This window comes from Synechococcus sp. R5-15, from assembly GCF_047462035.1.
In the GTDB taxonomy this organism is placed as follows: Bacteria; Cyanobacteriota; Cyanobacteriia; order Thermostichales; family Thermostichaceae; genus Thermostichus.
Map to the genome: position 1 here is coordinate 1 of NZ_JANSIK010000003.1, position 40,545 is coordinate 40,545.

40 protein-coding genes, 1 tRNA gene and 1 riboswitch are annotated in these 40,545 nt (G+C 59.7%); of the genes, 20 read left to right on the top strand and 21 right to left on the bottom strand.

Annotation, left to right across the window (positions count from 1 at the left end; translation table 11 throughout):
• Positions 1 to 67: 67 nt before the first annotated feature.
• Positions 68 to 364 (bottom strand): hypothetical protein, encoded by a 297-nt coding sequence (locus NW839_RS00300; protein WP_011434379.1) that lies wholly within the window; start codon positions 362 to 364, stop codon positions 68 to 70.
• A 214-nt stretch (positions 365 to 578) separates the two neighbouring features.
• Between NW839_RS00300 and NW839_RS00305 the strand changes: the two genes are divergently transcribed.
• The 3 genes from NW839_RS00305 to NW839_RS00315 all read left to right on the top strand — a co-directional run bounded on the left by NW839_RS00305 (position 579) and on the right by NW839_RS00315 (position 2,716).
• The gene (locus NW839_RS00305) at positions 579 to 821 is read left to right on the top strand and encodes a Ycf34 family protein (protein WP_011434378.1); all 243 of its coding nucleotides are present in this window, start codon (positions 579 to 581) and stop codon (positions 819 to 821) included.
• A gap of 146 nt (positions 822 to 967) precedes the next feature.
• Entirely contained in the window at positions 968 to 1,981 is a 1,014-nt protein-coding gene (gene hemF / locus NW839_RS00310) for an oxygen-dependent coproporphyrinogen oxidase (protein ID WP_414349961.1), read from the top strand.
• A gap of 39 nt (positions 1,982 to 2,020) precedes the next feature.
• Positions 2,021 to 2,716: an alpha/beta hydrolase gene (locus NW839_RS00315; RefSeq protein ID WP_414349933.1), complete on the top strand. Its 696-nt coding sequence runs from the start codon at positions 2,021 to 2,023 to the stop codon at positions 2,714 to 2,716.
• 226 nt (positions 2,717 to 2,942) lie between these two features.
• Here the strand turns inward: NW839_RS00315 and NW839_RS00320 are convergent, their stop codons facing one another.
• From NW839_RS00320 to NW839_RS00350, 7 genes are all read right to left on the bottom strand, one after another.
• Positions 2,943 to 3,509 carry a GDYXXLXY domain-containing protein gene (locus NW839_RS00320; protein ID WP_414349934.1) on the bottom strand — a complete coding sequence of 189 codons (567 nt, stop codon included), beginning with the start codon at positions 3,507 to 3,509 and terminating at the stop codon, positions 2,943 to 2,945.
• A 26-nt stretch (positions 3,510 to 3,535) separates the two neighbouring features.
• On the bottom strand, positions 3,536 to 4,402 hold the full coding sequence (thiD, locus tag NW839_RS00325) for a bifunctional hydroxymethylpyrimidine kinase/phosphomethylpyrimidine kinase (RefSeq protein WP_414349935.1): 867 nt from the start codon (positions 4,400 to 4,402) through the stop codon (positions 3,536 to 3,538).
• A 173-nt stretch (positions 4,403 to 4,575) separates the two neighbouring features.
• Entirely contained in the window at positions 4,576 to 4,770 is a 195-nt protein-coding gene (locus NW839_RS00330) for a hypothetical protein (protein WP_414342212.1), read from the bottom strand.
• A 127-nt stretch (positions 4,771 to 4,897) separates the two neighbouring features.
• Positions 4,898 to 5,215 carry a 2Fe-2S iron-sulfur cluster-binding protein gene (locus tag NW839_RS00335; RefSeq protein WP_011434371.1) on the bottom strand — a complete coding sequence of 106 codons (318 nt, stop codon included), beginning with the start codon at positions 5,213 to 5,215 and terminating at the stop codon, positions 4,898 to 4,900.
• On the bottom strand, positions 5,215 to 5,472 hold the full coding sequence (locus NW839_RS00340; RefSeq protein ID WP_011434370.1) for a DUF1816 domain-containing protein: 258 nt from the start codon (positions 5,470 to 5,472) through the stop codon (positions 5,215 to 5,217). The genes NW839_RS00335 and NW839_RS00340 overlap by 1 nt, the downstream gene beginning before the upstream one ends.
• A gap of 22 nt (positions 5,473 to 5,494) precedes the next feature.
• The gene (rlmB, locus tag NW839_RS00345) at positions 5,495 to 6,631 is read right to left on the bottom strand and encodes a 23S rRNA (guanosine(2251)-2'-O)-methyltransferase RlmB (RefSeq protein ID WP_414349936.1); all 1,137 of its coding nucleotides are present in this window, start codon (positions 6,629 to 6,631) and stop codon (positions 5,495 to 5,497) included.
• Between the two features lie 33 nt (positions 6,632 to 6,664).
• On the bottom strand, positions 6,665 to 7,096 hold the full coding sequence (locus tag NW839_RS00350; RefSeq protein ID WP_414349937.1) for a ribonuclease III domain-containing protein: 432 nt from the start codon (positions 7,094 to 7,096) through the stop codon (positions 6,665 to 6,667).
• Between the two features lie 208 nt (positions 7,097 to 7,304).
• On the opposite strand from NW839_RS00350, the gene NW839_RS00355 reads away from it, so the two are divergent.
• A complete protein-coding gene (locus tag NW839_RS00355) occupies positions 7,305 to 7,505 on the top strand; it encodes a hypothetical protein (RefSeq protein ID WP_041436874.1) in 201 nt (66 codons plus the stop codon).
• 6 nt (positions 7,506 to 7,511) lie between these two features.
• Here the strand turns inward: NW839_RS00355 and NW839_RS00360 are convergent, their stop codons facing one another.
• From NW839_RS00360 to NW839_RS00370, 3 genes are all read right to left on the bottom strand, one after another.
• Entirely contained in the window at positions 7,512 to 8,000 is a 489-nt protein-coding gene (locus tag NW839_RS00360; protein WP_414349938.1) for a photosystem I reaction center protein subunit XI, read from the bottom strand.
• Positions 8,001 to 8,100: 100 nt separating this feature from the next.
• Positions 8,101 to 8,220, bottom strand: a complete 120-nt coding sequence (locus tag NW839_RS00365; protein ID WP_011434365.1) for a photosystem I reaction center subunit IX — start codon at positions 8,218 to 8,220, stop codon at positions 8,101 to 8,103.
• Between the two features lie 52 nt (positions 8,221 to 8,272).
• Entirely contained in the window at positions 8,273 to 8,818 is a 546-nt protein-coding gene (locus tag NW839_RS00370) for a Photosystem I reaction center subunit III (protein ID WP_414342216.1), read from the bottom strand.
• 195 nt (positions 8,819 to 9,013) lie between these two features.
• Here NW839_RS00370 and tsaD point away from each other — a divergent pair, with 195 nt between their 5' ends.
• Complete coding sequence (tsaD, locus tag NW839_RS00375) at positions 9,014 to 10,108, top strand: tRNA (adenosine(37)-N6)-threonylcarbamoyltransferase complex transferase subunit TsaD (RefSeq protein ID WP_414349939.1); 1,095 nt, start codon at positions 9,014 to 9,016, stop codon at positions 10,106 to 10,108.
• On the opposite strand, the gene mnmG is transcribed toward tsaD, so the two are convergent.
• Entirely contained in the window at positions 10,072 to 12,003 is a 1,932-nt protein-coding gene (mnmG, locus tag NW839_RS00380) for a tRNA uridine-5-carboxymethylaminomethyl(34) synthesis enzyme MnmG (protein WP_414349940.1), read from the bottom strand. The genes tsaD and mnmG overlap by 37 nt on opposite strands.
• Before the next feature lie 497 nt (positions 12,004 to 12,500).
• Between mnmG and thrC the strand changes: the two genes are divergently transcribed.
• From thrC to NW839_RS00410, 6 genes are all read left to right on the top strand, one after another.
• Complete coding sequence (thrC, locus tag NW839_RS00385; RefSeq protein WP_414349941.1) at positions 12,501 to 13,841, top strand: threonine synthase; 1,341 nt, start codon at positions 12,501 to 12,503, stop codon at positions 13,839 to 13,841.
• 104 nt (positions 13,842 to 13,945) lie between these two features.
• Positions 13,946 to 14,467, top strand: a complete 522-nt coding sequence (locus NW839_RS00390; RefSeq protein ID WP_414349942.1) for a fasciclin domain-containing protein — start codon at positions 13,946 to 13,948, stop codon at positions 14,465 to 14,467.
• A 36-nt stretch (positions 14,468 to 14,503) separates the two neighbouring features.
• Entirely contained in the window at positions 14,504 to 14,779 is a 276-nt protein-coding gene (locus NW839_RS00395) for a ubiquitin-like small modifier protein 1 (RefSeq protein ID WP_011434358.1), read from the top strand.
• Between the two features lie 26 nt (positions 14,780 to 14,805).
• The gene (locus NW839_RS00400) at positions 14,806 to 15,384 is read left to right on the top strand and encodes a DNA-3-methyladenine glycosylase (protein WP_414349943.1); all 579 of its coding nucleotides are present in this window, start codon (positions 14,806 to 14,808) and stop codon (positions 15,382 to 15,384) included.
• 106 nt (positions 15,385 to 15,490) lie between these two features.
• A complete protein-coding gene (locus NW839_RS00405) occupies positions 15,491 to 16,780 on the top strand; it encodes a C39 family peptidase (protein WP_414349944.1) in 1,290 nt (429 codons plus the stop codon).
• A 322-nt stretch (positions 16,781 to 17,102) separates the two neighbouring features.
• Positions 17,103 to 19,052 carry an NHL repeat-containing protein gene (locus NW839_RS00410; protein ID WP_414349945.1) on the top strand — a complete coding sequence of 650 codons (1,950 nt, stop codon included), beginning with the start codon at positions 17,103 to 17,105 and terminating at the stop codon, positions 19,050 to 19,052.
• A 45-nt stretch (positions 19,053 to 19,097) separates the two neighbouring features.
• Here NW839_RS00410 and NW839_RS00415 read toward each other — a convergent pair whose 3' ends face one another.
• A complete protein-coding gene (locus tag NW839_RS00415) occupies positions 19,098 to 19,535 on the bottom strand; it encodes a hypothetical protein (RefSeq protein WP_011434354.1) in 438 nt (145 codons plus the stop codon).
• 210 nt (positions 19,536 to 19,745) lie between these two features.
• On the opposite strand from NW839_RS00415, the gene NW839_RS00420 reads away from it, so the two are divergent.
• Positions 19,746 to 20,273, top strand: coding sequence for an adenine phosphoribosyltransferase (locus NW839_RS00420; protein WP_011434353.1), 528 nt, complete (start codon positions 19,746 to 19,748; stop codon positions 20,271 to 20,273).
• A gap of 5 nt (positions 20,274 to 20,278) precedes the next feature.
• Here NW839_RS00420 and NW839_RS00425 read toward each other — a convergent pair whose 3' ends face one another.
• The 3 genes from NW839_RS00425 to glyA all read right to left on the bottom strand — a co-directional run bounded on the left by NW839_RS00425 (position 20,279) and on the right by glyA (position 23,403).
• The gene (locus NW839_RS00425) at positions 20,279 to 20,845 is read right to left on the bottom strand and encodes a hypothetical protein (protein WP_148202776.1); all 567 of its coding nucleotides are present in this window, start codon (positions 20,843 to 20,845) and stop codon (positions 20,279 to 20,281) included.
• A 98-nt stretch (positions 20,846 to 20,943) separates the two neighbouring features.
• Positions 20,944 to 22,053, bottom strand: coding sequence for a glycosyltransferase family 4 protein (locus tag NW839_RS00430; protein ID WP_414349946.1), 1,110 nt, complete (start codon positions 22,051 to 22,053; stop codon positions 20,944 to 20,946).
• A gap of 24 nt (positions 22,054 to 22,077) precedes the next feature.
• Complete coding sequence (gene glyA / locus NW839_RS00435; protein ID WP_414349962.1) at positions 22,078 to 23,403, bottom strand: serine hydroxymethyltransferase; 1,326 nt, start codon at positions 23,401 to 23,403, stop codon at positions 22,078 to 22,080.
• Between the two features lie 347 nt (positions 23,404 to 23,750).
• On the opposite strand from glyA, the gene psaM reads away from it, so the two are divergent.
• The 3 genes from psaM (at position 23,751) to purL (ending at position 28,897) form a co-directional block, all read left to right on the top strand.
• Positions 23,751 to 23,843, top strand: coding sequence for a photosystem I reaction center subunit XII (gene psaM / locus NW839_RS00440; protein WP_011434349.1), 93 nt, complete (start codon positions 23,751 to 23,753; stop codon positions 23,841 to 23,843).
• Positions 23,844 to 24,055: 212 nt separating this feature from the next.
• Positions 24,056 to 26,569, top strand: a complete 2,514-nt coding sequence (gene recG / locus NW839_RS00445) for an ATP-dependent DNA helicase RecG (protein WP_414349963.1) — start codon at positions 24,056 to 24,058, stop codon at positions 26,567 to 26,569.
• A gap of 21 nt (positions 26,570 to 26,590) precedes the next feature.
• Positions 26,591 to 28,897, top strand: a complete 2,307-nt coding sequence (gene purL, locus NW839_RS00450) for a phosphoribosylformylglycinamidine synthase subunit PurL (protein ID WP_414349947.1) — start codon at positions 26,591 to 26,593, stop codon at positions 28,895 to 28,897.
• A gap of 86 nt (positions 28,898 to 28,983) precedes the next feature.
• Here the strand turns inward: purL and trxB are convergent, their stop codons facing one another.
• Entirely contained in the window at positions 28,984 to 30,414 is a 1,431-nt protein-coding gene (gene trxB, locus NW839_RS00455; protein ID WP_414349948.1) for a thioredoxin-disulfide reductase, read from the bottom strand.
• Between the two features lie 465 nt (positions 30,415 to 30,879).
• Between trxB and glnA the strand changes: the two genes are divergently transcribed.
• On the top strand, positions 30,880 to 32,304 hold the full coding sequence (gene glnA, locus NW839_RS00460; protein ID WP_414349949.1) for a type I glutamate--ammonia ligase: 1,425 nt from the start codon (positions 30,880 to 30,882) through the stop codon (positions 32,302 to 32,304).
• A gap of 248 nt (positions 32,305 to 32,552) precedes the next feature.
• On the opposite strand, the gene NW839_RS00465 is transcribed toward glnA, so the two are convergent.
• A complete protein-coding gene (locus tag NW839_RS00465) occupies positions 32,553 to 33,005 on the bottom strand; it encodes a DUF4278 domain-containing protein (protein ID WP_011434342.1) in 453 nt (150 codons plus the stop codon).
• A gap of 80 nt (positions 33,006 to 33,085) precedes the next feature.
• Positions 33,086 to 33,181, bottom strand: a riboswitch (Glutamine riboswitch).
• A 246-nt stretch (positions 33,182 to 33,427) separates the two neighbouring features.
• Here NW839_RS00465 and NW839_RS00470 point away from each other — a divergent pair.
• Both NW839_RS00470 and moaA read left to right on the top strand, forming a co-directional pair.
• A complete protein-coding gene (locus NW839_RS00470) occupies positions 33,428 to 35,335 on the top strand; it encodes a cation:proton antiporter (protein ID WP_414349950.1) in 1,908 nt (635 codons plus the stop codon).
• 197 nt (positions 35,336 to 35,532) lie between these two features.
• Complete coding sequence (gene moaA / locus NW839_RS00475) at positions 35,533 to 36,510, top strand: GTP 3',8-cyclase MoaA (RefSeq protein ID WP_414349951.1); 978 nt, start codon at positions 35,533 to 35,535, stop codon at positions 36,508 to 36,510.
• Here moaA and NW839_RS00480 read toward each other — a convergent pair.
• Positions 36,507 to 37,871, bottom strand: a complete 1,365-nt coding sequence (locus NW839_RS00480) for a CRTAC1 family protein (protein ID WP_414349952.1) — start codon at positions 37,869 to 37,871, stop codon at positions 36,507 to 36,509. The two genes, moaA and NW839_RS00480, sit on opposite strands and share 4 nt — an antisense overlap.
• Before the next feature lie 87 nt (positions 37,872 to 37,958).
• Here NW839_RS00480 and rpsT point away from each other — a divergent pair, with 87 nt between their 5' ends.
• A complete protein-coding gene (gene rpsT, locus NW839_RS00485; RefSeq protein WP_414331315.1) occupies positions 37,959 to 38,288 on the top strand; it encodes a 30S ribosomal protein S20 in 330 nt (109 codons plus the stop codon).
• 102 nt (positions 38,289 to 38,390) lie between these two features.
• Here rpsT and NW839_RS00490 read toward each other — a convergent pair whose 3' ends face one another.
• Positions 38,391 to 38,828 carry a hypothetical protein gene (locus NW839_RS00490; RefSeq protein WP_414341644.1) on the bottom strand — a complete coding sequence of 146 codons (438 nt, stop codon included), beginning with the start codon at positions 38,826 to 38,828 and terminating at the stop codon, positions 38,391 to 38,393.
• Positions 38,829 to 39,314: 486 nt separating this feature from the next.
• Between NW839_RS00490 and NW839_RS00495 the strand changes: the two genes are divergently transcribed.
• Positions 39,315 to 39,387 (top strand) — tRNA-Arg (locus tag NW839_RS00495).
• Positions 39,388 to 39,400: 13 nt separating this feature from the next.
• On the opposite strand, the gene NW839_RS00500 is transcribed toward NW839_RS00495, so the two are convergent.
• Positions 39,401 to 40,545, bottom strand: a 1,145-nt coding sequence (locus NW839_RS00500) for an ATP-binding protein (protein ID WP_414380422.1), incomplete at its 5' end; no start/stop codon positions are given.

Consider the following 40,545-nt stretch of genomic DNA (forward strand, 5'->3'; position numbering starts at 1 on the left):
TCTATCATAACTTCCGCATTCCTCCCGACACTGACCCTACGGGTACAGTGCGGGGCTCCTGCGATTTCTAACTGACGGCCACGGGCGACTTAGCGGCAGCAGCAGCGCGATTTTCCTCTTCCTCAGGAGGGACAACGGCAAACTCGATGTGATTGAGCAGGGTGGTCACGAAGGCGAAGAGCAAGAAAGGCAGGGAGATCACCAAAATCAGAGCAATGGTGAGAAAAGCGTAGAGGGGGCTATTCATCAGGGAGAGGGCAGCGGCCAAGCTGGCAAAGATGACAATCAGCCAAACGATGATCTGGCCGTAGATATCTCCAAAGGAGAGGGTGCAGGTGAAGCGGTAGCGGGTGTGGGTGTTCATGGCAGTTCCTCTGGATAGCCTGGATGGTTCGATCCTAAGGACAGATCAAGCCCCATCCTGAGAAATATGTCGAGATTTTAGACGAGAGACGAGGAGATGCCTCTCTTTGCTAAGAAATATCTCAAGAATCGGCTGAGAAAGAGGGGATCCGCCGTCTGGAAGGAGGCAGGATGCTACCCTCAAGATTGGGAACCGTTTCTTGCAGGCAGCAGCCATGTGTATTTGTATTCACTGCTACTACGTGGATCGCTGTACCACCTACCATGCCGTGGAAGCGCAGCATCAGCAACCTCATCTCACACTGACGCCGGATTTTGAGCCGCAGGGCCCCCAGATCAATGTCAATATCCGCAATGGGGGCACCGAGATGGAATGGGATGTGGTGGGCTGCCAGAGCTTTCGCGAGGAACGGAACAAATGGGCGCGACTTCGTCCCTATGAGGCGGTTCCCACGTAAGATCCAAGAGCGGCCTGGATTTCCAGGGAGTTTCTTGCCCGGCCAGGTTAGAACTCTTCAGTTTGGCAGTTCGGCTCTCCCAGTCTGAGAGGTTTGATGGGGGCTGGAGAGGTTTTTGTCGAGTTTCGAGAGATTGGAAGACTATGATGCTGGCCTCAAGCCCTACAGCGCTGCCAGTGGATGCCCGTCAACAGGTGAGCCAATTCATGCAGCGCCTACAAGATGACATCTGTGCCCGTCTGGAGGCCCTAGACGGAAAAGCCAAGTTTCGGGAAGACCGTTGGGAACGCCCTGGAGGAGGGGGCGGGCGCTCGCGGGTCATTCAGCAGGGAGACGTGTTTGAGCAGGGGGGAGTCAATTTTTCCGAGGTGTTCGGATCCCATCTGCCCCCTTCGATTCTGAAACAGCGTCCAGAAGCGGCAGGGCATCCTTTCTACGCCACAGGCACCTCTATGGTGTTGCATCCTCGCAACCCCTATGTGCCGACGGTACACCTGAACTATCGCTATTTCGAGGCGGGGCCGGTTTGGTGGTTTGGGGGCGGGATGGATCTCACCCCCTATTACCTGTTTGAGGAGGATGCGGCCCATTTTCACCGCACCCTCAAGGCAGCCTGTGACCGCTTGGATCCCGTCTACTACCCAGTTTTCAAGATCTGGTGCGATCGCTACTTTTTCCTACCTCATCGCGGCGAGGCGCGCGGCGTTGGCGGCATTTTCTTCGACTATCAGGATGAACGCCCTGGGCTGCTCTATCGGCCTGAAGGCCAGGCGGAAGGGGATCCCGAACAACTGGCTTCTGAGCCACCATCGTTACAGGTGCGGGTGGGATCCCGCAGTTGGGAACATCTTTTCCAGTTGGTGCAAACCTGTGGCGACGCCTTCTTGCCGGCCTATGTGCCGATTGTGGAGCGGCGGCAGGGGATGGAATGGGGGGAGAGAGAACGGCAATTCCAGCTCTATCGTCGCGGGCGCTACGTGGAGTTCAACTTGGTCTATGACCGCGGCACGATCTTTGGACTCCAGACCCAGGGCCGCACCGAGTCGATCTTGATGTCTTTGCCGCCATTGGTGCGCTGGGAATATGGCTACGAGCCGCAACCGGACACGTGGGAAGCTAAGCTCTACCAGGTGCTCCGCCAGCCCCAGGATTGGGCGTAGGCCGGCCATACCCCGTCTCTGCTTCTGAGGATCCGTGGCGTGTTTTCTCCTTTCCCCCTCACCTACCGCGTTCAGCCCCCCCGACAGGGCGGCTTAGGACCCGCGCCTGCGTTGGTAATGCTGCACGGGATCGGCAGCCACGAGGGGGATTTGTTCCAGTTGGCCCCCTATCTGGATCCTCGGTTGGCGGTGATCAGCTTGAGAGCCCCTATTCCTTGGAGTGGAGGCGGGTTTGCCTGGTTTGAAATGGCCTGGACACCGGAAGGGCTGGTGGGGGATCCCCAGCAAGCGCGCAATAGCCTCAAGCTCCTGAGCCGCTTTCTGGAACAGGCGCTGCCCAATGGGATCCCGGGTATTGCCCTGGATCCCAGGCAGGTGTATTTGCTGGGGTTTAGCCAGGGGGCGATCATGAGCCTGTACTTGGCTCTGACCCAGCCGGAGAAGCTGGCGGGGGTGGTGGCAATGAGTGGGCGCCTATCTCCAGAGATCCTGGCCGAGGCGGTGGAGCCGGAGCGGATGAAACACCTGGCCATCCTGGTGGTTCATGGCACTGCTGATGCTGTTTTGCCGATTGCTTTTGGCCGTCAGATCCGGGATTATTTTGCCCCGCTGCCACTGAACTTTACCTATCGCGAGTACGAGATGGGCCATGAAGTTTCCCCGGAGAGCCTGCGGGATATTCAGGTGTGGTTGCAAAACCTGTTGGATAGGAGAGATTCGGAAGTGAAAACCTGAAGAAGTTTGACCCAATTGGGATGACCCTAATTCAGGTGTTGAGCAAGGCTGTGCAGCACTTAGCAAGCTCCTCAATGGCACAGCTCCGGTTCTCGCCATCTTCAGGGTTTCGAGGGGCAAGTGATAGGGATCCCTGCCCCATTCAGTTTTCCGGCTCTCCTTCGGGTTCGGATGTCAGAATATAGTGATTAATTGTTAAAGCGTTAAAGCCGGGCAGAATGAGCACTTAGTACCGATGCTCCCCTACCCAGAGGCCGACCAATGCTGCCTTGCCCCAGGGATCCACTTTCACTTCTGCCCGCGTGGCTTCAGGGTAACGCCGAATATCCTCTTCCAAGGCATCTCCAATCGCTTCGGGAATAAAAAATTCTTCGATTCCCAACTTGAGCTGCTGCCCGTCAAACCAGCCTCGCAGTACTTTCTCTTCAGGCTGCAAATCTTTGGGCATCTCCCGGCTGACACCGATTGCTCGCCAAGGTTGAGTGGGATCCCCTGCGGGGGGAGCTAAGCGCAGATAAAGGATCCCTGGGGTCTCCAATTCAGGTGACCAACCCGGCAGTTGCTCTAGGGTGGAGCGTCGAGCGACGACGTAGCCCAAGGCCACATACCGGCCCCGCAAAAGGTCATAGGGATCCACGGGGGCCGTTTGCAGGTAGATCGTGGTTCCGACAGCGAGGGTCAACGCTTGCCGAGACGGTATCAGCAGAACGATACCCAGCTGCAGCAGTAGGGGTAGCCAAAACCGCCATTTGGGCAGGGATCCCTTCCTAGAAAGATTCAATGGGCCAGCCATAGTAGCCAGAGAGAGGGACTTCTCTCTTATGGCACAGGTTCGCCGATCCCGGACAGAAGCGGGTAGAAGTGCCCCACCGGCCCCTGCCCTGACCCGATGGCCAAAGGATGTCGCAGCGCCTCCGTTACATAGGCTTTGGCCGCCACCGTGGCCGCAAAGGGATCCTTACCCCAGGCCATCTGCGCCGCAATGGCCGCCGAGAGGGTGCAGCCGGTGCCGTGGGTGTGGCGGGTGGGGATCCGCTCTGTTTTCAGCACTTCCAGTCGCTCGCCATCGAACCACACATCCACCCCCTGCAGTTCCCCCGGCATACCCCCACCTTTGACCAACACCGCTCCACAGCCCAGGGTGCGAATCTGCTGAGCCGCCGTTTGCATATCCGCCAGGGACTGCAGCTGCAGCCCCGTTAAAATTTGCGCCTCATAGCGATTGGGGGTCAGCACCTGGGCCAAGGGGATCAGCCGCTCGCGGATGGCCTGAATGGCCTCATCTGCCAGCAACTTTGCTCCCGTGCGGGACACCATCACCGGATCCACCACCAGAGGCCGCAACGTCCAGCGCTCCACCTGACGGGCTACCTCCAGCACGATCTCGGCATTCAGCAACATGCCCGTCTTGATCCCTTGCACCCCAATGTCCTGCACCACGGCCTCAATTTGGGCGGCCACGGCTTCGGGGGGCAGCGCATCCACCCGGCTCACCCCAAGGGTATTCTGGGCGGTCACGCAGGTCAGGGCAGAGGTACCGTGTACCCGTTGGAAAGCAAAGGTGCGCAGATCCGCTTGGATCCCTGCTCCCCCACCACTGTCGGATCCAGCGATGGTGAGGGCGACAGGGGGGTGCTGCTCGGCCAGCAGTGGAGCCGGAGTTGGTTCAGATGCAGAGACAGACATTGGCCAAACGACAAAAATGGGCAAGGGTACCGATAGCCATTTCCATCAATCAATATGAACCATCTCTTTAACGTAGCAATGAAACTGTTGGTTCTCGATTGGTCTGAGACCACTGGGGTATTGGGAAAACTCTTGCAGACGTCTGTCAAGAAGCTGACTAAGAGTGAGTTGTCCTAGTCTAAATCCGAGTAGCCCTCATCAGTGGTGGCGACCACCTCAACCCAGGCTCTATCCCCCTCCACCGCCGTCAAGCTCCAGCGCAGAAGCCGAGCCGGCTGGCCCAGCTCCCGGTCAACTTGCTGACAGAGGGATTGCTCCAGTTGCGGGGCAGAGAGAGGCGAGCTCAACGGCAGAGATAGGTGCAACAAATGCAACTTCACAGGAGTCGAGAACTGATCTCGCCAAGGAAACAGACTTACTTTCGATAACTTCTAACACTAAGAATCTGAGAACAACAGCCTCTCACAAGTAGACCTGAACAGAAATCCAGGCCGGTCAGGAGCCAAACTGCAAACGGTAAACCTCTTCCTCTTGATCGGTCTCCACCTCCAAATCGGAGGTAGCATAGGCTACACACAGCAGCACAAAGCCCTGAGCCTGCAGTTCTGGCCCAATCCCCATTGCCTCTGTCTGAGTCACAGATCCCGACTTCAGCCGCCCCGCACAGGTGGTGCAAACCCCCGCCTGACAAGAGGAAGGCAGCTCTATCCCGTGCTCCAGAGCAGCTTGTAAAACCGTCTGATCCGCAGAGGCGGGGAAGCGGTAGGTTTGGCCGCGGTGATGAAGGGTTACTTGATAAGCCGTAGCAGACATCAGGAACGGGCTCCCGACGGAGTACGGGTCACCGTCAGAGACTGTGGCTGGCGCATTTTCTTCACCAGAGCCTGGATCTTTTTGGCTCCTTCCTTTTGCAGGTCGGCGATGTAGTGGCCTTTGAGCCGCTCCGCCTCAGCTTCATCGGAGAAGGGGCCGTAGTAGTAGGTGCAGTCCTCGGTGGTGATCTCGATCCAGACCGACAGGCCGCGCAGCTTATCCAACAGACTGACCAAAGGGTTGCTCACGGGATCCATCCCCCATTATCAAGTCTAGCAATCATTGGATGTCCTTTTGCAATCCCCTAGATTCTACTACTTTTATTGACGATTTATTGAGGAATGTATCAACCTCAGGGCGTTTGAGGTGGTGGGGAGAGCGCTGCCGGTGGATTTCGTAGAGGGCAATGCCGGCGGCCACAGAAGCATTCAAGCTTTCAGTACGGCCTGCCAAGGGAATGGACAGCAGTTGGTCACAATGGCGCTGTGTGAGCAGGCTAATCCCTTCCCCCTCGGATCCCACTACCAAGGCAATGGGCCGTTGAAAATCGGCTCTATAGATGAGGTCAGTCCCTCGGCTGGTGGTGCCATAAACCCAAAACCCCTGCTCTTTGAGGTATTCCAAAGCCCGATTCAAATTCACCACCCGCGCCACCGGCAAGGTGGAGAGGGCTCCCGCCGCTACCTTCATCACCGTCGAGGTTACCCCTGCTGCCCGCCGTTGTGGGATCACCATCCCCTGCATGCCAAAAGCCTCCACACTACGGGCAATGGCTCCCAAGTTATGGGGATCCTGGATCCCGTCTAGGACTACCAGCACTGGATTGGGGCTGGCCTGCCGGCTTCTTTCCACCAAATCCTCCAGGGCCACGTACTGATAAGGCGTGGCTTGGGCAGCGATACCCTGGTGGTTGGCGCCAGCCGTGAGGGCGTTCAGCCGCTTTGGAGACACTTCGTCGATAACGGTGCCCCGCGCTTTGGCTTCTTCCAACAGAGACAAAAATTGGGGGCTGTAGCGCAACTTCGGCAAGATCCAAACCCGATTGAGGGTGGCTTGACTTTTCAAAGCAGCCAGTACTGTCTGGCGACCGTAGATAATCTCTTGCTCCAGCTCGGTCTCCGGATTCCCGTCGGCCTGAGGCTGAACTTCCCCTGGCAAGATCCCTGTCTCGCCAGTAGAGAGGCCGGGATCCAGCTCGCCTACTGGTTGAGGAGCCACCTTGCCCTGGGGCCACTGCCGTTGCGCGTCGCGACGGATGGGCTTCACTGGAGCCTCTCGGAGGGCAAGCTTGGGATCCCCGTCTCGGCGTTTGGGCCGCTGTACCCGCTTGCTAACGGATTGCCCTGCCCTTCGCGGCTGCAGTTTGCCCGAGCGAGACAGCCGTGAAGCAGGTTTGCGCTGAGAAGTCTTGGGCATGGGCGTGGAAGATGGAAAGACGGAAAGACTATCCTAACCTTCCCACTCGCCTAGGGTCTCAGCCAAAACATCAGTGAGGGCGAGGATATGGCGCAGCCGTTCGGGATTGGCCAGGTAGAGATAGCCCAGAACTGTTTCCAGGCCGCTGGCGTTTTGGTAATCGGCCAGAGGCAGATGCCGGGGTGGGCGACCGCAGCCATTGCGACCCCAGCGGACAATTTCCTGCTCTTCGGGGTTGAGATGGGGCAACAGGGCCAACAGCAACTTGGCCTGAGCCGAGCCGCGCACCCGCCTCACCACCTGCTGATGATAGCGCTCCAGTCGATCTGGCGGAAATAATCGTTGCCGCCGCACGTGCAGTTCGTAAATGGCGTCTCCCAGGTAGGCCAAGGCTGCGGGCGATAGGCGGCGAATCTCGGCCAAGGAGAGCCTTTCGGAAGTGGGCTCGAACAGCAGATCGTTCACAGCAGCTCACGAAAGATAGGCAGAAAAAATGTCTAGAACCGCTGTCATCGGCTCATTGCAGGATTCAGTCCATGCTAAGACAAGCTTCCTCTGGTCTGCTAGCCTGACTCGCGCTCTTTCCCCCCTTGCAGGTGATTTGGATCACGAGGCCCAGAGAGAAAAGGTGCTATCGAGTAGACAGGGCAAAGCCGGTTAAGGGGCTGATGTTATGAGCCTTGAAAAGCCAGTTGGAGTTACTGCCAAGAATCTGGAGAGCAAAATCCAAGAAATTGTGGGTGAGCTGGCCAGCGATCAGCGTGAAAGGCTGGAAGGTAAGGCCGAGCAAACAAAGGCAGCCACCCACCCTGGAGTCGAGGATGCTCGAGAAGCGATTAAAGACGTTGTGGATGATCCAACGGATGGCCAATAGCTCCAGTTAAGATGCGGGGACAAGGAGATCTGCATTCAGCAAAAGCAGGTAGGCGACGACCGCCCCCCCCATACCCCCTACCAAAAAGCCAGCGGCCAATTCGCTCCAAGATTGGGATCCCCCTACCGGCCCTATGTTGCGCTGCGAGGTGACAGAGCCGTAGAGAGAAAGGGCCGCCGTCAGAATCAAGATCAGGCCACAGGCTCCCAAAAAGCCGCTCAGCAGACCGATGGGCTCGTTGCGCAGCGGCCCCAGCTTGGCAAAGGGGCCTACCAGCCAATAGCCGTGGGCCATACCGATTTCCAAGCCCCGCCAAATGGAACTCAATCCCGGTCGGTTGATGGGCAGCCAGTCGATCAACAGCCGGACAACAGGCGCGTGGTTGATCGGTGTCCAGAGATCCCCAATTTGCGGATCTCCCTCAGGGACGGTGACACATCCCTCATCCATATTCAACCTATTCAACGGAGCAGGATCGGCATTGGGTTCGACCATTTCAGCAACTCTGTGTCCGGTTCAAGAGAGGATGGAAAAAAGCTCAAAAAAGCAGGGATCCCACCGGGCGTAGGTTGCGCTGGGGATCCCTGGCCTACACTCAGAACGTCAAAATGTCGGGGAAGAAGCGATTGATCTCGATGAACAGGGCAAAAACGAAGCTGGAAAACAGGATAAACGCCACCGGAGCAGTGGTGAGAAACTTGGTGAAGTCAGCCATAGACGCCTCTCAAAAGTTAAATAAATCGAGTTAGAAAGCCGGGCTCAGCTCCTCAGCGGGGCGAGATGGGCACAGCCGCTTCCGGCTCTCGAATTTCGCCGCTGGCAATTTCCTTAAAAGCAGCAGCGGGCCAAGCCAAAGCCGTGAGGAAGCACCGCAGCGCCAGCGGTACATCGATCAGGCTTTCTTTCATTTCGGGGCTATCCTCATCCCGAACCGCGATCAGGTAAGAACGCCCCGCCCAGCCCAGCCAACCGGCAATATACAGGAAGAGCAGACCGGGGATGAGAAACTCGCCCGCATGGTTCAACCGACCATCCGTAACCAGGTGGGGCAGGCCCTCTTCGCCGCAGAGCAGCTTGCTGTAGCGCTCAAAGCGCTTGCTGGTTTGGGCCAGCTTTTGCTGGTAGACGGGAGCCATAGCAGGGCTGGCGTTGAGGATCTTCTCCTCTAGGCTGCTCAGGCGTTCGTTCATCAGGGCCTGAAAGGCGGGAACTTCGCTGCAAGGTTTCAGACCGATCAAGGGCTCTGCCTGCACAGATTGGGCGAGGCCAAGCGCGATGCAAAGGGCCAAAAGAAGGCTTAAAAAGGTTCGCATAGCAGGATGTGTCCTTGAGGTAGGGGTCTAGGATCTGTCCAAATGCTAAGGGATGCTAAGTGCAGCAACAGGCACTAAACGGTTAGTATCATACTCCTGAGCGCCTCGCCCCGACGGATCCTGAGTTTTAGCTCACACAATTCTTAATTTAAGGATCCCAAGGCTTTCCTATTCCTTTCCCCAGCTTGCTCTCCCATGCCCCGCGTCCTTGCCATCGAAACCAGTTGTGACGAAACGGCTGTGGCTGTGGTGGCGGCGGATGCAGCCTGGCCGGGGTTTGCCCCACGGCAGCTCAGCTCCGTGGTGGCCAGCCAAATCGACCTTCATGCTGCTTATGGGGGGGTGGTGCCGGAGGTGGCCTCTCGTCAGCATGTGGAAACCTTGCCCTTTGTGCTAGAGGCTGCTCTGCAGCAGGCCGGATTGGAGGTGGCCGAGGTAGATGCCATTGCCGTAACTTGTGCGCCGGGCCTGGTGGGATCCCTGCTGGTGGGGCTGATGGGGGCCAAGACCCTGGCTTTGCTTTACGACAAGCCCCTGATCGGGGTGCATCATCTGGAGGGCCATCTCTTCAGCGGCTTCTTGGCAGAGCCCGATTTGCGCCCCCCCTGCCTATGCCTTTTGGTATCGGGAGGCCATACCAGCCTGATTTGGATGAAGGACTACGGGGACTACCAGACGGTGGGCCGCACCCGCGACGATGCTGCCGGCGAGGCATTTGATAAGGTGGCGCGGCTGTTGGGGCTGGGCTATCCGGGGGGACCGCAGATTGACCGCTGGGCTCAGCAGGGGGATCCGCAGCGCTTTCCCCTGCCCGAGGGCAAAGTGGAGCATCCCTACGACACAAGCTTCAGCGGCCTGAAAACGGCGGTGTTGCGCCTAGTCCAGCAGTTGCAGCAGCAAGGCCAGGAGTTGCCCATTGCCGACATTGCCGCCAGCTTCCAGGCCTGTCTGACCCATGTGCTCACCGAAAAGGCAGTGGCCTGCGCCGAGGCGCTGGGCCTCTCGACGCTGCTGCTGACGGGAGGGGTAGCTGCCAATCGGGAGCTGAGGGCCCGCCTCAGGGAAGCAGCTCGGCAAAAGGGGTTGCGGGTGGTGATCCCGCCTCTAGCCCTCTGCACCGACAATGCCGCCATGATTGGGGCAGCTGGGCTCTGCCACTGGATGCGGGGGGAGGTCTCGCCGCTGGAGCTGGGGGTGGCCTCGCGCATGCCCCTAGAAGGGATCCCTTCCCTCTACATGGATGGGGGCGGAGCTCACAGAGAAGAACAGACGGGATCCGCCGCCCTCTGACGTTGCCTCACCTCAAGGTAGATGAGCAGCGCGTTGATGTCGGCGGGGTTGACACCGCCGATGCGGGCCGCCTGGCCCACGGTTAGCGGGCGCACCGCCGAGAGCTTATCCCGCGACTCTTTGGAGAGGGTGGGGATGGAGTGGTAGTCCAGATCGGGGGGCAGAGGGCGGTGGTACTGCTTGCTCACCTGCTCAATTTGGCTCTGCTGCCGCTGGATGTAGCCGCTGTATTTGACGGCAATCTCTGCCGCCTCCTGCTCAAAGGGATCCAGCTCCGCATCCCCCAGCCCCAGTTCCAGGAGATCGGAGTAGTGAATCTGGTTGCGGCGCAAGATCTCGGCCAGAGTGGCGGATCCCTTGATCCCCTGCCCCGTCAGTTGGCTTAGTTGGATGCCGGCCAGGTCGTGGGCCTTCACCCGCTGCGTTTCCAGGCGCTCGATTTCTGCGGCAATGCGCGCTTGCTTGGCTTGGAACAGGGCCCAGCGCCGGTCATCGATCAAGCCCCATTCTCGCCCCAGGGGGGTGAGCCGTTGGTCGGCATTGTCGGAGCGCAGGATGAGGCGGTATTCGGAGCGGCTGGTGAGCATGCGGTAGGGCTCCCGCAGTTCTTTGGTGCAGAGATCGTCGATGAGGGTGCCGATGTAGCTGGACTCCCGCGGCAGGGTGACCAGGGGCTTGCCCTGAACCAGGCGGGCAGCGTTGATCCCGGCCATCAGCCCCTGAGCTGCCGCCTCTTCGTAGCCGGTGGTGCCGTTGATCTGGCCGGCGCAAAACAGCCCCTGCACCTTTTTGGTCATCAGAGTGGGGTAGAGCTGGGTGGCCGGCAGATAGTCGTATTCCACCGCATAGGCAGGCCGCAGCATGACGCACCGCTCCAGGCCAGGCAAGGAGCGCAACATCTGGATCTGGATTTTCTCCGGCATCCCCGTGGAGAACCCCTGGATGTAGAGCTCCGGCAGATCCCGCCCTTCCGGCTCAATAAAAATCTGATGGCTTTCCTTGTCGGCAAAGCGGACAATCTTGTCTTCGATGCTGGGGCAGTAGCGGGGCCCTTTGGCCTCCACCCAGCCGCCATAGACAGGGGTTTCGTGGAGATTTTCCCGGATGATGCGGTGGGTCTCTGGGGTGGTGCGGGTCAAGTAGCAATCCATCTGCTCCCTTGGCACCCACACCTCGGGGTCGAAGCTAAACCAGCGCACATCGGGATCCCCCGGTTGCCGCTCCATGACGGAAAAATCCACGCTGCGCCGATCCACGCGGGCAGGGGTGCCGGTTTTCAGCCGGCCCGTTTCAAAGCCCAGTTGGCGCAGGGTGTCGGTCAGCCCTTCCACGGCAAATTCCCCTGCTCGTCCGGCAGCTTGCCAGTGGCGACCAATCCAGATGCGCCCCCCCAAAAACGTACCGGTGGTCAGGATCACCGCCCGACAGCCGAAGATGGTGCCGAAATGGGTGACCACGCCCACCACCTCGTCGTTGCGCCCCAACACCAAATCGGTGACAGTGCCCTCGCGAATCGTCAGGTTAGGCTGGTTTTCCACCACCGAGCGCATCACCCGCGCATATTCCCTTTTGTCGGTTTGCGCCCGCAGCGCCCACACCGCCGGCCCCCGCGAACGGTTGAGCACCCGCTTTTGCAAATAGGTGCGGTCGGTAACTTTGCCCATCTCGCCGCCGAGGGCATCGATTTCGTGTACCAGTTGCGATTTGGCCGGGCCGCCGACGGCGGGGTTACAGGGTTGCCAGGCGATCTTGTCCAGATTCAATGTCAGCATGAGGGTGTTGCAGCCCAGCCGCGCTGCTGCCAACGCTGCCTCGCAGCCGGAGTGCCCCCCGCCGACCACCACCACATCGTAGTGATCGAGAAAATCAATGCTGTCCCGTCCAACTCTGAGCATAGGGTGGCAATTCCAAAATGAATAGCCGGGATCCCCGGTCTTTTAATTTTCAGGTTATTTCAGCTCGCTTATCCAGCTTAGCGATGGCGGCAACGGATAGGGTTATTTGCGACCGGCCTGAGGCAGGCAGAGCAGTAGGGAAAGTTTTCTGTTGCCCTGGGAAATAAAGTTGGGTAGAGGCTCAGTTCCCAGCCTAAGTCACCTGATTGAAGAGTTGAAGAGACCTCAGGGCGCTGGGATCAGCTCCCCCAAGGCTGCCGATAGCAGGGGATCCCAGAGGAAAGGGCAGAGTCGCCCAAGGGATGTTGCGGCTCATACAAACACCAGACAGCCCGCCTGAGAGAGCCAAGCACCGATTCCATTATCCTCAACCGGATCTAATCCAGACTATTTTAGTCGGGTTTAGTTGACGCGGCAGATTGCGGGTGATAAGATTCCCCCCAACGATAGGTAAGTTCAATCCAGCGCCCACCCTTTCCTTCACCTTGAGGCTGCCCATGTCCCAAACTCTTTCCGAACGCCCGCTCAGCCCTGCCGATTCCCCGTTGGCCTCTGCCTTGCACAGCTCCAAGGTGGGCTTCAGCCGTTTGCGCTGTCGGGAGTGTGGCGCCGAGTATGAGCCGGTCGCCAAGCATGTTTGTGAGCTGTGTTTCGGCCCCCTCGAAGTGGCTTATGACTACGACTGGCTGAGGCACAGCGTCAGCCGGCAGAGCATCCAAGCTGGGCCGCTGTCTATCTGGCGCTATCGGCCTTTTCTGCCAGTAACTTCTGAGAAGCCCATTGATGTGGGCACGGGCCTGACCCCTCTGATCAAAGCGGAGCGGCTGGGTCGGCGGCTGGGGTTAAAAAATCTTTACATCAAGAACGATGCCGTCAACATGCCCACCCTTAGCTTCAAGGATCGGGTGGTGTCGGTGGCGCTGACCCGCGCCAAGGAGCTGGGTTTTACCACCGTTTCCTGCGCCAGCACGGGCAATCTGGCCAACTCCACCGCTGCTATTGCCGCCCACGCCGGCTTGGACTGCACCATCTTCATCCCGGCGGACTTAGAAGCGGGCAAAGTGCTGGGATCCCTGATTTACAACCCCACCGTTATGGCTGTAGAGGGCAACTACGACCAGGTGAACCGCCTCTGCGCCGAGGTGGCGGATCGCTACGGCTGGGGCTTCGTCAATATCAACCTGCGCCCCTACTACTCGGAAGGCTCCAAAACCCTGGCCTACGAGGTGGTGGAGCAACTGGGCTGGCAACTGCCGGATCAGGTGGTGATCCCATTGGCCTCGGGATCCCTGTACACCAAGGTTTATAAAGGCTTCCAGGAGTTTGTGAAGGTGGGGCTGGTGGCGGATAAGCCGGTCACCTTCCACGGCGCCCAGGCGCAGGGATGTTCGCCCATTGCCCAAGCGTTTCGCGAGGGGCGGGATTTTGTCAGCCCTGTTAAGCCCAATACCATCGCCAAGTCCATCGCCATCGGCAACCCTGCCGACGGGATCTACGCCCTGGACATTGCCCGCAGAACCGGTGGGCAGATCGAGACGGCTGCCGATCCGGAGATTGTTGCCGGCATCAAGCTTTTGGCCGAGACCGAAGGCATCTTCACCGAGACTGCCGGCGGCACCACCATTGCCGTGCTCAAACACCTGGCAGAATCCGGTCAAATCGATCCGGAGGCGGTTACAGTAGCCTACATTACCGGCAACGGCCTGAAGACCCAGGAGGCGGTTCAAGCCCACGTAGGCCATCCGCTGGTGATCTCGCCCAGGCTGGAGAGCTTTGAACAGGCTTTGGAGCGGGCCCGCACCCTGGAGCGGCTGGACTGGCAGGAGGCATCAGTATGAACTCGGTTTGCAGGGAAGACCCTCTCCATTGCCTCTTAACAGAATCTTAATGAAGAACTGTTAAGATCCCTGGCGTAGACCTATTGGCTCAGGAGCTTTGCACAATGCCTATCTTTCCTTCTGTTCAACGCCTTGTTCGCCGTTGGATCCCGTTGGCGGCTGTAGTGGCCCCGCTTGTCTTTGCTCCTGCGGCCCAGCCTCAAGGGCTAAACACCATTGCCGTTGAGCTGGAAACTTTGCCCAGCAGCTACTCGACGCTGGCGGCAGCTTTGCGGGCGACGGGCCTGAATACGGCGTTGGCAGGGCCGGGGCCGTTCACGGTCTTTGCCCCTTCCGATGTGGCCTTTGGGCAACTGCCGCCGGGTATGGTGGAGACGCTGTTGCAGCCGGCCAGCCGGGCTCAGCTCACCCGCATTCTCACGTATCATGTGGTGCCGGGGCGGATTACCTCGTTTGACCTGCGGCCCGGCCAATCGACCACTCTGACCACCTTGGCAGGGCTGCCGCTGCAGGTGCAGGTGGGATCCGATGGCAGCATCCGGGTCAACGGGGCTAACGTGAACCTGGCGGATATTCCAGTTTCCAACGGCGTGATTCACGGCATCGATGGGGTGCTGCTACCCTAGTTTTTTGATGTTGGTTAATGGACGAGGCATTGGGCTATGGCAGTCAAGGTGCTGATTCCCAACACGCTGCGGGCGCTCACCCAGGATCAGGGGGTGGTGAATTGCGAGGGATCCACCATCCGCGAATTGTTGGATGCTTTGGAACAACGCTGTCCGGGGATTAAGGCGCGGCTGTGCGATGAGAAGGGGGAATTGCGCCGCTTCGTCAACTTTTATGTGAACAGCGAAGACATTCGCTTCCTCAAGGGATGTGACACCCCTCTGCAAGATGGGGATGAGGTGAGCATCGTCCCTGCCGTTGCTGGGGGCTGAGGGCTGCCAAGCCTGCCGTGGACGCTGTGGAGTGGTTGAGCCAGCCGGCCCCGCTGGTGGCACCTGCCTTGCTGGGCATGGTTCTGGTGCGGCAATTTGCCGATGGGCTGCAGGTGCGGGCCCAGATCGTAGAGACGGAGGCCTACACGGCTGGGGATCCGGCCTGCCATGCCTACCGCCGCAAGACCCAACGCAACCAGGTCATGTTTGGCCCGCCAGGGCATCTCTACATCTATCGCATCTACGGCCTCTACCACTGTCTAAATATCGTTACCGAGCCAGAAGGGATCCCGGCGGCGGTTCTGATCCGGGCAGCTCAGTTGGATCGCCTGCCAGACTGGATCCCGGCCAACAAACAGAATCAGCCAGCACGGGCGGCGGCGGGGCCGGGCCTGCTCTGTCAAGCACTGCGCATCGACGGATCCCACAACGGCTGGCGGCTAGAGCGGGCGGAAGCCGGCCAGGAAGGCATTTGGCTGGAGGGATCCCCCTCTTGGCAAACGCAGTTGCCTATTGTCCAGACCACCCGCATCGGTATCACTCAGGGGGCTGAGATCCCGTGGCGCTGGTACATTGGTGGACATCCGGCGGTGTCGCGCTATTAGTGGGGGCAGGCGGACAATGCTCGCAGAAGGCAGTGGCTAAAGGACTCCGTCCCGCTTACGCGAAAGGACTCCGTCCCGCTGACGCGAACGGCAGGGGCTGTCTGGGTTGGTCAGCGGGGTTGTGCTGCTCTTGCTGGGGTTGCCCACGTTGGCCCAGCCTGTCCCAACTTTTCCAGGACTCTTGACGATGCAAGCCCAGACCCACTCCACCTATCGCACCGGGTTTCAGCGCTGGCGGGCGGGAGAAGCTCAGGGGTTTCAGGACTGGTCAACCCAAGGGATCCGCCTGAACGCCCGAGGGCAATTGGTCTTGGATCCAGAGGGTTTGCGGCAAGAAGTCAGCCTTGAAGAGCCTGAGGTGGCGCTAAGGACTCCGTCCCGCTTACGCGATCGGGGGCGCCCTTTCTATCCCCTTGGCCCCTACTGGGTGGGAGAAGCCACCAGCCCAGCAGTCCCCACCAGCTTCCCTATGGTCGGGGCAATCGCTTCCTGGAATGCCACCACGCCCCCCGGCACCTGGTTGGAACTGTGGATTCGGGCCAAGCTTTCAGACCGCTGGACAAAGTGGTATCACGGCGGGGTATGGGCTGCGGATCCCTTGACTCTGGCCAGCCACTCAGTGCAAGGACAAGGGGATGAGGATGGCAACCTGTACACGGACTTGCTGGTGCTCAAGGATACCCTCAACGGAGCAGAAGCCTTCCAGGTCAGGGTGCGCCTGTTCACGCAAGAGCCAGGCCGTTCTGCCGTTGTGGATCAGGTGGCAGTTGCCATTTCCAACGAGCCGGTCAGGCCCAGCCGCCTATCCCCTGGGGATCCCAGCCGCTGGGGCAAAATCTTGGATCTGCCTTTGTGCTCCCAGATGGTGTACCCCGATGGGGGAGAGGTCTGGTGTAGCCCCACCTCTTTGGCGATGGTGATGGCCTACTGGAAGCGGGATCCCCGCCCCTGTGAGGTGTTGGTGCGCGCAGCAGTGGCCGGTGTGTATGACCGGGTTTACCAGGGCCATGGCAACTGGGCTTTCAACGTCGCCCATGCTGCCGAGCAGGGTTTGTCCGGCGTGGTGGCGCGGCTGGAGAGCTTGGCCCAAGCAGAAGCCTGGATCGCGGCAGGGGTTCCGGTGGTCCTCAGCTATGCCTGGGGCGAGGGAGAACTGGAAGGGGCGCCGATCCCCAAAAGCAAGGGTCATTTGGCGGTGCTGGTGGGATTTGCTCGCGGCAGCGGTGCGGAGCAGTTTAGCCACGGGGATCCCATCGTCCACGATCCGGCGGCCAAAACCAACGAAGAGGTTCGCCGTACCTACCGCCGCGAACAGCTAGAGTCGTTGTGGCTGGAGCACTCCGGGGGTACCGTCTACTTGATTCATCCGCGAGAGTGGCCTGTCCCCACTCTATAGCCGAACCGGGCGAACGCGGGCAGCATCGACTTACAGCGCTACCGCTATGGCCTGGATGATTTCCTGGCCGCTGAAACTGCTATCTGGTCTTTCGGTGGGGATTTGAGTAAGGATAGATGGAGTGAGGAGTGCGACTCACCTGCGGGTGAGGATGGTTGGTCATGAATAGGAATGCGGTTCAGGGGCCAAGGCATTGGTCGAGGTGGCTCCTGCGGCAGAGAGGGTGCTGGGCAATTCTCGCCGGTTTGTACGCTGATGAAGGTAAGCGTGGGGGTTTGGGTTTCCGCCATTTCCCAGTTTGTGGGAGGGGATGAGCTGCATCATGCCACGACGGGCTTCCCTGACACCGCTACCTTGGCCTGCGCTGAGTGCCTTGGTGCTGGCTCTCTCGGGCTGTGGCGAGCTTTCTTCTTCTAGTCTGTCTCCCAGCGTTGTTCCCCCTGCGGCCCTACAGCCGGTTTTAACTCCAACTCCTCTCCCTCCCTCCCCGCTTTCTCTGACTTTCGAGCAAGCCCGCCAGTCCGGCTTGTCGGTGCCCAGCAACCGCATCGTTCTGCTGCTCCAGGAACAGGGATCCGATCTGGTGGCCCAGCTACCGGCCTCAGAGGTGGATCGCTGGCTGGCTCGCACTCCCACCTGGCCGGGGGTGGAAGGGATCGACCTGAGCATTACCCTGGGCACCTATCGCCAAACCGCCACTGCCCCTTTGCGCCCGGGGCAACCGGCCACTTTCACCTTCACCAATCCTCCCGCCGGGGAAGCGGAGCTCAGCGCCATCGCCTATCGGGGATCCACCACTCTGGCGCAGGGGAAGGGATCCCTGACCCTTTCTGTCCGCTCTGGGGGTTCTGGCGGTGCTAACCGTCCTCCCCAAGACACAGAGCGTCAGCGTCGCCTTTCGATGTTGGTGCTCTCTGAGGTGGGGGTACCGCTGCTGCACACCAGCTCGGCAGCGCCCACCCTTGGCCAGCCGTTGCTGCTCTCAGGGGAAAATTTGGAGCGGGTGGAAACAGTTCTCTTTGCTGCAGCAGCCAATCCCGAGCGCATCCTGAAGGGGGAAATTCGCTCCCGCAGCGGTGACCGTTTGGTGGTGATGCCGCCTTCTTCTCTTTCCGGCTCAGTTTGGGTTGCTGTTGCGGATGCTTCCGGGCAAGGGTTGGGCACTCTGGTCTACGATTGGCCTGCCGCTACTCCTTCCCCCAGCCCCTCTCCCACCCCCACTGCTCCGGCAGCATCGGCCTGGGTGGTGGAAACTTTGCTGGATGGCCGCACCTCGCCCGCGGCAGATCCTGTCGGCAACGCCCCTGATAACACCGGCACCGAGTCCAGGATCTACCTGCAGCAAATCAGCGGCATTGCTGTGGATCCTGAAGGAGCCTTCTATTTAGCCGATAGAGCCCAGCACCGCATCTTCCGGCTGTCTCCAGAGGGGGAATTGGAAGTTTGGGCCGGCACAGGCCAAGCAGGCCGCCGCGACGGAGCAGCCAATCAAGCTCAGTTTGACTCCCCACAGGGGCTGCTCTGGGATCCCAAGGGGGGATTGTGGGTGGCCGACAGCGGCAACCATTGCCTGCGCTATATCAACCTGCAACGACAGGTGAGCACCTTTGCCGGCACTTGTATAGCCGGATACCGAGATGGGGGGCTTGACCGAGCTCAGTTCCGGGAGCCATCTGGGCTGGCTTTGGGTTCAGATGGCAGCCTCTACGTTGCCGACCGCGCCAATCGCCGCATCCGCCGCATCACCCCTGCCGGTGAGGTGACCACGGTTGCCGGCACGGGCCAGCCGGGATTCGCCGACGGCCCAGCAGAACAGGCCCAGCTCCTGCAGCCCACGGCTCTGGCGGTGGATAAGGAGGGGAACCTCTGGATTGCCGATGGACATCGCCTGCGCCGGCTCTCTGCTGGCGGACGAGTGACCACCCTCTCCGGGGCAGAGCCAGGCTATCGGGATGGCCCCCTGGCAGAGGCCCGTTTTCAAACCCTGGGGGGGCTGGCCTTCGATGCGGCAGGCAACCTCTGGGTGGCCGACCGAGATAACCATCGCATTCGTCGTCTTCAGCCTGGGGGACAAGTTTCCACCTTGGCCGGACAGAATCAGCGCGGTTGGCAGGATGGCCCCACCTCGGCAGCCCGGTTTGAGCAGCCTGCCGGCTTGGTAGTCTTAGCGGATGGCAGTGTGGTGGTGGTGGATGCCGGCTTGCCGGGCTTGCGTCGCATAAGCCGCGTTGCTTCTGGGCCTGTCACCCCAACCCCTGGGGGATCTCTGTAGGCTCTTGACAGGCCGCCGTCTCTCAGGTTTCACAGGGATCCCCATCTACTCAATCACCACACTCTTCGGGCCGGCGTTCACCTCTGGGCGACCCTGATTGAAGTTGGCCAGGAAGGTGTCTGGATCTTTGAGGCTGAAGACCAGCTTTTTGCAGGGCACTTGCAGCCCCACCGGCCCCAGCAACGGAATAAAAAGAGGCTTTTCCTGCACCAGTGGAATGGCAATTACCCCTTGGGTGCTGGTGACCGGGCCAACGATCCCCTGAAAATCGGTGCGCACGCCCACCCCGTAGTACCAGGGCCAGGGAAAGCGCTCCCCTCGCCCCAACTCGCTCAAGGAGAACGTCTCGTTGAACAGGCTGCCCGCCCGCACAATGAGCTTGTCTTGCAGCAGATCGACATAGGCCGCCTCGCTGCTCACCCCAAACAGAGCCAGCGGCAAACTGGCTAGGGGATTGGAGTCGATGGCCATGTAATAACGCATGAGAAGTCTCCGAGTTCACAGATGGGTGACCAGGTGAGCCGCGGCCCCTAGCCTTGCCAATTATAAAAAATCTTCCCCGTTGCTCGACTGACCAAAAGGGATCCCATCTGCCCATTAGCTAACCGAGTATGATGGGTTGCTTGGAGCGTCCTTTGAGGACTCCGTCCCGCTAACGCGAACAGCAAGCCACTGGCCAGCGAGGAAAACAGGATGGATCTGCGAGCCCTCATTCGCTTGGTGCCCGATTTTCCCAGACCCGGCATCCTCTTTCGGGATATGACCCCCCTGCTGCAGGATCCGGCAGGCTTCCGGGCGGCTATTGAACAGTTGGCCGCCGGCACCACCGGCATGGGATCCCTAGATTATGTGGTCGGCATCGAGTCGCGGGGGTTCATTTTAGGGGCTGCTTTGGCACAACACCTGGGCTTGGGCTTTGTCCCGGTTCGCAAGCCAGGCAAACTGCCGCCGCCGGTGCTCAGCCAGACTTACAGCCTGGAATACGGCCAAGACCAGCTCCAACTGCACGCCCACGCCCTGCGGCCTGGAGAGCGGGTGTTGATCGTGGATGATGTCATTGCCACCGGGGGTACAGCCGCTGCCACCGCCCAATTGGTGGCCCAGAGCGGCGCTGAGGTGGGGGGATTTGCCTTCTTAATCGAGCTGGCCTTTTTGTCCGGCTGCAAGGCTCTTCCCCCTGGGATCCCTGCCCATGTGGTGATGGTAGAGGAAGGCAACTGAGTTCCTCAAGTAAGGTGCACCGACTGTTGGACGAGGATCCCTGGTGTTTTGGGCAAAGGTTGGCTCAAGCGGCTGATCTGAGCCTGCGCCTGCAGTTGTTCGTCAATCCAGTCCGCCAGTTCCCGCATGTAAAGCGCCACATGGATCGCCTGGTCGCGCTGTGCTGGCTCCACACCTTTTTCCGCCAGGCGGGCCAGAATTACGGGATCGCTCAGCTCCTCCAGGGCGGCAAAGTCTTCCGGTTGGTCGAACCCCAGCTCTGCCATTTTCTCGAACACATACCCCAGCCGCAGGCCGGTGGCCTCGCACTGCCCCTCCAGTTGCCAGGGATCCCTCAAGGCCAGGGCAACAGTTCGGTAGGCGGTTTGGGCGATGGAGCGCCAGGTGCCGCGGTGGATGCGCAGGCTGAGTTGCTGCCGATCCCAGCCCAGGGCTTCTCGCACCAACAGGCCGCAATTGCAGCGGGTGCTGTCCCGCCAGCAGTACTCCCAGTCCCAGAAGCCCCAGTGTTGGGATTGGATACGATCCGCGGTGCGGCGCAGGAGAGCTGCCAACTCAGGTGTGGGGCGCATGAGGCAACACAGAGCTAAACAAAAAACAACAAAACAAAAAACAACAAATATAGAGCGCCTCCAGTCTAGGCAGGCGAGCGATGGAGAACAAGCCCAGCTCAATCTTCTTTACATTCCTGGTCGCAACAGCATTGCGGAGCAACATATTCCTGTTCGGGCCTGTCCTCCGAGGGCAAAGCTCGTTGCCGTTGCCAAGCCCCCCAAGCCACCCCTGCCAACACCAGCGAGGCCCCGCCCAGGTAGGTGCCCCCTGCTGGCAAGCCCGCCAAGGCCAAGGCCAGGGATCCCCCCCAGAGGGTCATGGCGTAGATGAGCAGCACTGAATGCCGATGGGATAGGCCGGCTTTGAGCAAGCGGTGGTGCAAGTGGCCTTTGTCGGGATGGAAAGGCGACTTCCCCCTGGCCAGCCGTTTGAGGATCACGGTGGACATATCCAGGATCGGCACCGCCAAGATAAAGAAAGGCAGAGCCACTGCCAGCGTGGTCACCCCCTTGGCCACCCCGATCACCCCGATCCCAGCCAGGGTAAAGCCCAAAAAATAGGCCCCCCCATCCCCCATGAAGATCTGCGCTGGGTTGAAGTTGTAGCGCAAAAAGCCTAGGCAAGCTCCCGCCAAAGCCGCCGCCAGCATGGCCGCCGCCGGTCGATCCAGCAGCAGGGTTACGATCAGCATCACCACTGCCGCAATTCCCGACACCCCTGCCGCCAGCCCATCCAGCCCGTCCATGAAGTTGATGGCGTTGGCCATCCCCACCAGCCAGAACAGGGTAATCAGCAGGCTCAACCACACCGGAAAGGGCCAGATCCCTCTCCCGGGCAGACTGATGAACTCAATGCGCACCCCTACTCCCCAAGCGGCAGCAGCCACGCCGAATTGCATCAACAAGCGGGAAAAAGGCGACAGGTGAAACAGGTCGTCCGCCAGGCCAATCAAAAAAAACAAAACCCCACCGATCGTCACCCCCCAAATCTCGTACTCCTGCTCGGTGCGCAAGCCCCCAAAAGCTCCGGCTCCCCAGAGCAACAGCAGGGCCACCAAGTTGCCAAAAAAGATGGAAACCCCCCCCAGGCGCACCATCGGTTGCTGGTGGATCTTGCGCTCGTCGGGAAAGTCCAACTGGCCACTGCGGATCCCGACCGCCTTCACCACCGGGGTTGCCCACAGAACCACACAGGCAGCAGCCAGAAAGGCAACCAAGTAGGGCATAGCAAGCCGTGGCGAGGATTGCGGTTATCCCAAGTGGGGGTAGAGGGGGAAACGACGACAGAGCTGAGCCACCCGCTGGCGACACTCTTCCAATACAGCAGGCTCCTCAGGCTGAAACAGACAATCGGCGATGATCTCCCCAATTTTTTCAAATTCTACCGGCCCCAGGCCGCGGGTGGTCAAGGCCGGGGATCCCAGGCGCAGTCCGCTGGCCACGAAAGGCGGCTGTGGGTCGAAGGGAATGGTGTTTTTGTTGGCGGTGATATGGATCTCGTCCATTAGCCGATCCGCCCGTTTGCCTGTCATCACCGGATCCGCCGCCCCCACTTTTTCCAGCACCGCCGAAACCGAGCGCAGATCCAGCAGCATCAGGTGGTTGTCTGTGCCCCCGGAAACCAGCCGAATGCCCCGCCGTTGCAGGGATCCCGCCAGGGCTTGGGCATTGGCGATAACTTGGGCCGAGTACTGGGCAAAGCTGGGCTGCAGGGCTTCTCCAAAGGCCACCGCCTTGCCAGCAATAACATGCTCCAGCGGCCCCCCCTGGCTGCCGGGGAACACTGCCTTATCCAGCTTTTTGCCCAATTCTGGGTCGCGGGTGAGAATGAGTCCCCCGCGCGGCCCTCGCAGCGTCTTGTGGGTAGTGGTGGTCACCACATCGCAGAGGGGCACGGGGTTGGGGTGATGTCCAGTGGCCACCAAGCCGGCAATGTGGGCAATGTCGGCCAGAAGATAGGCCCCCACCTCGTCGGCAATGGCGCGGAAAGCGGCAAAGTCAATTGTCCGCGGATAGGCAGAGTAGCCGCAGATGATCAGCTTGGGCCGGTGCTGCAGGGCCAGATCCCGCACTTGGTCAAAATCAATCCGCTCCGTCTGCGGATGCACCCCGTAGTGCACCACGCGGAACCACTTGCCGGAGACGTTTACCGGGGAGCCGTGGGTAAGGTGGCCGCCGTGGGCCAGATCCATGCCCATAATTGTGTCTCCTGGCTGCAGCAGGGCCAGGAAAACAGCGAAATTGGCCTGCGCCCCCGAGTGGGGCTGCACATTGGCGTGGGCTGCCCCGAAGAGTTGCTTAGCCCGGTCAATGGCCAGCTGTTCAATCTCGTCAATAAACTCACAGCCGCCGTAGTAGCGCTTGCCCGGCAGCCCTTCTGCATACTTGTTGGTGAGCACCGAGCCCTGGGCTGCCAAGACGGCAGGAGAAGTGAAGTTCTCGCTGGCGATCATCTCCAGGTGATCCCGCTGCCGGTTGAGCTCTTGCTGGATCAGGCGGTAAACCAAGGGATCCGTTTCCGCCAGGATGGCCAAGCTATCCCGTGAGGTGGTCAGACTTTGTGGAGCAGCTACCATGATGACGCCAAGACCGAACTTCGCAGGAGGAATGGGCAAGAACTGCTTCGCCGTCGCGACGGCGTTGCGGAGCAACATCGTAGCATGACCCGCAAACCAGCAGCGCAGGCCCCGGCCTTTCTGCCTGGGGTAAAACCCCAAAACTGAGAAAGAATCCCTTGCTTTAGGGGTGGGGAGAATGTCAATCGATCCAAGCAGAGGATCTGGGAGCCACGGTCAAGCGGGATGGGCAAGGGCTGCTTTGTAAAGAATGTTGAGCTTTTCTTCTCGGTGTCAAGGCTACCCCTCAAGCTACGGTAGAGTGAGGGAGCTGACTTTTGTGCAATTCCACTGTTAGGGAGTTGGTTATGACGGACGCACAAGTTTTCACCATCCTGGCGATTGCCTTGGTGCCGGCAGTGATGGCTCTGCTTTTGGGATCCGCCCTGGCCCGCAGCTAAAGCTCCTGCATCTCCCAAAAAGTGCCTCTGGATCCCTTCGGCCTGCCCCGTCACGACAGTGTTGCGGAGTAATAAGGCAGGCTTTTTTCTTTATCAAGGAAAAGGAATGGAAAGTGTGGCTTGCGCTGCTGCACTCCTTCGGTTGTCCTGCCGTTGTTGGCTAAAGTTGGATTGATAAGGAGCACTCCCGGCAGCCAAGCAACTTGAGCCAGGTGGATCTACAGCGGCTTCAGCGCGCCCTTTCCCTAGAAGCAGAGGTGGGGTTTACCGACCTGCGGGGGCGAGAGCAGACCTTCTCCCAATTTTTGGGGAGCGTGTTCGGACAGGATCCCCCCTCTGACTGGGTGCTGAATGGAGATGACCGGCGGCGATGGAAAGAACTGGGATCCCGCTATACCCTGTATTCCGAGCTGGAGCTGCCCGAACGCCAGCACCTGGTGGCCGAAACCCGCCGCTGGCTGGAGCGAGTCCGACGTCAGCAAGAGCTGTCCCGACCGAGTTCCCACCAACCTGGCTCGTTTGCAGCCTCGTTGCCACAGCGCTCTGGTTTCCCTGCCGTAGGCGTAGCAACAACCCCCCCAGAGGCAGGGCGGAGCACGATTTCCCCATCTCTCCCCGCCGGCCTCAGCCTGGAGCAGCCGCTGCAGTTTCTCAAAGGCATTGGTCCCAAGTCGGCGGAAAAGCTGGCACAACTGGGCCTACACAGCGTGCGGGATGCCCTCTACTACTTCCCCCGCGACTACCTGGACTATTCCCGGCGGGTGCTCATCCGCCAAGCCAAGGTGGGGGAGACCGTTACCCTTGTAGGGACGGTGAAAAGTTGCAGTTGCTTTACCAGCCCCAAGAATCCCTCGCTGACCATCTTCAACCTAAAGATTGCCGACAAAAGTGGTGTAATTACCCTCAGCCGCTTCTACAGCGGGCGGCAGTTTGCCCAGCGCAGTTGGCAAGCTTCCCTGGAGCGGCAATACCCCAAGGGGGCCCTGGTGGCTGCCAGCGGCCTGGTCAAAAAGGGCCGGTTGGGCCTAACGCTGGATAACCCGCAACTGGAGGTGCTGGGGGGAGAGGGCGAGGAGCTGGACAGGCTGGGCAAGATCTTGCCAGTTTACCCTCTCTCGGAAGGGATCCCCGCCGATCTGGTGCGCAAGGCGGTGCAACTGGCTTTGCCGGCGGCGGCCTTGGTGGAGGATCCCTTGCCGGCGGATCTCAAGCGGCAGTTGCAGCTTTTGGACTTGCCTGTTGCCCTGCAGCAGATCCACTTTCCTGAGACCCGAGAGCTGCTGGCCCAGGCCCGGCGGCGGCTGGTGTTCGATGAGTTTTTCTACCTACAACTAAGCCTATTGCAGCGGCGACACCGCTATCGTGCCCAAGCTCAGGCCATACCTCGTTACCAGCCGGCTAGAGGGGAGCTGTTGGATCGCTTCTACCAAATCCTGCCCTTTCAGCTTACCGCTGCCCAGCAGCGGGCCATCGACGAGATCCTAGCGGATCTGCGGGATCCCTTGCCCATGAACCGCCTCTTGCAGGGAGATGTGGGATCCGGCAAAACCGTGGTGGCGGTGGCAGCTGTGCTGGCAGCCATTCAATCCGGTTGGCAGGCGGCCCTCATGGCTCCCACCGAGGTTTTGGCCGAGCAACACTACCGCAAGTTGGTGGAATGGCTCAGCCAGCTGCAGGTGCCCGTTGAACTGTTGACTGGATCCACGCCCCCTGCTAAGCGCCGGGAGATCCTGCGGCAGTTGCAGACCGGGGAATTGCCCTTGGTGGTGGGCACCCATGCTCTCATCCAGCCGGCAGTGCAGTTTCGCAACCTGGGCTTGGTGGTCATCGACGAGCAGCACCGCTTTGGCGTGGAGCAGCGGGCCGCTCTGCAACAGAAAGGGGATCACCCCGATGTCCTCACCATGACCGCTACCCCCATCCCCCGCACCCTCACCCTGGCCCTGCATGGGGATCTGGATGTTACCCAAATTGACGAGCTGCCGCCGGGGCGCAAGCCCGTGCACACCCTGGTGGCCCGGCCAGGGGATCGCCTGCAGGTGATGCGGCTTATCGAGCGGGAAATTGCCCAAGGGCGGCAGGCCTACGTGGTGCTGCCGTTGATTGAAGAGTCGGAGAAGCTGGATCTCAAATCTGCCATCGAGGAACACCAGCGTCTGCAGGAAAAGGTCTTCCCCCAATTTCGGGTGGGCCTGCTGCACGGGCGCTTGACCAGTAGCGAGAAGGAAGCTGTCATTGCGGCCTTTCGCCGGCGGGAGCTGGATATTCTGGTCTCTACCACGGTGGTGGAGGTGGGGGTAGATGTGCCCAATGCCTCGGTGATGCTGGTGGAGCATGCGGAGCGCTTTGGGCTCTCCCAACTGCACCAACTGCGGGGGCGGGTAGGGCGGGGATCCGACCAAGCCTATTGCATCTTGATGACGGGATCCAAAGGAGAAGATGCTCTGCGGCGGCTGAAGGTGCTGGAGCAATCCCACGACGGGTTTTTCATTGCCGAGATGGATCTGCGCTTCCGGGGGCCGGGGGAAGTGATGGGTACCCGCCAGTCGGGGCTACCCGATTTCGCCCTGGCCAGTCTCATGGAGGATCAAGAGGTGCTGCAGCTGGCCCGCCAGGCGGCAGAGCAGCTTATTGTCCAAGACCCCGACCTGAAGCGCTGGCCCCCCTTAAGCCGCATACTGGAAGAGCGTCAGGCCCGTCTCTTGGGCCCTGGGTTGTTGACCTAAGCTAGGGGCAATTGGAGCACTATGCCCTATACTCTCGAAGACTTAAAAGCCCACGGCCTTTCCCCGGCGGAATATCAACAGATCCAGCAGCAGCTGGGCCGGGATCCCAACCCCAACGAGCTGGCCATGTTTGGGGTGATGTGGTCAGAGCACTGCTGCTACAAAAACTCCCGCCCTCTGCTGAAAAACTTTCCCACCACGGGCGAGCGGGTAGTGGTGGGGCCGGGGGAAAATGCCGGCGTAGTGGATCTGGGGGAGGGGGATTGGCTGGCGTTTAAGATCGAGTCCCACAACCATCCTTCGGCAGTGGAGCCCTTCCAGGGGGCAGCTACCGGCGTGGGAGGGATCCTGCGGGATATCTTTACCCTGGGCGCCCGTCCCATTGCCCTGCTTAACTCGCTGCGCTTTGGGCCGCTAACAGATCCCCGCAACCGCCGCCTCATGGCCAGGGTGGTGGAAGGGATCGCCCACTACGGCAACTGTGTCGGGGTACCCACAGTGGGGGGAGAAGTGGCGGTGGATCCCTGCTACAGCGGCAATCCCTTGGTCAACGTCATGGCCCTGGGGCTGCTGGAGACCCCTACGGTTGTCAAATCTGCAGCCCAAGGGGTGGGAAATCCCGTTTTGTATGTAGGCTCCACTACAGGGCGGGATGGGATCCGCGGGGCCAGCTTTGCCAGCGCCGAGCTCAAGGAGGATGCGCAGCAGGATCGGCCGGCAGTGCAGGTGGGGGATCCCTTCCTGGGCAAGTGCCTCATCGAGGCCTGTCTGGAGGCCTTTGCCACAGGAGCTGTGGTGGCTGCCCAGGATATGGGGGCAGCCGGGATCACCTGCTCCACCGCGGAGATGGCCGCCAAGGGAGGGGTGGGGATCCGCTTTGACCTCGACCGAGTGCCGGCGCGGGAAAGCGGCATGGCTGCCTGGGAATACCTGCTCTCGGAATCCCAGGAGCGGATGCTGCTGGTGGTGCAAAAAGGCCGCGAGGCGGAGGTGATGGAGATCTTCCACCGCTGGGGTTTGCAAGCTAGTGTGGCCGGGGAAGTCATTGCCGAGCCGCTGGTGGAGATCTGGCACCAGGGATCCTGCGTGGTGCAGGTGCCGGTGCGGGCTTTGGCCGAAGACACCCCCGTCTATGTCCGTCCGGTGTTGCCAGAGCCGCCAGCCTACGTGCAGGCAGCGTGGCAATGGGATCCCGCCACTCTACCCCCTTGTGATTGCCAGGGGATCCACCTCGCTCAGGCAACGCTGGCATGGAAAGAGGTGCTGCTGCAGCTTTTGGCCAGCCCCACCCTGGCCAGCAAAGCCTGGATCTATCGCCAATACGACCACCAGGTGCAAAACAACACCGTCCTTTGGCCGGGCCAGGGAGATGCGGCGGTTATCCGCATCCGTTCCCAAAAGTTTGGCGTGGGCGAGGTGCCGCCCCTGCGAGCTTCCCGCAAGGCCATCGCTGCTACCCTGGATGGCAATGGCCGCTGGGTGTATTTGGATCCCTACGAGGGGGCCAAGGCAGCCGTGGCGGAAGCTGCCCGCAACCTCACCTGTGTGGGGGCCGATCCCCTAGCTGTTACCGATAACCTTAACTTTGGCAATCCCGAAAACCCGGTGGTGTACTGGCAGCTGGCCCTGGCCTGTCGGGGGATTGGAGATGCCTGTCGTGCCCTCGGTACGCCGGTAACGGGGGGAAACGTTTCTCTCTACAACGAGACCCTCACCCCCCAGGGATCGCAGGCTATCTACCCTACCCCTGTCATTGGCATGGTGGGTCTTATTCCCGACTTGAAATGCATCTGTGGCCAGGGGTGGCAGCAAGCAGGGGATCTCATTTACCTCCTGGGATCCCAGGCCCTCACCAGCTTGGGGGGCAGCGAGTATTTGGCGGTCATCCACCAGCAAGTTACGGGCCGGCCCGCGCCAGTGGATCTGGAATTGGAAAAGCGGGTGCAAGCTGCCTGTCGCCATGGAATCCGCCAGGGCTGGGTGCGCTCTGCCCACGACTGCAGCGAGGGGGGATTGGCTGTGGCTTTGGCAGAAGCCTGCTTGAGCGGAGGCCGCGGCGCAACCCTCTCCCTGGCTCCTGGATCCTTGCGCTGGGATCAGGCCCTGTTTGGCGAGGGATCCAGCCGCATCCTGGTTTCTGTGGATCCGGCCCAGCGCTCTGCTTGGGAAGCCTACTTAGAAGCGCAGCTTGCCGGCCAGTGGCAGCTTTTGGGAGAGGTGGGATCCCCTGCGGATCCCCTGCTCTTAAGGACGGCAGAAGAGGATCCCTTACTGGTGGTGTCTTTGGCAGCCATGCAGGCCGCCTACCACGGTGCCTTTTCGGACTAGCTGAGCCTCGGTTGGGAAACCGTTTTCTGCGCCCAGCTCCCTTCTCCCTTGGGGAGAGGGGCCAGAGGTTGGAGAGGACAACATCCTTAGGGGGATTTTTCCTCACACAAATTGGCCTGGATCACCTCTCGATATTGGGATTTGGGCTTAACGCCCACCAACTGGGCCACCAGCGTCTTGTTTTTGAAAAATTGCACCGTCGGGGTGCCCGCCACCCCCCCTGCCTCTGCAATCTCCGGATCTTTCTCAATATCGATCTCCACCACGTGCAGCTTGTCCGAGAACTCATCGATGATCTTGTTCAAGATCGGCTTGAGGGCATGACAAGGGGCACAGGTGGGGGCGGTGTACTTGACCATGAGCAGGCGATCGCTTTCGTGGTAGAGTCGCCGCAGGGCATAGCTCCCCTCATGGCAAGTCTTGCTGAAGTCTAAGTCATCCTGTCCATTCTCCTCAAAGCTGGCCTCCTCAACAGCAGGATCCCCAGCAGACTCTGCCGCAGAAGTCGCAGCAGGGCTGGGTTCAGGATGGCTTTGGGGAAGGACGTGATACTCCTGGGCCAAGCCGTGTTCCGAGAGCCAGCGCTCTGCCAACATGGCCGCCATACAGCCAGTGCCGGCAGCGGTAATCGCCTGACGAAACTCGTGATCCTGCACGTCGCCGGCGGCAAACACCCCCTCCACACTGGTGGCCACGGATCCCGGGCGGGTGACGATGTAGCCGACTTCATCCAGTTCCAGTTGTCCTTTGAACAAGTCGGTGTTGGGCTTGTGGCCAATGGCATAAAATAGGCCACCCACTGACATCTCGCGTATTTCGCCGGTTTGGTTGTTCCGCACTTTCACCCCGGTCAGGCGCAGGCCGTCGCCCATCACTTCCACCGCCTCGGTGTTCCAGTGCACAGTGATCTTGGGGTTGTTGAGAACACGATCCTGCATGGCCTTGCTGGCCCGCATTTTGTCGCTGCGCACCAGCATGTGCACGTGGGATCCAAACTTGGTCAGGTAGGTGGCTTCCTCACAAGCAGTATCGCCGCCGCCGATCACCACCAATTCCACCCCTCTGAACATGGGCATAGCCCCATCGCAGACAGCACAAGCTGACATGCCCCGGTTCCAGTAGGTCTCCTCCCCCGGCAGGTGTAGGCGCTTGGCTGTGGCCCCGGTGGCGATGATCAGGCTGTGGGTGCGCAATTCCCGCTCGTCAGAACGGACGACAAAGGGCCGCTGGCTTAAATCCACAAAGGTGACATCTTCGGTGTAAAGTTCTGCCCCCCACCGCTGCGCTTGAGCCCGCATGTTCTTCATCAGTTGGGGGCCGGTGATGCCCTCGGGAAAGCCCGGAAAGTTCTCCACCTCGGTGGTGGTCATCAGTTGCCCGCCCGGGATCCCGCCCGCCTGGAACCCCTCAAACACAACCGGCTTCAGGTTGGCACGCCCAGCGTAAATGGCTGCTGTAAACCCAGCAGGGCCGGAGCCGATAATCACCACATTCTCAACCCGACTTTGCTCTATCATCCGATGTCTCTCCTTCTGCAATGGGAATAAAAGCCAAACTCATAACGACTACGCTTTAGCTTAACACCCCTTGGCGAACCGGTCGAGGCCGAGGCCTATTAGCCTCATTTTCGCTCGCCTCAGGCCATTGGGGCCTTTTTTGCCCATCCCATAGGGTTATCTCTGCCCAGAGGTTGGCCAAGTGGCGGCCATTGCCCAAGTTTTGGATCCCCAACACCCAATCTCGGTTGACCCAAGCCAGAAGGAAAAGAGGTGTCTGAGATGGCCAGCAATTTGGTCTTGGTCAGAAAGCGGAGCTCAAATGAATTTTGTATCAGAAACTACAAAATACCCGTGTTGGCCTTTCTAGGATGAGTGAGCGTTTTTGGCCTGTCTGGGTCGAAGCGTGGGGATCACCTGCTGGGATCCCATTTGTTTCAGCCACAGTTCCCCCAGTCTTAACCGCAACCCAATCAGGAGAGAGTAATGGCATCCACGCCCCAAGAAGTGCTTCAGATGATCCAGGACAACAACGTCCAGATAGTGGATCTCAAGTTTGTGGATATCTTTGGCACCTGGCAGCATGTTTCCTTCCACACCTCGATGATCAAGGAAGAAACCTTCACCGAGGGGCTTCCCTTTGACGGATCCAGTATCCGGGGCTGGAAAGCGATCAACGAGTCGGACATGTACATGGTGCCGGATCCCAGAACGGCTTGGATCGATCCCTTTCTGGAGGTGCCCACCCTCAGCATAACTTGCAGCATTGTTGAGCCGCGCACTGGCCAGCCCTATAGCCGCTGTCCCCGCAGCCTTGCCGCCCGTGCCGTTGCCTATCTGCAATCGACGGGCATTGCCGATACGGCTTACTTCGGGCCGGAAGCGGAGTTTTTCATTTTTGAGGATGTTCGCTTCGACCAAACCCAAAACTCGGCCTACTACTTCGTGGATTCCATCGAAGGTCGCTGGAACTCGGGCCGCGAGGAGAAAGGTGGCAACCTGGGCTACAAGCCTCGCTACAAAGAGGGCTATTTCCCGGCCCCGCCCACCGATGCCCATCAAAACATCCGCACCGAGATGCTGCTGACCATGGGCAAGTTGGGGGTGCCCATCGAGAAGCATCACCACGAGGTGGCTACCGGCGGGCAAGGGGAGTTGGGCTATCGCTTTGCCGATCTGATCACGGCTGCCGACTACATGATGGTTTACAAATACGTGATCCGGAACGTGGCCCGCAAGCACGGCAAAACCGTCACCTTCATGCCCAAGCCCCTATTTAACGACAACGGCACTGGCATGCACACCCACCAGTCCCTCTGGAAGGATGGCCAGCCCCTGTTCTACAGCGAAGGCACCTATGCCAACCTGAGCGAGACAGCTCTCTACTACATCGGTGGCCTGCTCAAGCATGCCCCGGCAATCCTGGCCTTCACCAACCCCACCACCAACTCCTACAAGCGCTTGGTGCCCGGCTTCGAGGCGCCGGTGAACCTGGCTTACTCCCAGGGCAACCGTTCCGCTGCCATTCGCATTCCGGTGACCGGCAACAATCCCAAGGCCAAGCGTCTGGAGTTCCGCTGCCCGGATGCCACCTGCAACCCCTACATCGCCTTTTCGGCCATGCTGATGGCTGGCCTGGACGGGATCAAGAATAAGATCCATCCCGGCGAGCCCTTGGACAAAGATATCTACGATCTGGAGCCGGAAGAGCTGGCCAAGATCCCTTCCACACCCGGATCCCTGCTGGATGCTCTGGAAAGCTTGCAGAAGGATCATGCCTTCTTGCTGGAGGGAGGCGTCTTCACCGAAGATCTGATCCAGACCTACATCGAGTACAAGATCGACAACGAGATCAACCCCATTAACCTGCGGCCCCACCCCTACGAGTTCGCCCTTTACTTCGACGCCTAGACGGTGTGGCCGATTCTGCAGCGGGATCCCTGATGGGATCCCGTTTTTTTCCGAGGAAATAGCACCCCTCAATTGTGGATCCCTTGAGCAACTTGGCTGCTTTTGGTCAACAGCACCTCGTGCCAGCGTTGAAGCGTCCTGTGCCGTCCATCGACCTGAGGAAGCTCAACCCAGAAACCAAAAGGGGATCCCCAGCCGGGATCCCTTCTCGCTGAGCTCATGCCAGAGCATCAACAGTTACGGGCAGATCAGCTCATGCTGACACGGCTACGGTCGTAGTTGAGCCGAAAGGTGGGATGCACTTTTCCTTGGATGCGGTTCCAGAAGTTGCGCACGTTGACATGCAGGCCAATCTGCTCTGTACCGCGGAGCAGCATGGATTGCTGGCGAATCCGAATCAAGCGTTGATGGCTCATCATCAAGCGGCGAGACAGCTCATCCAAGACATGAGAACGGCCATTAGCAGCCACCGGGGCAGATGCCTCTGCCGTCTGAACGGGTTGAGCCGGCCCTTCGGCCGCCTTGAGATGATGAGCAACACCCCGATAGAGCAGGTCAAGGTTGGTGGGCAAAACCACCGGCTTGCTCAGGTGGCGGAACCGCCAGTCCAGCCCCCGGTAACGACCCCCCACTTTGCCGGGAGAAACCGCTGCAGTTGCAGAAGAGGGGGTGTAATCGACGCCACGGTAAAAGAGTGCCATGATCTTCGCCTCCAAATGAGTTGAGTTTTCATCCGTTCGCCTTCTCCCAAGAGAAGCCCCACGGTTACCAGAAGAGTTGAGGCGCGTTCCTTCGGGATCTCTCCCTACTTCCGTCCTCTGGCTGCGATGTCGCTCTACCCATGATGAGCCGCCCAGCACGCGAGAGGATGAACGATTTCTATCTACATTCTGTATTATAAGCTACGGTTTTGGGGTGTTGTCAGCAACTTTTAACAAAAATTTCCACTGAGTTTCTGGCCAGCTTCCTCTAATCGGGACTAGTCAGCCGGGATCCCTGGGGGAAGTAAGGTGCAGGGCTTGGGGCCAGGTTCTCCACTCTGTCCGAGATGCCAGAGGAAGCATTATCGTGGAAGAATCCTCAGGATTGGCTACAAAAGTTCACATTCCTCGGTGAGTGCCCTGTGCAGGAAGACTTTCGTCTGATTTTGGACATTGTGACGGTATTGGCGGCAGCGGCAGCAGGTGGATTCTTGGCTTCGCTGCTGAGGCAGCCGGTGTTGCTCGGCTACTTACTGGCCGGGATCTTGGTGGGGCCAACCGGGTTGGGGTGGATCAAAGAGTTGGTTCAGGTGGAAACCTTGGCCCAGTTTGGGGTGACCTTTTTGCTGTTCACCTTGGGGGTGGAGTTTTCCCTGAAAGAATTGCGCAAAGTGCGGGGGATCGCCGTTGGCGGCGGCATTTTGCAAATTGGCCTGACGATTTTGATCACGGCGGTGCTGGCGGTGGTCAGCGGCTGGTTGACGCCGGTGCAAGGGATCTTTTTGGGGGCCGTGCTCTCCTTGTCCTCGACTGCCGTGGTGCTGAAAAGTCTCACTGAGACCAACCAAATGGGCACTCCCCAAGCCCAGGCCATGCTGGGGATCCTGATTGTGCAAGATTTGGCGGTGGGGCTGATGTTGGCGGTGTTGCCGGCTTTGGATTGTCCCTTGCCGGAGCTGGCGGGATCCCTGGCCAGGGCCTTGGCAGAAATCGGCTTGGTGGGGCTGGGGGCGGTGGTAGGCGGGATTTGGCTGGTTCCGGCCTTCTTGCGGCTTTTGGCTCAGCAGGAGAGCAAAGAGGTGTTTTTGCTGGGGGTGATCAGCCTCTGCGTGGGGATTGCCCTGTTGACGGAGCGGCTGGGCATTTCCAGCGAGATTGGGGCTTTCATTGCCGGTCTGATGATCTCGGAGGTGGAGTACGCCGACCAAACCCTGGACTATGTAGAGCCTTTGCGAGATGTGTTTGCTGCTCTCTTTTTTGCGGCCATCGGCATGCTCATCGATCCCAGCTTTATCCTCGGCCATCTGTTGCTGATCCTGGGGCTGGTGGGTCTGGTGATGGTGGGCAAGTTTTGCATCGTGGCTCCCTTGGCGCGGCTGTTTGGTTACACTCTGCCGGCAGCGGTGGTGGTGGGGCTGGGCCTATCGCAAATCGGCGAATTCTCCTTTGTGCTGGCCAGCGAGGGGCAGGCTTTGGGATTGGTGTCGCGGCAGATCTATTTGTTGATTGTCAGCACCACAGCCGTTACCCTTCTGCTCACTCCCTTTCTGCTGAGGGGCGCTCCTCGACTGTTTTCCGGGCTACACGGGATCCCCTTCTTGGCCCGCTGGTTGGAATCGGGCGAGCGGCCCCGCGCTTTGGCCCCCGATGCTCCTCAACAGGGGCACGTGGTGGTGTGCGGCTATGGGCAGGTGGGGCAAGACATTGTGCGCATTCTCGAAGCCCGTCGTCACCCCCTCTTGGTCATTGATCAATCAGAACGGGTGATCCAACACCTGCGTTCCCGTGGGATCCCTTACCTCTACGGAAATGCGGCCAGCCCGTTGGTGCTGGAGAAAGCTTGCCTGCCCCAGGCCCGCGCCCTGGTTATTGCTCTGCCGGATCGCATGAGCATCCGCCTCTGCCTGAAACGAGCTCTGGAGTTGGCGCCGCAATTGGATGTGGTGGTGCGAGCTACCGACAAGGAAGACATCGAACAGCTCTATCAGTTGGGGGCCAGAGAAGTCGTCCACCCCGAATTCGAGGCCAGCCTGGGGCTGTGCAGCCATGTGTTGCTGGAGTTGGGAGAACCCCCAGACATCATTCAGCAGGAGATCCTGGCCATTCGCAGCAGCCACTACCGCGATCTGCGCCCTCTCCACCCCAGTTGTCTGATCCCCGCGCCTGTCAGTTGGCTGACACCGCCGGCCCCACCTCCCTCTCCCCCCCTCCCCGCCAATGCCAACGGCAGCCACGACAGCCACCCACCTGAGTCTGTGCTGGCCTGGTGGGAACGCTGGCAGCGGCCTGTTCAACCCGAATGGGCAGGGATCCCTGGCTCTGCCGAGTAGAGATTTGCACCTCAATCTTCGTAGTATCCTGCAAACTGGAGGTGTGGCCACTGCAAGTTGCAAGCCTCGGGACAGTTCCCCCGCTGCCTTTGCGGATGGAGACGCTGGGAGGTTTTCCAGAGGCAACGGAAAGGGTCCCCGGCGTTGCTCGGCACCTTGGGGGAGGGGTGCCCCATCTGTTTCTGGCCTAGGTTGCCATGCCGACCGTCAACTATCTGCGCATCAGCTTGATCGATCGCTGCAATTTCCGCTGCCAGTACTGCATGCCCGACGAGGCAGAGTTGGCCTGGCTGCAAGCCCCAGAGCGCTTGACTGATGAGGAAATCCTTACGCTGGTTCAAGAGGTGTTTTTGCCCTTGGGGATCGATTGCTTTCGCCTCACCGGCGGCGAACCCCTGCTCAGGCCGGGGCTGGAGTATCTCATCCGGGCCCTGTGCAGCCTGCCTGGGGTGAGAGATGTGTCCCTTACCACCAACGGCTTCAACCTCAGCCAAAAGGCCCAACTCCTCTATGAAGCGGGGCTGCGCCGCATCAACATCAGCTTTGATTCCCTCAACCCCGAGACCTTTCGACTGATCACGGGGCGGGATCGCTGGCGGCAGGTCTGGGCCGGGATCCAAGTTGCCCACCAACTGGGGTTTGATCCCCTCAAGTTGAATGTGGTGGTGATCCCTGGGCTCAACGAATCGGAAGTGGAAGATCTGGCTGCCCTTACTCTGGAGCGACAATGGCATGTGCGCTTCATCGAGTTTATGCCCATTGGCAATGCCGCCCTCTTTCAGCAGGCCGGCTGGGTGGAGTCTGAGGTGCTGCGACAGCGAATTCGCGCTCGCTTTGGCCTGGAACCTGGGTTTGTGGCCGGCAATGGGCCGGCGGATGTGTTTCGCATCCCGGGGGCAAAAGGCACCTTGGGCTTTATCAGCCAGATGTCGGAGTGCTTTTGTGATCGATGCAACCGCATGCGGCTATCCAGCGACGGTTGGCTGCGCCCTTGCCTGCTCAACGAATCCGGCCAAATCAACCTGCGGGATCCGCTGCGAGCTGGGATCCCTGCCGAAAGGCTAAGACAGCAGGTGCGAGAACTGCTGGACATCAAGCCGGACATCAACTTCAAAGGACGGGACACCGGCAGCCAGGGATCCTACCGGCGCACCATGTCTCAGATTGGCGGCTAGCGGGGATAAGGGATCCGCAAAAGCTGGTTGACCGGTGGGTGGGCCACCTGCAACTGTTTCCCATCCGGCCACTGGATCTGGATTTCCTTGACCCCCGTTTCGGATCCCAGGCCAAAGTGGGCCACCGGCTCCATCTGACAGAGGTAGCCGCTGCCGGCGTCGATGGCCTGGATCTGGGTACGGGTGGAGGTGAGCAGCCTTACCAACGCGCCGCGGGCCGGGGCTCCCTGGCGGGTGAGGGGCAGAACCCTCAGCCAGTTGTTGGCATTGGCCTGAGGGCGATAGAAGCTGAGAGGCTGGGCGCCAGACTCCCCATGGGCAATCAACAATTCCAGACGACCATCCCCATCCACATCGGCCACCGCTGCTCCTGTCCCCAATCCCTGCGGCTCGGCAGCATCTCCAATGTCAATGGCTTGCCAACGGCCTGAGCGCCATGCAAACAGACGGTTGGGCTCGCCGATGTTGTTGAAAAACAGCTCTGGGTAGCCGTCGTTGTCGAAGTCGGCAGCGATGACTGTGCGAATGCGGGAGGGCCTAGCCAACTCCGGGGGGGCTACATCCTTAAAAAAACCGCTGGGGGTCTGGATCCAGAGGCGATGGGGGCCTTCCCAGTTGCCATAGAGCAAATCCAGCCGTCCATCCCCATCCAGATCCACCGCCGCCACGCCACGCCCATGCTCGTCGGGATCTGCTAGGCCCACCTCAGCGGCAATCTCTTCAAAGGTGCCATCTCCCCGGTTGCGAAACAGAAAGTTAGGTCCCTGCTCATTGACGGCAAAAATGTCCATCCGCTGCGAGACCAAGGGCACGGCCACCAGACCCCGCCCGCCCGTCACCCGATTGAGTCTCGCTTCTGGCGCTACATCGGCGATCATCTGGTTGGAGGCCAGCTCATACAGGCGCATGGGGCCGCCGTAGTTGGCCACGAAAAATCCATAGCGCCCCTGGCCAAGACGATCCACACAGGCTACAGAGCGACCTGCGGTCAAGTTGAGGGCATCTTGGTTTTGCGGCAGGGAGAACAGATCCACCCAGGCGGATCCCTGCCAGTCGAAGAGGCGATCCCCAAAGCGCTTGCGCCCCCCGAAGGTATCGGTATTCAAAACGTAGAGTTCCTCTTGCCCGTCCCCGTCAAAGTCGGCGGCAGCCACCCCAATTGCCATGCGCCCTGCATCGGCCAGGGTGTCGTCTGCTTGATCCACCAGGGTTTGCCCATCCCACTTCAAGACTCGATTGGAGCCGCGGAACCCGCACACAAACAGCTCAAAGGCCCCATCCCGATCCAAATCGCAAGCGGCAACCCCGTAGAAAAGGGCAGGTGGGTTAAAGCGGATCTGCGAGCTGCAATCTTGAAACATGGGGATCCCATCGGAGAACAATAGGAACTGGTGGAGCTTCCAGCTCTGATGGTATGCTGGATCTTCGCTGGAACTTCCCCTTCAACCATGCCACGCATCAAATCTGCCATCAAGCGCGTTCAGATCGCAGAGCGTAATCGGCTGCGCAATAAAGCCACCAAAGCCATGGTGCGCGCTCTGATGAAGAAAGTGATCTCCCTCTCAACTGCCTATGCCGCCAACCCACAGCAAGAAACTCTGCAGGAAATCCAGGCGGCGATGAGTGCTGCTTTCAGCCGCATTGATAAAGCTGCCAAAACCGGCGTCCTGCACAAAAACACAGCCGCTCGTCGTAAGGCTCGGCTGGCCCGGATTGTGAAGCTATCTGTGGCTTCCTCGGAAAAATCCCAGGCTGAGGCTTTGGGTGGGCGTGATTGACTTCTCCTGCTGCTTCGGAAGTGGTGCTTGTGCGGGATTTCAGCCGCACGCAAACGAGATTTTGCCTCGGTGCCGGCAGGGATCCCAAGTAGCAGCCAAAACCTAATCTTGAGTATCCAACCTGCGCACCAACCAGCGCCGCAGCGGATGCCATACCGGCAAGGATAGGATCCAGCGGGATTGCTGCTCCAGCATGAGACGCTCCACCGGATACAGGCCGAACAGCTCATAGCGGCTTTGGGCAATCAGGATCCCCATCGTGAAGCTGACACAGAGCAACAACCCCAAAGTCGGCCATCCTGGGCGGTGAAACAGGGCATATCGCAGGCCCGTCCAAGTAAAGTAATCCCACAGGCGGGCTATATCCGCTCGCAAAGCCCAAAGGCTAGGGATCCCGACTACCAGCCACAGCAGGCCCAGAAAGATGAAGCTACCACCGTGATAGAGGCGCAGCAGACGCTTGGCTGCCGGAGACAGAGCTTGAGTGCCAGAGGCAGCTTTCTTTTCCGCAGCTGAGCCAGGATCAGGGAGCAATGGCATGGGGATCCCAATTTTCGACACCTCAACACCCATTTTGGACTTATCTCCGACGCAATAGCTCGGTTGCATGGGATCCTCGAACTCAAACGAGTACTTTTCTGCTTTCGGCTCGCCCATTTTAAGGGATCGATGCACAGGGAGCCCAGTTGTGGCTCTCCCGCTGCACAGCGCCATCCAAAAAGGCACTGATCAAAGCATCTGCTCAAAGCATCTGCCGTCTGCAAGTCTTCCTTATCCGTACAGTCAAGTTTCCTGAGAGACGCCCAGACGTCCCGTTCCAAGAGCTTGGCAGACGATCTCTTTGACGTTCATATCCTGAGCGAAAACCAACATTCCCATGGTGAAGGGATCCCGACCCGGCTCCCCAAGGCAAACCGCGCAATTTGCCCAAGCAACACTGCAGAACTCAAGGTCAGAGGCAGGTTGGTCGGGGTCAGAGAATGGGAACTGGGTCGGGGATATAATGGCTCTGCACCCTTTTCTTCGGCCTTGCTAGCTCAAAGGATAGAGCACCGACCTTCTAAGTCGATGGTTGCAGGTTCGAGTCCTGCGCAAGGCGCTGGCCTTGCCCTCTAAGCCTTGCTTGGGGTTTCCGACAAGCTGCCCTGATGGGGGCACCACATCTGAACCATCACCTGCCGAGAGTGGCTTTCTACCCGCAGGGATCCCTGCAGCAGCTCCACTGCCTTTTGAACCAGCGATAGACCCAAGCCCGTTCCCCCGGCGTTGCGGCAATCCAACTGGGGGAGGCGATAGAACTTTTCAAAAAGGCGGGGCAACGCTTCTGCAGGAATTTCCACCCCTGTATTGCGCACCGTGATCAGCCAGCCGGGACGGCCATTGGAGTTAGCCTGGCTCACACTTAAATAGATGCTTTCCCCAGTGGGGGTGTACTTACACGCATTGTTTAAAAGCTCGCTGACCACCCGCGACAAGAGGCTCTCATCCGTGCAGAGGAGCCAAAGGTCGGGATCCCATTCCACCTGAAACTGTTGGCCCTGTTGGGCAGCTCGCAGCCGGAAGGGCTCGCAAAGATTGGGGATCCATTCCTGGGGAGATAAACAGGTAAGTCTGAGGACTTTGTTTCCGGATTCGAGGGCTTGCAATTCCAACAGGTCGTTGATTAACTCCAGCTCGCGGTTGGTCTCCATCTCCAAAATTTGAAAGTAGCGCCTTTCCCGCTCGGTTAGGTTGGCTTTGGATAAAAACCCAATGGCCAGCTTCATGTTGGTGAGAGGTGTGCGCATTTCGTGGGAGACCATGTGCAGAAACTCATCTTTGAGTTGGTTGAGCTCCTGCAACTGTTGCACCTGACGCTGGATCGTTTGATAAAGACGTGCTTGGCGAATGGCGATGGCACATTGGCCGGCTACCCGTTGGATGAGCTGTTGTTCCCGCTCGGTAAATATCTGCCCCGGTGGACGGGATCCACAAATATTCCCCAAAACAAGCAGTTCCTCGTGTTGAGCTGTCAGATCCCTTTTGTCGCAAATGGGAGCGATGATCAGGGTGTAGCGGTCGTGGTTGGGCCAGCAGGGGTGATGGAAGTTGCTCAATTGGCAGAGCTGTCCGCGCTGGAGCTGACGAAGCACATGGGCGAAATCCGCAAACGAAACCTCCAGGGGGAAGCGCCGGATCCCTTCTCCGGCCAAATAGTCCACCGCCAAAACGCTGACCTGCCGCTCTGGGTCATACAGGGCAATGGCGCAATTGGATA

Bases quoted from the DNA above. Each gene is read 5' to 3' on its own strand.
- NW839_RS00300 (WP_011434379.1), bottom strand. From the start codon at position 364: ATGAACACCCACACCCGCTACCGCTTCACCTGCACCCTCTCCTTTGGA.
- NW839_RS00305 (WP_011434378.1), top strand. From the start codon at position 579: ATGTGTATTTGTATTCACTGCTACTACGTGGATCGCTGTACCACCTAC.
- hemF (WP_414349961.1), top strand. From the start codon at position 968: ATGCTGGCCTCAAGCCCTACAGCGCTGCCAGTGGATGCCCGTCAACAG.
- NW839_RS00320 (WP_414349934.1), bottom strand. From the start codon at position 3,509: ATGGCTGGCCCATTGAATCTTTCTAGGAAGGGATCCCTGCCCAAATGG.
- thiD (WP_414349935.1), bottom strand. From the start codon at position 4,402: ATGTCTGTCTCTGCATCTGAACCAACTCCGGCTCCACTGCTGGCCGAG.
- NW839_RS00335 (WP_011434371.1), bottom strand. From the start codon at position 5,215: ATGTCTGCTACGGCTTATCAAGTAACCCTTCATCACCGCGGCCAAACC.
- NW839_RS00340 (WP_011434370.1), bottom strand. From the start codon at position 5,472: ATGGATCCCGTGAGCAACCCTTTGGTCAGTCTGTTGGATAAGCTGCGC.
- rlmB (WP_414349936.1), bottom strand. From the start codon at position 6,631: ATGCCCAAGACTTCTCAGCGCAAACCTGCTTCACGGCTGTCTCGCTCG.
- NW839_RS00355 (WP_041436874.1), top strand. From the start codon at position 7,305: ATGAGCCTTGAAAAGCCAGTTGGAGTTACTGCCAAGAATCTGGAGAGC.
- NW839_RS00360 (WP_414349938.1), bottom strand. From the start codon at position 8,000: ATGGTCGAACCCAATGCCGATCCTGCTCCGTTGAATAGGTTGAATATG.
- NW839_RS00365 (WP_011434365.1), bottom strand. From the start codon at position 8,220: ATGGCTGACTTCACCAAGTTTCTCACCACTGCTCCGGTGGCGTTTATC.
- NW839_RS00370 (WP_414342216.1), bottom strand. From the start codon at position 8,818: ATGCGAACCTTTTTAAGCCTTCTTTTGGCCCTTTGCATCGCGCTTGGC.
- tsaD (WP_414349939.1), top strand. From the start codon at position 9,014: ATGCCCCGCGTCCTTGCCATCGAAACCAGTTGTGACGAAACGGCTGTG.
- mnmG (WP_414349940.1), bottom strand. From the start codon at position 12,003: ATGCTCAGAGTTGGACGGGACAGCATTGATTTTCTCGATCACTACGAT.
- thrC (WP_414349941.1), top strand. From the start codon at position 12,501: ATGTCCCAAACTCTTTCCGAACGCCCGCTCAGCCCTGCCGATTCCCCG.
- NW839_RS00390 (WP_414349942.1), top strand. From the start codon at position 13,946: ATGCCTATCTTTCCTTCTGTTCAACGCCTTGTTCGCCGTTGGATCCCG.
- NW839_RS00395 (WP_011434358.1), top strand. From the start codon at position 14,504: ATGGCAGTCAAGGTGCTGATTCCCAACACGCTGCGGGCGCTCACCCAG.
- NW839_RS00410 (WP_414349945.1), top strand. From the start codon at position 17,103: ATGCCACGACGGGCTTCCCTGACACCGCTACCTTGGCCTGCGCTGAGT.
- NW839_RS00415 (WP_011434354.1), bottom strand. From the start codon at position 19,535: ATGCGTTATTACATGGCCATCGACTCCAATCCCCTAGCCAGTTTGCCG.
- NW839_RS00420 (WP_011434353.1), top strand. From the start codon at position 19,746: ATGGATCTGCGAGCCCTCATTCGCTTGGTGCCCGATTTTCCCAGACCC.
- NW839_RS00425 (WP_148202776.1), bottom strand. From the start codon at position 20,845: ATGCGCCCCACACCTGAGTTGGCAGCTCTCCTGCGCCGCACCGCGGAT.
- NW839_RS00430 (WP_414349946.1), bottom strand. From the start codon at position 22,053: ATGCCCTACTTGGTTGCCTTTCTGGCTGCTGCCTGTGTGGTTCTGTGG.
- glyA (WP_414349962.1), bottom strand. From the start codon at position 23,403: ATGGTAGCTGCTCCACAAAGTCTGACCACCTCACGGGATAGCTTGGCC.
- psaM (WP_011434349.1), top strand. From the start codon at position 23,751: ATGACGGACGCACAAGTTTTCACCATCCTGGCGATTGCCTTGGTGCCG.
- purL (WP_414349947.1), top strand. From the start codon at position 26,591: ATGCCCTATACTCTCGAAGACTTAAAAGCCCACGGCCTTTCCCCGGCG.
- trxB (WP_414349948.1), bottom strand. From the start codon at position 30,414: ATGATAGAGCAAAGTCGGGTTGAGAATGTGGTGATTATCGGCTCCGGC.
- glnA (WP_414349949.1), top strand. From the start codon at position 30,880: ATGGCATCCACGCCCCAAGAAGTGCTTCAGATGATCCAGGACAACAAC.
- NW839_RS00465 (WP_011434342.1), bottom strand. From the start codon at position 33,005: ATGGCACTCTTTTACCGTGGCGTCGATTACACCCCCTCTTCTGCAACT.
- moaA (WP_414349951.1), top strand. From the start codon at position 35,533: ATGCCGACCGTCAACTATCTGCGCATCAGCTTGATCGATCGCTGCAAT.
- NW839_RS00480 (WP_414349952.1), bottom strand. From the start codon at position 37,871: ATGTTTCAAGATTGCAGCTCGCAGATCCGCTTTAACCCACCTGCCCTT.
- rpsT (WP_414331315.1), top strand. From the start codon at position 37,959: ATGCCACGCATCAAATCTGCCATCAAGCGCGTTCAGATCGCAGAGCGT.
- NW839_RS00490 (WP_414341644.1), bottom strand. From the start codon at position 38,828: ATGCCATTGCTCCCTGATCCTGGCTCAGCTGCGGAAAAGAAAGCTGCC.